This window comes from Methyloversatilis discipulorum, assembly GCF_018780585.1.
Taxonomy (GTDB): Bacteria; Pseudomonadota; Gammaproteobacteria; order Burkholderiales; family Rhodocyclaceae; genus Methyloversatilis; species Methyloversatilis discipulorum_B.
In genome coordinates this window covers 1-57006 of sequence record NZ_JADMJL010000035.1, presented here as the reverse complement: position 1 = coordinate 57006, position 57006 = coordinate 1, and the positions used below count along the sequence as shown (strand labels likewise).

Genomic DNA, 57006 nt, shown 5'->3' with positions numbered 1-57006 from the left:
TCGGGCAGCGCGCTCAATCTGCCCAGCAAACCCAGCAAGGCCTCGCTGAAGAAGGTCGGCCGCGCGCTCGAAATCGCGTCCGAATAGTCACGGAGAAGACATGTCCCAGCCACCCGTCCGTCCGGGGCGCATCCGTCGCGCACCCGAAGGCTTTCTTACACCTGAACAGATAGGCGAGGTCGCCGCCGGTCGGCGCGATTTCCTGCGCAACGCGTTCGTCGCCGCGACTGCGGTGGCGGCCGGCACCGGTGTCGCGCGCGCCGCCGAGGGCGACCCGGCCATCCTGACGCTACCCGAGCACAGCACCACGCTGGGCCGCCCGGTGGCCGAGCGGCCTTACGGCACACCGTCGCAGTATGAATCCGGGTTGAAGCGCCGCGAGAGCCCGGGCCTGACCCGGGTCGCCGCCGCCTCGGTGTCGTTCGCGCCGCTGCAGGGCCTGTTCGGCATCATCACGCCGTCCGGCCTGCACTTCGAACGCCATCACCAGGGCTGGCACGACATCGACCCGGCCCGTCACCGCCTGATGGTGAATGGTCTGGTGAAGGAAGCCCGCGTCTACACGATGGACGACCTGATGCGTCTGCCCTCGGTGTCGCGCATCCACTTCATCGAGTGCGGTGCCAATACCGGCATGGAATGGGGCAATGTTGCGGTGCCCACCGTGCAGTACACGCACGGCATGCTGTCCTGTTCGGAATTCACCGGTGTGCCGCTGTCGGTGCTGCTCGACGACTGCGGCATCGACATGAAGCGTGCGAAGTTCGTGCTGGCCGAAGGCGCCGACGGTTCGAGCATGACGCGCACCATCCCGCTCGACCGCGCGCTCGACGATGTGCTCGTCGCCTGGGGTCAGAACGGCGAAATGCTGCGTCCGGAGAACGGCTACCCGCTGCGCCTGGTGGTGCCGGGCATTCAGGGCGTGTCCTGGGTGAAGTGGCTGCGCCGCATCGAAGTGGGCGACAAGCCGTGGGCGGCGAAGGACGAAGCCATCCACTACATCGACCTGCTGCCGGATGGCACCCACCGCCAGTACACGTCGATCCAGGAGTGCAAGTCGGTCATCACCACGCCGTCGGGCGGGCAGACCCTGCTCGACCGCGGCTTCCACAACATCTCCGGCCTCGCCTGGTCGGGCCGCGGCAAGATCAAGCGGGTGGATGTATCGACCGACGGCGGCCGCAACTGGCGCACCGCCCGGCTGGAAACACCGGTGCTGTCGAAGGCGCTCACCCGCTTCAACATCGACTGGGTGTGGGACGGCAGTCCGGCCATCCTGCAGTCGCGCGCGATGGACGACACCGGCTATGTGCAGCCGAACTACGCGCAACTGCGCGAGGTGCGCGGCACGCGCTCGATCTATCACAACAACGCCATCCAGTCGTGGAAGCTGGCGGAAAGCGGAGACGTGAGCAATGTCCAGGTTTACTGAACTCGCCCTCGCTGCCGCACTCGCATTGAGCGCGGGCGCCACCCTTGCCGCCGGCAAGTACGAAGGCATCGGTCGCAGCGCTACGCCGGCCGAGGTGAAGGCCTGGGATATCGACGTACGCCCCGACTTCACCGGTCTGCCGCCCGGTTCCGGCTCGGTCGATCGTGGCATGGAGGTGTGGGAGAGCAAGTGCGCCTCCTGTCACGGTACCTTCGGCGAGAGCAACGAGGTGTTCACGCCCATCGTCGGCGGTACGACGAAGGAAGACATCGAGAAGGGCCGCGTCGGCGCCTATATCCGCGGTGACGCGCCGCAGCGCACGACGCTGATGAAAGTGGCCACCGTATCCACGCTGTGGGATTACATTCACCGTGCGATGCCGTGGAATGCACCGAAGTCGCTCAGCGCCGATGACACCTACGCCGTGCTTGCCTACATCCTGAATCTGGGTGAGATCGTGCCGGCCGATTATGTGCTGTCGGACAAGAACATCGCCGAAGTACAGAAGCGCATGCCCAACCGCAACGGCATGACGACGAAGCACGGGCTGTGGGACGTCAAAGGCAAGCCGGACGTGAAGAACGTCGCCTGCATGAAGAACTGCAAGACGCAGATCACTCTGGGTTCCAGCCTGCCCGACTACGCCCGCGATGCGCACGGCAATCTGGCCGAGCAGAACCGTGTGGTCGGCCCGGTGCGCGGCCAGAAGACTGGCGCTGCTGCAGCGCCCGCCGCCAAGCCGCATCCGGCGCTCGAGCTGATGAAGAAGCACGGCTGCAGCGGCTGCCACGGTGTCGGCAGCAAGATACTCGGCCCAGCCTTCCGCGACGTTGCGCAGCGCTACAAGGACGACAAGGGTGCAGAATCCGGTCTCGCCGCCCGCATCAGGAATGGCGGCAGCGGCGCCTGGGGCGACGTCCCGATGCCGCCGCAATCGCAGGTCAGCGATGCCGACGTCAGCGCGTTGGTGAAATGGATCTTGTCGGGTTCGCCCGAAAACTGAGGAGGAAGTAGATGAACTCGCAGCGAAGAGAAGCCCTGAAGTCCGGGGGCGCACTGGGCCTGTTCGGCGTGCTGGTTGCCGCGGGCCTGATCACGCCGGAAGTGGCGCAGGCAGCATGGGACAAGGCGGCATTCGACGCCAAGACGATGGACGACGCGCTCAAGGCGCTCGGCGCAGGCAAACCGGCCGACTCGAAGGACGTGCAGATCAATGCGCCCGACATCGCCGAGAACGGCGCCGTCGTGCCGGTCGCCGTCAAGAGCACGCTGCCGGGCACCGAGTTCATCGCCATCCTGATCGAGAAGAACCCGAGCATGCTGGCTGCCAGCTTCACGCTCCCCGAGGGCACGGCCGCCGACGTCAGCACGCGCGTCAAGATGGGTCAGACCTCGAACGTGTTCGCGCTGGTCAAGGCCGGCGGCAGCTTCTACATGACCACCAAGGAAATCAAGGTGACGCTGGGTGGTTGCGGCGGCTGAGCCCCGCACTTCCCCGACACCCGTACATTCAAGGAGCAAGACATGGCAGCAGGTCCGATGCGCATCCGCGCCGCCAGCAATGGCACCGAAACCGAAGTGAAGATCCTGATGAGCCACGACATGGAGACCGGCCAGCGCAAGGACGCGTCTGGTGCCCTGATTCCGGCGCACCACATCACCGAAATCACCGCCACCCACAATGGCCGCGTCGTGCTGGCCGGTCAGTTCGGCCCGGCGGTCTCGAAGAACCCCTACCTGCAGTTCAAGTTCAAGGGCGGGGCCAAGGGCGACAAGGTGAGCGTGAGCTGGGTGGACAACAAGGGCGAGAAGCGCACCGACGAAGTCGTCGTGTCCTGACGCCCCGACCGGCGTGCAGCGCCGGCGCACTCCACCAAAGAGACAGGACGACCTCACGAAGGTCAGTCCCGCACACAGTCGAGTCATTACACGCAGGACTGGAGGAAGAGATATGAAAGGCACCCGATACGCCGCATGCGTTGCCGCATCGGCTCTGGCGCTGATGCTGCCGGCGATGCCGGCAGGCGCTGACGCCACCGCCGAAGGCATTGCCAAGTACCGCGAGGCACTGGCTGACGGCAACCCCGCCGAACTGTGGGAGATGCAGGGCGAGGAGCTGTGGCGCACCGCGCGCGGTCCGAAGAACGCCTCGCTGGAGAAGTGCGACCTGGGCCAGGGCCCGGGCGTGGTGAAGGGCGCCTTCGTCACGCTGCCGCGCTACTTCGCCGACACCAAGCGGGTGCAGGACCTCGAATCCCGCCTGCTCACCTGCATGGAAACGCTGCAGGGCATTCCTGCGGACGAGGTCGCGAAGACGCCCTTCGGCAAGGGCGAGCAGAAGAGCATCGAGGCGCTGGTGGCGTGGATTTCCGCCGAGTCGCGCGGCATGAAGTTCAACGTGCCCACGTCGCATCCGGAAGAGAAGCGCATGTACGAGATCGGCAAGCGCGCATTCAACTACCGTGGCGGCACGCACGATTTCGGTTGCGTCACCTGTCATGGCGAGGACGGCAAGCGCATCCGCCTGCAGGATCTGCCCAACCTGACCAAGGGCCCGGACGCCGCGCGCGGCTTCGGCGCGTGGCCGGCCTACCGCGTGTCCAGCGGCGAACTGTGGAGCATGCAGCGCCGGCTCAACGACTGCTTCCGCCAGCAGCGCTTCCCCTATCCGCTCTACGGGTCGGACGTGACCATCGCGCTGTCGACCTATCTGGGTGTGACCGCCAACGGTGCCGGCGAGAGCACCGCGCCCGCGATCAAGCGCTGAGGAGACGACACATGAACAGCACCTTGCGCAATACCGCACTCGCACTGGCCACCCTCGCCACCGTCGCCGGCTGTGCCGGCGGTCGCCCGAGTGCCGAACAGCAGGCGGCATATGACCGCGACACCGCGGAAGTGATGGCACGTTCGTTCCGCGAACAGGGCATCGTCAAGACCGACCGCCTGCAGCAGGACGAAGTGATGGCGGCCTGCTCCAAGCACGGCCATGCGATCGACGACGATCTGCGCGACCGCATCCAGGAAAGTGCGATGGCCGCCATCAAGTGGCCGTCCGACGGCAACTATCTCGGCGACTGGAAGGAAGGCGAGAAGATCGCGCAGAGCGGTCGCGGCCTGACCTGGAGCGACAAGGCGGGCGATCCCAACGGCGGCAACTGCTACAACTGCCACCGCATCACGAAGAAGGAAATTTCCTTCGGCACCATCGGCCCCAGCCTCTACCAGTACGGCAAGCTGCACGGCAACACCGAGGCGACGCAGAAGTACGTGTGGGGCAAGATCTGGAACCCGAACGCCTACACCGCGTGTACCAACATGCCGCGCTTCGGTGCGCACGCCATCCTCGACGAGCAGCAGATCCGCCACATCGTGGCCCTGCTGCTCGACCCGAAGTCGCCGGTCAACGCGGAGTGATGCACCGATGAGCATGCACCGCCGCGAGTTCCTGCAGCTGCTGGCGCTGGCCGGCGCCGGCGGAATGACCTTGCACAGCGACTTTGCCCGCGCCGCGGCAGCGGCCGGGCAGATGTACGAACTGCCGCGCTTCGGCAATGTGAGCCTGCTGCATATGACCGACTGTCATGCGCAACTGATGCCGATCTACTTCCGCGAGCCGGACGTGAATCTGGGCATCGGCGACATGGCCGGTCGCGCGCCGCATCTGGTCGGCGAGAAATTGCTGAAGCAGTTCGGCATCGCGCCGGGCACGCCGCAGGCACACGCCTTCACCTACCTCGACTTCGCGCAGGCGGCGAAGACCTACGGCAAGGTCGGCGGCTTCGCTCACCTTGCGACGCTGGTCAAGCGCATGAAGGCCAGCCGGCCCGGCGCGCTGCTGCTCGACGGCGGCGACACCTGGCAGGGATCCGGTCTTTCGCTGTGGACGAAGGGGCAGGACATGGTCGATGCCTGCAAGCTGCTCGGCGTCGACGTGATGACCGGCCACTGGGAATTCACCTACGGCGCCGAGCGCGTGAAGCAGATCGTCGATGGCGACTTCGCCGGCAAGATCGACTTCGTTGCGCAGAATGTGAAGACCACCGACTTCGGCGACCAGGTGTTCCCGCCCTTCGTGATCAGGCAGATCAATGGCGTGCCGGTGGCCATCGTCGGTCAGGCCTTCCCCTACACGCCGATCGCCAATCCGCGCTACTTCACGCCGGAATGGAGCTTCGGCATCAACGACGAGTCGATGCAGGAACACGTCGATGCCGCCCGTGCGAAGGGCGCGCAGGTGGTGGTCGTGCTGTCGCACAACGGCATGGACGTCGACATCAAGATGGCTTCGCGCGTGCGCGGCATCGACGCCATCATGGGCGGTCACACGCACGACGGCGTGCCGGCACCGGTCGTCGTGAAGAACGGCGGCGGCCAGACGCTGGTGACCAACGCCGGCTCCAACGGCAAGTTCCTCGGCGTGCTGGATTTCGACGTCAAGGGCGGCATGGTGAGCGACTTCCGCTACCACCTGCTGCCGGTGTTCTCCAACCTGATTCCGGCCGACGCCGACATGACGGCGCTGGTGACGAAGATGCGCGCGCCGCACGAGGCGAAGCTGAACGAGAAGCTGGCGGTGACCGAGGGCCTGCTGTATCGCCGCGGCAACTTCAACGGCAGCTTCGACCAGCTCATCCTCGACGGGCTGATGAAGATGAAGGACGCCGAGATCGCGTTCTCGCCGGGTTTCCGTTGGGGCACCAGCCTGCTGCCGGGCGATGCCATCACGATGGAGAACCTGCTCGACCAGACCGCCATCACCTACCCGTACACGACGCTGACGCCGATGACCGGCGAGTTCATCAAGACCGTGCTCGAAGACGTCTGCGACAACCTGTTCAACCCCGATCCGTACTACCAGCAGGGCGGCGACATGGTGCGCGTCGGCGGGCTGCAGTACCGCTGCGATCCGACCGCGAAAATGGGCAGCCGCATCAGCGGCATGACGCTCAACGGCAAGCCGCTGGAGGCGGCGAAGACCTACCGCGTCGCCGGCTGGGCGCCGGTGTCGGAAGAGGCGAGAAACGCCGGCGGCGAACCGATCTGGGACTTGATGGCGCGTTACCTGAAGGACGTGAAGACGGTGAAGCCGATCAAGCTCAACCTGCCCGAACTGCAGGGCGTAGCCGGCAACCCGGGGATGGCCTGACCATGCGCCCCCTCCTGCGTCGCCTGCTGCTTGCCGCCTGCGCACTCCTCCTCGCGCAGTTCGCAGCAGCGGGCGACGCACCCGCCTTGCGCGCACCGCTGAAGCCGGTACAGGTCGGCCCCCACAGCTGGTTCGTGCAGGGCGAATCGGGCCCGGCCAGCCTCGCCAACGAGGCGTTCAACTCCAATGCCGGCTTCGTCGTAACCGGCGACGGCGTCGTGGTGATCGACGCGCTCGGCACGCCCGCGCTGGGCCAGGCGCTGATCGCCGCGATCCGCACGGTGACCGATCAGCCGATCAGGCGCGTGCTGGTCACCCACTACCACGCCGATCATTTCTACGGCCTGCAGGCCTTCAAGGCTGTCGGCGCCGATGTGTGGGCACACCGCGCAGGGCGCGAATACATCGAAGGCGAAGAGGGGCGCGCGCGGCTCGAACAGCGTCGGCGCGACCTCGACCCCTGGGTCGACGCCAACACGCGGCTGGTCGGCGCCGACGTGTGGCTGGAGGGCGATACCAGCTTCCGCATGGGCGACATCACTTTCGAGCTGGTCTACCTCGGCCCGGCGCACGCACCGGACGACATGGTCATCGTCGTGCGCGAGGACCGCGTCATCTATTCGGGCGACATCCTGTTCATTGGACGCATCCCCTTCGTCGGCGACGCCGACAGCAAGCGCTGGCTGGTCACGATGGAGCAGCTGCTGGCGATGAAACCGGGCACGCTGGTGACCGGTCACGGCCCGGCCTCGACCGACCCGTCACGCGATCTCGGCATGACCCGCGACTACATCGGCTACCTGCGCGAGCAGATGGGCCGCGCCGTCGCCGAGTTCATGCCCTTCGACGAGGCCTACGCGCGCACCGACTGGAGCCGCTGGGAAAAGATGCCGGCCTTCGATGCCGCCAACCGCATCAATGCCTATGGAACCTTCCTGCGCATGGAACAGGAGGCGCTCGGCAAATGAATTGGCGCGCCCTCATCGCTGCCGCTGCACTGGTCGTCTGTCCGGCGCTGGCCGCCAAGCCTGCGCGCACGGCCGGCACGGCGCTGCCAGTGCTGGTGCACGCGGCGAACGACGCGCGCGAGGCGGCCAATCCGGGCGTGGTATTCGTCGTGCTGTTCTCCTTGCCCGGCTGCCACTACTGCGAAGAGGTGCGCAGCCACTACCTGGCGCCGCTGGCGCGCGACGCGGCCAATCGTGGCCGGCTGGTGGTGCGCGAGATCGACCTGAACAGCGCACGCGCGCTGACCGATTTCGACGGCACATCGACCACGCAGGCGGCCTTTGCCAGACGGCTCAAGGTGCAGTTTGCACCCACCGTGCTGTTCCTCGACGCGCGGGGCCAGCAGGTCGCTTCGCCGTTGATAGGCGCCGGCAAGGCGGATTTCTACGGCGCCTACCTGGACGATGCGATCGCCACCGGGCTGAAGGCTGCCGCGCGATGAACGACGTCACCAAATCGCATTGGGAAAACATCTACACGCACAAGGCGCCCGATGTCGTGAGCTGGTTCCAGCCGCATGCCGAGCACTCGCTGGCGCTGATCGCCCGCGCCGGCCTTGCGCGCGATGCGGCGATCATCGACGTCGGCGGCGGCACATCGACGCTGGTCGACGATCTGCTGGCGCGTGGCTATCACGACCTCACCGTACTCGATCTGTCCGCGGCCGCGCTGCATGCGGCGCAGGCGCGGCTCGGCGACGAAGCGCGACGGGTGAGCTGGGTCGAGGCGGACATTACCGCGGTCGATCTGCCGCGCCAGCGCTACGACCTGTGGCACGACCGCGCGGTCTTCCATTTCCTGACCGATGCGGCGCAGCGACACGCCTATGTCGAACGGGTTCTGCAGTCGGTGAGGCCGGGCGGTCACGTCATCGTCGCCACCTTCGCAGAAGACGGGCCGGATCGCTGCAGCGGGCTGCCGGTCATGCGCTACGGCGCCGACACGCTGCACGCCGAATTCGGCGCGCCCTTCGAATTGCTGGAATACGGCCGCGAAACGCACCATACGCCGGGCGGCGCCGTGCAGCAGTTCGTCTATTGCTACTGCCGGCGCCCGGCGCCCGGCGAACTGACTGACCCTACCTGAACTTGTAGAAGCGCTTGTTCAGATAGGCGACGACGTGCGCCTCGTCTTCCGGAAACCAGCCGGTATTGAGTTGCGAATTGCATACGCTGACCTGGGTGGCCAGCTGCGCCAGTGAATTGACGCGGCGGTCGCTGCGCAGGTAGATCTGGGTTCCGTCGCCGCCGCCATAACGATCGTCGTGGCAGCTTTCGCACTGCGCTTCGGTCATCAGTTCTCCGCCCTTGACCGGGTCGGCTGCCTGCAGAGAGGCGGGCAGCGCGCTACAGGATGCAAGTACACACAGTTTCAGCAGCTTCATCCGGACTCTCCCACGCGACCGCCCGGCGGGCGGCTCGATCAGGTGTTCTGCACGACGATGCTCGGGAACTTGGCGGTCATGTCCTTCGCCTTGTCGGCGATCTTGACGGCAACCTTGCGCGCGATGTCGCGGTAGATTTCGGCGACGCGGCCATCCGGGTCGGACACGACGGTCGGCTTGCCGGAGTCGGCCTGTTCGCGGATCTGCATCGCCAGCGGCAGCGAACCGAGCACCTCCAGATCGTAGTCGGCCGCCATGCGTGCGCCGCCGCCCTCACCGAAGATGTGCTCTTCGTGGCCGCACTTGGAACAGGTGTGCAGGCTCATGTTCTCGACGATGCCGAGGATGGGAATGCCCACCTTCTCGAACATCTTCAGACCCTTGCGCGCGTCGAGCAGCGCGATGTCCTGCGGCGTCGTGACGATGACCGCACCGGTCACCGGCACCTTCTGCGCCAGCGTCAGCTGGATGTCGCCGGTGCCCGGCGGCATGTCGATCACCAGGTAGTCGACCTCGTCCCAGCGGGTTTCGGTCAGCAGCTGTTCCAGCGCCGAGGTCACCATCGGACCGCGCCACACCATCGGCGTCTCGACGTCGATCAGGAAGCCGATCGACATGGCCTGGATGCCGTAGGCGGTCATCGGTGCCAGCGACTTGCCGTCCGGCGACTCCGGGCGGCCGGTGATGCCCAGCATCTGCGGCTGCGACGGGCCGTAGATGTCGGCGTCGAGCAGGCCGACGGTCGCACCTTCAGCGGCCAGCGCCAGCGCCAGATTTACTGCGGTGGTGCTCTTGCCGACGCCGCCCTTGCCGGAGGCGACGGCGATGATGTTCTTGACGCCGGGCAGCAGCTTCACGCCGCGCTGCACCGCGTGGGACACGATCTTCTGCGTCACGCTGACGCTGACGTTGCCGACACCCGGAATCGCGCGCAGACAGGCGATGGCGAGGCGGCGCAGGTGGTCCATCTGACTTTTCGCCGGATAGCCCAGTTCGATATCGACCGACACGTCGGCGCCGTCGATGCGGATGTTCCGCGCACTGCGCGTGCTGACGAAATCCTTGCCGGTATTCGGGTCTATCAGTTCCTTGAGCGCGCTCTGGACCTGGGCTTCGGTGATGGACATGGACAACTCCGTACGCTGGGCAGCCGCCGTCGCGCCTCGTGCGCGCCTGTCGCGGAATACCCGATTAATTTACTAAAGTATAACCGATACACCCGCGCCCCGTGGCGCAGCCGCGTGCGGGCAGTAGAATTGCGGGTTTCCCCGCTCTGGCCGTCATTTCGCCCTCCATCATGTCCCGCCGCCGCCTGCTCGTCACCAGCGCCCTGCCTTACGCCAACGGCGCCATCCACCTCGGCCATCTGGTCGAATACATCCAGACCGATATCTGGGTGCGCTTCCAGCGCATGCGCGGGCACGAGGTGCATTACGTCGGCGCCGACGACCAGCACGGCACGCCCATCATGCTGCGCGCCGAGAAGGAAGGCATCACGCCGCGCCAGCTGGTCGAGCGCGTGCTGCACGAACACGCCCGCGACTTCTTCGGCGGCCTCGACGTGCAGGCCGCGTGGAGGAAGGGTGCCGGCGAACTGGGCGGCTTCCTGGTCAGTTTCGACAACTACCACCAGACCGATTCCGACGAGAACCGCGCCTTCTGCGAAGACATCTACGCCAAGCTGAAGGCGGGCGACCTGATCGCCCAGCGCTCGGTCGAGCAGTTCTACGACCCGGTGAAGGAAATGTTCCTGCCGGACCGCTTCATCAAGGGCGAGTGCCCGAAGTGTTCGGCCAAGGACCAGTACGGTGACTCCTGCGAAGTGTGCGGAGCCACCTATGCGCCAACCGAGCTGAAGAACGCCTACTCGGTGGTGTCGGGCGCGGCGCCGGAGCGGCGCGCCAGCGAGCACTACTTCTTCCGGCTGTCGGCACCGCAGTGCGAGAACTTCCTGCGCGACTTCACCCAGGGCTCGAACCGGCTGCAGCCGGAAGCGGCCAACAAGATGAAGGAATGGCTGGGCGAGCCGGGCGACAACCGCCTGTCCGACTGGGACATCTCGCGCGACGCGCCCTATTTCGGCTTCCGCATCCCGGGCACCGACAACAAGTTCTTCTATGTCTGGCTGGACGCCCCGGTCGGCTATTTCGGCAGCTTCCGCAACTACGTCGCGAAGCAGAAGGCGTTGGGCCACGACATCAGCGAAGCGGACTTCCTCGACGCCGCGGCCGCGAAAGCGGCCGGCACCGAAATGGTCCATTTCATCGGCAAGGACATCCTGTACTTCCACGCGCTGTTCTGGCCGGCCATGCTGGAGCACTCGGGCTATCGCACGCCGACCCAGATCAACGCGCACGGTTTCCTGACCGTAAACGGCGAGAAGATGAGCAAGAGCCGCGGCACCTTCATCACCGCGCAGAGCTACCTCGACCTCGGCCTGAATCCGGAGTGGCTGCGCTACTACTACGCCGCCAAGCTGAACGGTTCGATGGAAGACATCGATCTGAACCTCGACGACTTCGTCGCGCGGGTGAATTCGGATCTGATCGGCAAGTACATCAATATCGCCAGCCGTTGCGCCGGCTTCATCAGCAAGCGCTTCGGCGGCACGCTGTCGGCACCCACCGTACCGTTCCACTGGCACGAGGCGTCGATCCGCGACGCCTACGAGTCGCGCGACTACGCCCGCGCGCTGCGCGAGGTGATGGCCTGCGCCGACCAGGCCAACGTGTTCGTGAACGACCACGCGCCGTGGGTGCTCGCCAAGCAGGACGGTCAGGAGGAGAAACTGCAGTCGGTATGCAGCACCGCGCTCGAACTGTTCCGCCAGCTGTCGGTGCTGCTCAAGCCGGTGTTGCCGCATCTGGTCGCCGAGGTCGAGCGCTTCCTGAACATCGCGCCGCTGGGCTGGGACGATTTCGGCTCGACCCTCAAGGCCGGCCACACCATCAACGAATACAAGCACCTGATGACCCGCATCGACCCCAAGCAGGTGGTCGCGCTGGTCGACGCCAACAAGGAATCCCTGGTGAGCACTCAAGCCCCTGCCGCCGTGCCGGCCAAGACCGAAGCACCGAAGAAGGTTGAAACCCCGGCCGCCGATGCCGGTGCCCACATTTCGATCGACGATTTCTCCAAGGTCGAACTGCGCATCGCGAAAATCGTCGCCGCCGACCACGTCGAGGGCGCGGACAAGCTGCTGCGCCTGCAACTGGACATCGGCGAAGAACGCCCGCGTCAGGTGTTCGCCGGCATCAAGTCGGCCTACGACCCGGCGCTGCTGGTCGGTCGGCTGACCGTGATGGTGGCCAATCTGGCGCCGCGCAAGATGAAGTTCGGCATGTCGGAAGGCATGGTGCTGGCCGCCTCCGACGACAAGGGCGAGGTGCCGGGCCTGTTCATCCTGTCGCCGGATTCCGGCGCGCAGCCGGGCATGCGCGTCAAGTAAGAAGCGCGTGGCGATGGACGAGAGCGAGGTCGAAGCGCTGCATTTTGCGATCAGCGGTCGCGTGCAGGGGGTGTTCTTCCGCGCGTCCATGGTCGAGGAAGCGCGTCGCCTCGGACTGACCGGCTGGGTGCGCAATCGCCGCGACGGCTCGGTCGAGGCTTATGCCGTCGGTCGTCCGGCGGCACTCGATGCGCTGGTGGCGTGGGCCGAGACCGGCCCGCCGGCCGCCCGTGTCGACGCATGCATCGTGTCGCCGGCAGAGGCCGACGCCGCACTGCACGACTTCACGCAAGCCGCCACGGCCTGAGCTTTCGCCCGCAAACCACCCGGCAAACCCGCGCCACTTGGTGCACTGCCGCCATGGCAGCGCGTCATGACTTCCTTTCCGCACAGGTCTAGCTTTCACATCAGGCGCGCACATGGACGCGACCCACACATGTGGAGGAGACAACCATGCTGCCAACGGAGGAAGCGTGTTTCCGCGCTGTGTTGCGCGCCTGCCAAGATCACGCCGACGCGATGCTCGCGTGCGGCAGCCCGCCGCGACCGACTGCGCTGATGGCGCAGCTGGATCACGGGCGCATCACCGACGCCGCGCTGGCCCGCATGGACATGCTGGACGAGGCGTCGGTGGTGCGTTTCGTGCAGGAAACCATCGCCGAGCCGGGCATCGATGTGATCGGCCTGAGCTGCGTGCTGCGGCTGGCCGAGTTCGACGACGACAGGCCTGAGGCGCCGCCGGCCACGCGCGACGTGGTGCTCATCTATCTGGTGTCCAAGGACCGCGAAACCTGGGTCGCCAACGACATCGACGTCGACAGCCGTCGCCTCGCCCGCGGCACGCTGGACCTCAGCCGCGGCAGCAACACCTTCATTGCAGCCCCCGCGCTGACCCACTGAATGCGCGGCTTCCGCAGCGTGTCGCCCGGCAGCGGGTGCCAATCCGCCCTGCATGGCGTCTAACCCTGTGGAACACCGCTTCCCACGTCGTAAACCTGCATATCCGCCCGGAAAGTGAAGCGCACGCGCGGCTGACGCCCTGCCTCGCGCAGGGTGCGGCGACACCGCCCGACTCGCTGTCAGGTGCGACGCTGCCAAGCCGCCCGATGGTCGGTACGGACGCATGCAGGCCCGCCTGCATGCGTCGCCGACTGCACGTGGGCACGTGCGCGCGCTTCACTTTCCGGGTGGGTTCATCGAGGTCAGAACCCAGGAGGCACAGAACCGTGAAGGTCGCCGCCAGCACCGTACAGCTTGAGTCCTCGCACGCCGAATCACGGCGTCTGCAGGTATCCGAACGGCTTGAAATGTGGACGGGCGAGCGTCGCCGCCCGGCCACCGACAGTCCACCCCCGTCGCGCAGCGAAGCGCGCATCAGCCTGTCGCCAGCGGCACTGGCCGCGCAGCAGGCCGACCCCGTCGAGGCGCCGGACGGGATCGAGGAGGCCGTGCGCAACGATCCCCGGCTGTCGCTGCTCATCATGATGATAGAGAAGATCACCGGTCAGCCCGTGCGCTGGCTGCGCAGCGTGGACATGCCGACCGAGGCGCCGCCCGCGTCGTCCGGCTCCGCCGCGCAGGCGCAGCCCCAGGCGCCGCAGCGTGCCGGCTGGGGCATCGAGTACGACTACCGCGCCGAATACAGCGAATCGGAAACCACGCGCTTCGCCGCCGAAGGCACGGTGCGTACCGCCGACGGGCGGGAGATCGCCTTCAAGCTCGAAAGCGAGATGTCGCGCAGCTTCAGCATGAGCGTCAGCGAATCCTTCCGTGCCGGCGACGCGGTGCTGAAAGACCCCCTGATGCTGGACTTCGCCGGTCCGGCGGCGGCGCTGTCCGACGTCCGCTTCGCCTTCGATCTCGATGCCGATGGCCGCAAGGAACAGGTGCCGCTGGCCGGCGGACGCGGCATGCTTGCGTTCGACCGCAATGGCAACGGCCGCATCGACGACGGCCGCGAACTGTTCGGACCGACCACCGGCAACGGCTTCGAGGAACTGGCCGCGCTGGACGAGGACGGCAACGGCTGGGTCGATGAAGCCGACAGCGGTTTCGCGCAGCTGCGGCTGTGGCGCCCGGACGCAGAAGGCGCCGGCACGCTGCAGACGATGAAACAGGCCAACGCCGGCGCCTTCTACCTCGGCCGCGTCGACACGCCGTTCAGCCTGCGCAACGCCGCCAACGAAACACTGGGCGAAATGCGCGCGACCGGCATTTACCTGCGCGAGGACGGCAGCACAGGTACCGTCAGCCAGGTCGATCTGAGCGTCTGAGCGGCAGGCGGCGGCGTCAGACCAGCAGGCCGAACAGCTGCCGCGACAGCGCGTCGATCAGGTAGAGCACGATCTGCAGGATGAGGATGAGCACCAGCGGCGACAGGTCGACGTTGGCGATCGGCGGCATCACGCGCTGTATAGGCTGCAGGAAGGGACGGGTCAGCGCATTCATCATGCTGCCGATCGGATTGCCCGGTGACATCCAGCTCATCACCGCGGAAATGATGAGCACGATGATCAGGAACCACACCGACAGCCGCGCGATCTCGATCACGCCGCGCAGCAGCGCGAGCGTTACCAGACCGTCGGCACCGATGCTGCCATGCAGCAGCGCACCCACCAGGATCAGCGCCACCTGGATCAGCCAGGCGACCACCAGCGTCGCCATGTCCAGTCCGAACATGGCCGGTATCACGCGCCGAGCCGGCAGTACCGCCCAGTCGGTGGTCTGTATCACGAAGGCACCGATCTGGTTGCGGAAGCTCACGCGCGCCCATTGCATATAGAAGCGGGCCAGCAGCAGCGTGGTGATGAAACTGGCGACGGCGTTGAGGACGAGCAGGGTCAGGTCGGTCAGCATGGGTTCGTGTCGTTGTCGTATCGCGTGAAGACAGTGGTGGCCGGGCGCCGGTTCAGGCGGCGCCGAGCTGGTCGCCCAGTTCCGCGCCGCGCGCGGCGGCGGCGGCCAGCGCACGCACGATGGCGTCGCCAACCGCGTCGGCATTCATCGACTTCAGTGCCGCTTCGGTGGTGCCGCCCTTCGACGTGACCCGCTCGCGCAGCGTGGCCGGCGATTCGGGGCTCTGTGCCGCCAGCGCCGACGCGCCGGTGAAGGTGGCGATCGCCAGTTCGCGCGCCTGATCGGCGGTGAGCCCCAGCGCCTCGCCACCGCGCACCATCGCCTCGATGAAATAGAACACGTAGGCCGGGCCGCTGCCGGACACCGCGGTGACCGCGTCGATCAGCTTCTCGTCGTCCACCCACACCGTGCGGCCGACCGCCGACAGCAGTTCCTCGGCGCGGGCGCGCTCGGCGGCACCGACCGACGCATCGGCGTACAGGCCGGTCACGCCGCGCCCGATCAGCGCCGGCGTGTTTGGCATAGCACGCACCATGCGCGCGCGGCCACCGAGCCAACGACCGATGTCGCTCGCGCGCAGGCCGGCGGCGATGCTCAGTACCGTCTGCCCGTCGATCAAGGGCGCAATGCTGGCGCACACTTCGCGCATCTGCTGCGGCTTGACCGCCAGCACCAGCAGATCGCAACCGGCCGCACTGGCGTCCAGCGCCTCGACCGCACGTACACCGAATTCGCGCGCCAGCCGGTCGCGGCCGTCGGCCTGGAGTTCGACCACGGCGATGTCGGCGGCGATGGCGCCGCGCTTCAACATGCCGCCGATCAGCGCGCTGGCCATATTGCCGCCGCCGATGAAAGTGATCCGCATCAGACTGCCCCACAGAAAGTTGACCCGCACGTCGGGCCGCAGGGCGCTATGGTAACCGCGCGAGCCGTACCGACGTGGACGTGCGCGATGTGCGACGAAGCTCGTGGTTGCGAAGGCTCGATCAGTCGCGTTCTACGGCGAGATTGCCGCGCTTGTCACGAGGCGCCGCAGGAGCCAGCTGTGCTCGCGACGCTGGTTTGGACCGAGGCCTGCGGCTTGCCGCGGCCAAGGCCGCTCGCACAAGGATCGTGCCCTATCCGTTGCCGGCGCCTGATTCTGTGGGAGCGAGCTTGCTCGCGATAGCAGCCCGAAGCGGAGTCGGTGCCTTCGATCACCGCAGCATCGCGAGCAAGCTCGCTCCCACAGAGAGGCGGCTCTCCGCCTCACACCTTCTGGTAGATCTCCGCGCCTGACTTCACGAACTCGACCGCCTTCACTTCCATGCCCTTCTGCAGGGCTTCGTCCTCGTTGAGACCCTGCTTGGCGGCGAAGTCGCGCACGTCCTGCGTGATCTTCATCGAACAGAAGTGCGGGCCGCACATCGAGCAGAAGTGCGCCACCTTGGCCGACTCCTTCGGCAGCGTCTCGTCGTGGAAGCTCTTCGCCTTGTCCGGATCCAGACCCAGATTGAACTGGTCGTCCCAGCGGAACTCGTAACGCGCCTTCGACAGCGCGTTGTCGCGGATCTGCGCGCCCGGGTGACCCTTGGCGAGGTCGGCGGCGTGGGCGGCCAGCTTGTAGGTGATGATGCCTTCCTTCACATCGTCCTTGTCCGGCAGCCCCAGGTGCTCCTTCGGCGTCACGTAGCAGAGCATGGCCGTGCCGTACCAGCCGATTTGCGCCGCACCGATGCCGCTCGTGATGTGGTCGTAACCGGGGGCGATGTCGGTGGTCAGCGGGCCCAGCGTGTAGAAGGGCGCTTCCTTGCAGTACTCCAGCTGCAGGTCCATGTTCTCCTTGATGAGATGCATCGGCACGTGACCCGGACCTTCGATCATCACCTGCACGTCGTGCTTCCAGGCGATGTCGGTGAGTTCGCCCAGCGTCTTGAGCTCACCCAGCTGCGCGTCGTCGTTCGCGTCGTAGATCGAACCCGGACGCAGGCCGTCGCCCAGCGAGAAGGCCACGTCGTAGGCCTTCATGATTTCGCAGATCTCTTCGAAGTGGGTGTAGAGGAAGCTCTCCTTGTGGTGAGCCAGACACCACTTGGCCATGATGGAGCCGCCACGGCTGACGATGCCGGTCATCCGGTTGGCGGTCATCGGCACGTAGCGCAGCAGCACGCCTGCGTGGATGGTGAAGTAATCCACCCCCTGTTCGGCCTGCTCGATCAGCGTGTCCTTGAAGATTTCCCAGGTCAGTTCCTCGGCCTTGCCGTCGACCTTTTCCAGCGCCTGGTAGATGGGCACGGTGCCGATGGGCACCGGCGAGTTGCGGATGATCCACTCGCGCGTCTCGTGGATGTTCTTGCCGGTCGACAGATCCATCACCGTGTCCCCACCCCAGCGGATGGCCCAGGTCATCTTGTCGACTTCCTCGTTGATCGAGGAGCCGAGTGCGGAGTTGCCGATGTTGGCGTTGATCTTCACCAGGAAGTTGCGGCCGATGATCATCGGCTCGCTCTCCGGGTGATTGATGTTGTTCGGGATGATGGCGCGACCGCGGGCGACCTCGTCGCGGACGAACTCGGGCGTGATCTCGGCCGGGATCGACGCGCCGAAGCTCTGGCCCGGGTGCTGGCGGGTGAGCAGCTTGGCCATCTTCTCGCCGGTCGGACCGGTCGCGCGCAGGCTCTCGACGTAGGCGGCGCGGTTCATGTTCTCGCGGATGGCGATGAACTCCATCTCCGGCGTGATGATGCCCTGGCGGGCGTAGTGCATCTGGGTGACGTTGCGGCCGGCCTTGGCGCGGCGCGGGTGGCGGTGCAGGTTGGGGAAGCGCAGGTCGTCGAGCGCGGCATCGGCGGCGCGGATGCGGCCGAATTCGGAGGAGAGGTCGGTGAGCTGCTCGGTGTCGCCGCGTTCTTCGATCCAGCGGGCGCGTAGCGCGGGCAGGCCGCGGCGGATGTCGATCGAGGCCTGCGGGTCGGTGTAGGGGCCGGAACAGTCGTAGACGAAGACCGGCGGGTTCTTCTCGCCGCCGAAGCCGGTGGGCGTGTCGGCCTGGGAGATCTCGCGCATCGGCACGCGGATGTCGGGGCGCGAGCCTTCGATGTGGATCTTGCGCGAATGGGGCAGCGGCGCGATCGCCGCTTCGTCCACGTGTGCCTGGTCGGCGAGGAAGGTGTCTTTGGCGTTCATGGAAGCTCCTGTGCTTGCTGCGTCGGCGCGGGGAACGCCGGCTTCCATGTCGAGAAGTCGCCCGTTTCCCTACGCCGGCATGATCCGGATCAGGTGTTGAGGGTGTGTCTCAGCCGGCTGCCATGCTTCAGGTCACCGGCACCCCTAACGTGTGCATGAGCACGGTAACCCGCCCGCGACGCGAGCGCAAGGCGTGCCGTTCAAGCCAACGCGCCCCTCTGCCGTAGACCGGTCATCGCCCGACGAGGGCAGAGCCTGAACGAGACCGGACATGACGCAGCTTTCCATCTTCCGACCGACCCTGATCGCGCTAGCGATCGGCTGCGCCTGTGGCGCGGTGCAGGCGGCCGACTGGCACACGATTTCGACCGACCGCGGCAAGAAGATCGAAATCGACCGCGACAGCGTGCTGCGTGCCGAAGGCGGAAAGAAAGTGGCCTGGGGCCGGCTGGTGCTGACCGAGGCCGACGCCGAAAAGACCGGCTACGCGATGGTGCAGGCCCTGAATCGCTACGACTGCCAGAGCTTGCGTTTCGCCACCATCAAGCGCGTCTATCTGGACGCCAACCAGAAAATCCTGCGCGAGGAGCGCACCGGCTCGGACAGCGAAATTTCGCTGCTGCCCGGCACGCTGGACGAAAAGCTGTTCCGCGAAGTGTGTCAGCCGCCGGCCGCCGAAGAACTCCGTCAGGTGGCCGAACAGGCCGGCCGTGCTGCGCGCACCGCCGCCAATGCAGGCGATCTCGGCAAGGTCGAGCGCACCGAAATGGTGAACATTAAGCCCGATCTGCGCGAAGCCGCGGCGCAGGCGCGCGAGGAAATGAGCAGCGCGAAGAAGCCAGCCGGCTCGGCGGGCAAGCCGGAGGCAGCGAAGGCTGAGGCCGGCAAGGCCGAGCCGGCCAAGGTGGCCGATGCCGGCGCGAAGAAGCCGGACTCCCACGACGCTGCCCCTGCGGTGACCAAGCCGCCGGCGATGCGCAGCGAAATCCCGCTGCCGCCACCGGCGCCGAAGCCGCGGCCGCGCCCGGTCATGCAGGCCGCCGTCGCGCCGGCCGCCCACGCTGCGCCGAAGAAACCGGCGCTCGAGGCGGCGCCCGTCGCGCATGCGCACGGCGACATCCACTGGAGCTACGAGGGCGAATTCGGTCCGCAGAACTGGGGCAGGCTGAAGCCGGAGTGGACGAAATGCGCGACCGGCCAGACGCAATCGCCGATCGACATCCGCGACGGCATCAAGGTCGACCTGCCGCCGATACAGTTCGACTACCGCACCACCTACTTCACCGTCGTCGACAACGGTCACACGGTGCAGGTGAACGTCGGCGAGGGCAGCACGATCACGCTGGTCGGCAAGCGCTACGAACTGGTGCAGTTCCACTTCCACAAGCCGGCCGAAGAGCGCGTGAATGGCAAGACCTACGACATGGTCGCCCACCTGGTGCACAAGGATCTGGACGGCAATCTGGCTGTCGTGGCCGTGCTGCTTGACCGCGGCACCGAACATCCGCTGTTCAACACGCTGTGGGCCTATCTGCCGCTGCAGAAGAACGTCGAGTCGCGCCCGGAGGTGAGCATCGATCTGGCGAAACTGCTGCCGGAGAAGCGCGACTACTACACCTATATGGGTTCGCTGACGACGCCGCCCTGTTCGGAAGGCGTGACCTGGCTGGTGATGAAGGAGCCGTTGCAGCTGTCGCCGGAACAGATCGGCATCTTCGGCCACCTCTACCGCAACAATGCGCGGCCGGTGCAGGCGGCCAATAGCCGGCTGATCAAGCAGTCGCGCTGAAGCGCGCGGGCGCAAAAAAGGCCATCCCGCGGGATGGCCTTTTTCATTGGCGCGCCCTGCGGGCCGCGCCAACCGCGAACCGAATACTCAGTAGCGGTAGTGGTCCGGCTTGTACGGGCCTTCCTTCTGCACGCCGATGTAGCGGGCCTGCGCGTCGGTCAGCTCGGTCAGCTGCGCATTCAGCTTCTTCAGCTGCAGGCGTGCCACCTTCTCGTCGAGGTGCTTGGGCAGCGTGTAGACGCCGACCGGGTACTTCTCGGTTTCGGTGAACAGTTCGATCTGCGCGATGGTCTGGTTGGCGAAGCTCGACGACATCACGTAGGACGGATGGCCGGTGCCGCAGCCGAGGTTCACCAGGCGACCCTTGGCCAGCAGGATGATGCGCTTGCCGTCCGGGAAGATGATGTGATCGACCTGCGGCTTGATCTCTTCCCACTGGTACTTCTCGACCGAGGCGACGTCGATCTCGTTGTCGAAGTGGCCGATGTTGCAGACGATGGCCTGGTCCTTCATCTTCGCCATGTGATCATGCGTGATCACGTGATAGTTGCCAGTGGCGGTGACGAAGATGTCGGCGTGTTCGCAGGCGTAGTCCATCGTGACCACGCGGTAGCCTTCCATCGCCGCCTGCAGCGCGCAGATCGGGTCGACTTCGGTCACCCACACCTGGGCCGACAGCGCGCGCAGCGCCTGCGCCGAACCCTTGCCCACGTCGCCGTAGCCGGCGACCACGGCCACCTTGCCGGCCACCATCACGTCGGTCGCGCGCTTGATGCCGTCGACCAGCGATTCGCGGCAGCCATACAGGTTGTCGAACTTCGACTTGGTGACCGAGTCATTGACGTTGATGCCGGGGAAGGCGAGGCGGCCTTCCTTGTGCATCTGGTAAAGGCGGTGCACGCCGGTCGTCGTTTCTTCGGTCACGCCCTTGATGTGCTTGATGCGCTTCGAGTACCAGTTCGGGTCGCGCGCCAGCGTGGTCTTGATCGCGTTGAACAGGCACACCTCTTCTTCGCTCGCCGGGTGGTGCAGTGCGGTCGGGTCGGTTTCGGCCTTGGTGCCCAGGTGCAGCAGCAGCGTTGCGTCGCCGCCGTCGTCCAGGATCATGTTGCTGTAGCCGCCGTCCGGCCATTCGAAGATGCGGTGGGTGTAGTCCCAGTACTCTTCCAGCGACTCGCCCTTGACCGCGAACACCGGCGTGCCGGCGGCAGCGATCGCGGCGGCGGCGTGGTCCTGGGTCGAGAAGATGTTGCACGAGGCCCAGCGGACTTCGGCGCCGAGCGCTTCCAGCGTCTGGATCAGCACGGCGGTCTGGATGGTCATGTGCAGGCTGCCGGTGATGCGGGCGCCGCGCAGCGGCTGCTGCGTTGCGAATTCCTCGCGGATCGCCATCAGGCCGGGCATTTCGGTCTCGGCAATGGCGATTTCCTTGCGTCCCCAGTCGGCCAGCGACAGGTCGGCAATGACGTAATCCTTCAGTTCGGCGGGTGCATTCATTACGGGCTCCTTTTGATGCGGCAGGCGGTCTCTCACCTGCCATCCGCGGCCGGACTGCTGCCCGGGCGGCGGGTTCAGGTGAGCGCCGTTGCAAAAGTGCCCGCGACCGTGGCGGTCTGGCGGGGTCCGAGCCTGGGGGCCTTGCGGCACCTTGCAGCGCTCCTCGGAAGCTTTGGATTATAGCGTCGCGCCCCTCATTTGCCGGGTGAAGCACCCGGTTTCATGATCGGCGCCCGCTACAGAGTGCGGCAACGGATAATCCGTTCCCGACCTCCGCACGATTTACGGCATCCGACGATGGAACTGGAACCGACGCCACCCCGCTCGCCTCTGGCCGACCTCGCCCGCAATCTGGGTGCCGGTCTGCGCGCCCTGCTGCTGTGGAAGGCCGCCCCGGCCCTGCGCGCCGGCGCGGCGGCCTGGATAGCACTCGAACTGCTGTCGCTGGCGCTCGATTTCGGCTTCGACTTCGCGCGCGCTGGGCCGGATGGCCAGTTCATGGCCGATGCGCTGGCCGGCAAGCTGTTCCACCTGCCCTGGCTCATGCTCGCCGTGTGGGCGGCGGCCCGTCTGGCCGGCCGGCCAGAGGCCTGGCTGCGCGGCGTGGTCGGCATGGCGGCGCTGTGGATATGGCTGTCGCTGCTGTGGAATGCGCTCGCGCTGCTGCCGGCCGAGGTGTGGGCGGAACTGGGCGACGCGGTCGATCTCGTCTGGTGGGCGCCCGCGGCCTGGGGGCTGATCGCCTCTGCCGTGCTGCTGGGAGAGGTATTCGAGGCCAGACCGGCGCGGCGCCTCGGCATGCTCGCCATCGTCGGCCTGTGCTACCTGCTGCCGACCACGATGCTGGGTACGCAGATGCCGCTGTGGGTGGCCACGCAGACCGATGACGACGGTGAAACGGCGCGCTGGCAGGCTGCCCGCAGCGAGGCGCTGATCTATCGTCAGCCCTTGCTGCTGACCGAGGCGATCGCGCGGGTCGAGCCGGGCGAACCAGGTCGGCCGGAGCTGTTCCTGCTGGCCATCGCCGGCCACGGCGCACAAGACGTGTTCCTGCGCGAGGTGGACAAGGTCGAACGCCTGTTCGCTGAGCGCTTCGACACCGGCGGTCGCAGCATCGTGCTGGCCAACAACCCGGCCACCGTGCTCGACCGGCCGCTGGCCACCGTCAGCGCGATGGAAGCCAGCCTGCGCGCGCTGGGCGAACGGATGAACCGCGACGAGGACGTGCTGTTCGTGTTCCTGACCTCGCACGGCGCCGAAGACCACCGCTTCGACCTCAGCCTGTGGCCGTGGGAACTGGAACAGCTGACGCCGCAACGCCTGGGCGCCCTGCTCGACGCGGCCGGCATCCGCCACCGCGTCATCCTGGTGTCGGCCTGTTATTCGGGCGGCTTCATCGCGCCGCTCGCCGGGCCGGACACGCTGGTCATGTCGGCCGCCCGTGCCGACCGCAGTTCGCACGGCTGTTCGCACGAAGCCGACTGGACCTTCTTCGGCCGCGCCTTCTTCGACGAGGCACTGCGTGCCACGCCGTCCTTCACCGAAGCCTTCGCCCGTGCGCGCGCAGCGGTCGGCACGCGGGAGGCGGCGGAGGGGCTGGAGGCGTCGGAGCCGCAGATCGCAGTCGGCGAAGCGATCAAGGCGCGGCTCGACGCGATGGCCGCCGACTGGCAACGGATGCCGCGCACGCTGCAGGCGCAGCAGGGCGGCCCGAGCGGCGAGCCGGCCGCGACCTCAAGTTGCGACCAGGCGCGCTGCTGACAGACTGCTCGACCGGCGACTCAGACGCCGCTGCTGAACCACCACCAGCCGCCCGCCGCGAAAACCGCGACGACGACGGCGATGGCAATGTTCCGCTGCAGCGGGTAGCGCTCCAGCTTCACCAGCGGCGTGCGGTAGGAAATGTAGAGGAAGCCGCCACCGAACAGCGCCAGCACGGCCAGCAGCGACCAGCGGTTGCCGGTGCGCGCGGCCAGCCGCAGCAGCGTGCCGCAGACCAGGATGAGCGCGAAGTAGCCGAACAGCGACAGCGGCGTGATGCCGGTGCATGAGCGCCCGCCGCATTCCGGGCACACGGCCGGCGCCTTGGCGCGGGCAGTCAGCTTGATCAGGCGCGCGATGGTGTCCCGCCCGCAGTGCGGGCAGCGGTTCATGGCTGCCATATCACTTGCCGGCGAGGAAGGCGGCGCGCTGCACCGGGTCGGGAATGTCGCGCGACAGCTCGTCGAGCAGGGCCTGTTCGTCGCTCACCCGCTTCAGTGCGCGGCCGACCAGGATGCGCGCCATCGGCCCGATGCGCCGGGCCAGCCGGTGCTCGATGTCGGCGATCAGCGCGTCGTCCAGCGGTCGCGGGCCGAAAGCACCGCTGCGCGACGGGGCGGTGAGCGGCGCACTGCGGCGCGAAGCGCTGACCGTGTCGATCGACGCACTGCGCACGGTCGATGACACACCGGTGGTTCCGGCGATGTGCCGCTTGGCCTCGATCAGGAAACCGGCGCGCTGCGCGTCGCCCGGAATGTGCGTCGCCAGCTGCTCGATCAGCAGGGCCGGGCTGGCGACCTTGGGTCCGATGCGCGTCACCAGCACGCGCGCCATCGGCCCTATGTGGCGGGCGAGCAGCGCTTCGAGCACTGGCGTCAGCGCATCCTGCGCCAGGCCGGGCTGGGCATCGTCGACGCGGCGGGTGATACCGCTGCGCGCATCCAGTTCGAACACCTCCTGACTGCGCGAGGCGATTTCCGCGCGCTGGCCGGTGGCGTGCAGTCCGACCGGTGCGCCGCTGCCCAGCGCCGACACGGTTTCGAAATAGGCGCGCGACACCAGCACCTGACCGGCGCGCGCCAGGCTGGCCAGCGTGCGCGCGGCGTCGAGGCCGTCGCCGTGCACGTCGAGCGCGCCGGTGCCGGCGCGGGTCACCCGCACCGGGCCCAGATTGATGCCCTGGCGCAGTCCGCCGCCCTCGTCGCCGAGATCGAGCGCGCGCAGCCGCTGCGCCACCACGCAGGCGTCCTCGGGCTGGCCGAGCAGGCACAGCGCGGCGCCGTCCTCGGTGTCGTGGATGAGCCGGCTGTCGGCATCGACCGAGCGTGCGGCGCGCGCCAGGGCGTCGTCCAGTTCCGATTTGCAGGCCAGCCGCTGCGCGGTGTCGAGATCGACGCTGCGGTCTATCTGCGCGTACAGCACGCTGCAGACGATGGTGCGCCGCTCCTCCGATGCGCCGCTGGCGCGTACCGCGGGCGCCGGCGGCGTGCCGGACGCGAGCGGGCCGCGCGCCGCCGGCACCGGCATGAACACGCGACGGAAGTCGGCCACGCTGCGCGGGCGCCGGGTTTCGTGCGGTTCGAGCGCCCAGTCGATGGCACGCAGCAGCGAGGCGCCGAAGATGGCCGCATCGGCGGCCTTGGCGGCCGGCCGCAGCGGATCGTTGTGCACGCGGGCGGCCGATTCGACCGGGCGCTGTCCGGTCACCAGCCAGTACATGACGGCGGCCAGCGAGTAGATGTCGGTCCACGGCCCCTGATTGCCGTGCGAGTGGTATTGCTCGAACGGTGCGAAGCCGGGCGTCACGATGGCGGTCAGCGTGTGCTCGGTGTCGAGGTAGCGGCGCGCCGCACCGAAGTCGAGCAACACCGGCGTGCCGTCGTCACGGATGCAGATGTTGGCCGGCTTGATGTCGCGGTGCAGGAAGCCGCCGTCATGCACCACCTGCAGGCCGTCGAGCAGCGGCTTGACGATGGCCAGCAGCGTCGTGCGGTCGATCGCGTCGTTGCGCTCGCGCACCCACTGGTTCAGCGTGCGCCCCTGCACATAGTCCATCACCATGTAGGCGGTGCCGTTGGCTTCGAAGAAGCGGCTGACGCGCACGATGTTGGGATGGCGGAAGGTGGCGAGTGCACGCGACTCGTCGAGGAAACGGCGCAGGCCCTGCTCGAACATCTCGACCGCCGGGCCGGCCCGCGGCAGCACGCGCTGCGCGTCGCCGCGCACCGCGATGTCGGTGGGCAGGAACTCTTTAACCGCGACCTTGCAGTCGAGCAGCGTGTCGTGCGCCAGATAGGTCAGGCCGAAGCCGCCGCCGCCGAGCAGCGATTCAATGCGGTACTCGTTCAGTGCCCAGCCGACCGGCAGCGCACCGGGGCTGGCGTTGGCCGTGGGCAGGAAGCCGCTGCCGGCCAGCACGTCGGAATTGACGCTGTCTTCGGTGAACGCCTCGTCGTCGTCGCCGAAAGGAGTGGAGGTCACGCCGTGCTCAGCTGTCGATCATGCGCATCGCCGTTTCCAGGCTGCGTCGCATGCGGTTGAAGGAGGCGCCGAGCACCGACACCTCGTCGCGCCCGCCGTCGCCGAATTCCGGCACCGAGAAATCACCGGTGCTGATGCGGTCGGCGGCGGCCGACATGCGCGCGACCGGGCGGATGATGAGCCATTCCAGCATCAGGTTCAGCGCCACCATGACGAACACGAATACACCCACCAGCGAGGCCATGAAGGTGGTGAAGGCGCGGTCGGCGTTGCTCACCGGCACCGTCATCGGCACCGACACCACCTGGGCGCCGATGATTTCGTTCATCTTCCAGCCGAAGCCGTTCGCTTCGCCATACACCTTCACCATGCTCGGCGGCGCGGTCGCCGGCGTGTTGTGACAGGCCAGGCAGGCCGGATTGGTGATCTGGATCGGCCGCGCGATATACATGTGGCGACCGGTCGGCGTGTCGCGTTCGCCGGTCAGCTCCTTCACGTCCATCGCGTTGCGGAAGCTGGCCACCAGGTCGGCTTCCCAGTCCGACGCGCGGTCGCGCGGGTTGGACGGGTTCAGCGTCGCTTCCTTGTAGGCGTACTCCGGGTGGTTCTTGCGCAGCTCGTTCAGCGTTTCGGTCGCCGCGTAGGCCGGCACCGTCTGTGGCAGGAACTGCTCGGCCAGCATCGGATCGAGGTGGGGCTTGATCTGGCTCACCGTGTAGGCGCGGATGGCGAGCGCGGTTTCCATCATCAGCCGGGCGTTGCGCTCGACCTCGGCGCGTGCATTGTCATGCAGCAGCCGGTGCGACAGCGCCGCACAGGCGGCGAGGCCGATCGCGAACACGCCGATCAGCACGAGGTTGAATTTGAGTCTGAGTCCCATCGCAGGCACCGGTCAGTTTTTTGCCGCGGCCTCTTGCGGGGCCGCTCTGATTGCGGCCCGATTGTAAGTCATTGACGGGATTGCAAGGAATTGTGTCAGCGCAGGCAGGCGCAGCCTGTCACGCTGCCGGGCTTCGGTTCATCCACCACCAGGCGATGGCGGCGATCGACGCCGCCCACAGCAGCAGGATGAAGATGCCAGCCGCCCAGTTGGCCGGCAGCTTGCCGGCACGGGCGCGGGCGCGCGCCGCTTCCATCACGTCGGGCGGGATCATGCGCACCGCCAGCCAGATGCCCAGCGGCAGCAGCACCACTTCGTCCAGCATGCCGAGCACCGGGATGAAGTCCGGAATCAGGTCGATCGGGCTGGCCGCGTAGGCGAGCAGGAAGAGCAGCAGGATCTTGGCGCGGCGCGGCGTGCGCGTGTCCTGCGCGGCGACGGCAAGCGCCATCACTTCAAGCTTGATCGCGCGTATGCGCTCCTTCAGTCCGGATCCGGTCATGATGGCCTGCAATTTGTTGTGATCGATTTGCATTCAATCAAACCACAAAAACGCCTTGTCCGTCAGCCAAGTACTGTCACACAACGGCCAGGGCCTCTGGCTCAGAGCAGCACGATGTCGAACTGCTCCTGCGAATAGCTCGACTCGGCGTGCAGCGAAATCGGCTTGCCGATGAAGTCCGACAGCATGGCGAGCGCCTGCGACTCTTCTTCGAGGAAGAGGTCGACCACCTTGGGGTGAGCCAGGATGCGGAATTCGCGGGCGCTGAACTGGCGTGCTTCGCGCAGCAGTTCGCGCAGGATGTCGAAGCTCATGGTCTGCGCGGTCTTCACTTCGCCGCGGCCGCCGCAGGTCGGGCAGGGTTCGCACAGCACGTGGGCAAGCGATTCGCGGGTGCGCTTGCGCGTCATTTCGACCAGGCCGAGCGAGGTGAAACCGCTGACCGAAATCTTCGTATGGTCGCGGCCCAGCGCCTTGTGCAGTTCGGCCAGCACCTGCGCGCGGTGTTCCTCGCTTTCCATGTCGATGAAATCGATCAGGATGATGCCGCCGAGGTTGCGCAGCCGCAGGTGGCGGGCGATCTGGTGCGCCGCTTCGAGATTGGTCTTGAAGATGGTTTCGTCGAAATTGCGTGAGCCGACGAAGCCGCCGGTGTTCACGTCTATCGTCGTCATCGCCTCGGTCTGGTCGAAGATCAGGTAGCCGCCGGACTTCAGGTCGACGCGGCGCGCCAGCGCCTTTTCGATTTCCTCCTCGACGCTGTGCAGCTCGAACAGCGGGCGCTCGCCGGTGTAGTGCTCCAGCAGCTTGGTCAGCTGCGGCATGTATTCCTCGGCGAAGCTGCGCAGCTTCACGTAGTTCTCGCGCGAGTCGACCTGGATGCTCTGCGTGTCGGCGCAGGCGAGGTCGCGCAGCACGCGCTGCGCCAGCGTCAGATCCTCGAACACCAGCGTGGGCGGCTTGGCGGTCTTCGCGCGATTCCGTATTTCCTGCCAGGTCTTGCGCAGGTAGGCGATGTCGGCCGCCAGCTCCTCGTCGCTGGCCGATTCGGCCATGGTGCGCACGATGTAGCCGCCCGGGTCCTCCAGCGGCAGCAGCGCGTGGATGCGCGCGCGCAGCGCCTCGCGCTCCTCGGTCGATTCGATGCGCTGCGAAATGCCGACGTGACGGTCCTGCGGCAGATGTACCAGCAGCCGGCCGGCGATGCTGATCTGCGTCGACATGCGCGCGCCCTTGGTGCCTATCGGGTCCTTCAGCGCCTGCACCAGCACGCTCTGCCCTTCGGTCAGGATGCGTTCGATCGGCTTCGGCGGCTCGCCGTTCTGGCGCGCTTCCCAGATGTCGGCGACGTGCAGGAAGGCGGTGCGTTCGAGGCCGACGTCGATGAAGGCCGACTGCATGCCGGGCAGCACGCGCACGACGCGGCCCAGATAGATGTTGCCGACGATGCCGCGCGCGCTGCTGCGCTCGATGTGCAGTTCCTGCACCGCGCCCTGCTGCAGCAGGGCGACGCGCGTTTCCTGCGGCGTGAAGTTGATGAGGAACTGGTCGTTCATGGTGCGGACCGGAAAGTGGGAAGTCGGATCAGATGTCCATGCCGAAGCGGCGCAGCAGCTGCCAGGTTTCGTTCAGCGGCAGGCCGACGATGCCGGTGTAGGAACCTTCGACGTGTTCGACGAAGGCACCGGCGCGGCCCTGTATGCCGTAGGCACCGGCCTTGTCCATCGGTTCGCCGCTGAGCACGTAGCGTTCGATGTCGCGCGGCTCGAGTTTCGCGAAGCGCACGGTGGAAATGGACAGCGCGTGCTCCAGCCGCCGGCCGTCGCTGACGGCGACCGCGGTGAGCACGCGGTGCGTGCTGCCGGACAGGCGGGTGAGCATCGCGGTGGCGTCGGCGGCGTCGGCCGGCTTGCCGAGGATGTCGCCGTCGATCTCGACCGTGGTGTCGGCCGACAGCACCAGCCCGGCCGACATGCGCCGCCAGGCCAGGCGCTGTTCGCCGCCCAGCGCCTTGGCGCGTGCGACGCGCACGACATAGGTTTCGGCGTCCTCGCCGTCGCGCACGTCTTCAGATACGTCGATGTCCTCGCGCGGCAGTCCGCGGAAGGGCAGCATCAGGAAACTCAGGCCGATCTGGGTGAGCAGTTCACGCCGGCGCGGGCTGCGCGAGGCGAGATAGAGGACGGGCGGAACGGTGTTCGAAAGGCTCATTCTCGGTGATAGGGGTGATTGGCTTCAAGGCTCACCGCACGATACAACGCTTCGGCCAGAAGCAGGCGGGCCAGCGCGTGCGGCAGCGTCAGGCTCGACAGGCGGATCAGCTCGTGCGCGCGCGACTTCAGCGCCGGCGACAGGCCGTCCGGCCCGCCGATGAGGAGCGCGACGTCGTCACCGTCGGCGCGCCAGCGACGCAGCCGCGCGGTCAGCGCGACGGTCGTCAGGTCGTCGCCACGCTCGTCGAGCGCCACGATGCGGGCGCGCGGCGGGATGGCCTGTTCGATGCGCGCCCGTTCGGCTTCGATCAGCACCTCGACCGGCTTGCCCTGGGTGCGCGGTTCGGCTTTCACTTCGACGATCTGCATGGCCGAGTCGCGCGGCATGCGGCGGGCGAATTCCTGCACGCCAGCATCGACCCAGTCGGGCATACGGTGCCCGACGCAGATCACCAGCAGTTTCAACGCGCCGCCGTTCCGCGTGCGCGGGCCGCGGCCGACTTGTCGGTCGACGGCTTGGCCGAGCCGGACCACAGCTCTTCGAGGTTGTAATAGGCGCGTACCGCTGGCTGCATCACGTGCACGACCAGGTCGCCGAGGTCGACCAGCACCCACTCGCCGGTGTCCTCGCCCTCGACGCTGATCACCGTGCCGCCGGCTTCCTTCACCTTCTCCTGGACGTTGCGCGCCAGTGCGCGCGTCTGCCGGTTGGAGTCGCCGCTGGCGATGACCAGGCGGTCGAACAGCGCGTTGAACTTCGAGGTGTCGATCACTTCGATGTCCTTCGCCTTGATGTCTTCCAGCGCGTCGATGACCAGCGCCTGCAGTGCATTGATATCCATGTAAAGCCTTCAGTAGAGCCGGTTAAGGCGGATGTATTCGAATACTTCGTCGGGCAGCAGGTAGCGGCAGCGCTCGCCGCGCGCCAGCCGTGCCCGGATGTCGGTGGCCGACACCGCCAGCGGCGTCATGTCGAAACGTACGATGGCGCCGGACGGGCGCTCGCGCAAGGCCTGCGCATCACGTCCGCCGCGTGCCGCCAGTTCGGCTGCCAGCGCTGGGTCCAGCGCCGCGGCGTCGGCGGCCTGGCCGGCCCGGGTCGCCAGGCCGATGTGGGCCAGCGCGAACAGCTCGCGCCAGCGGTGCCAGGTGTGCAGCAGGCTGAATGCGTCGGTGCCCAGTATCAGCACCAGCGGCAGCGCGTCGCCCAGTTCGGCGCGCAGCGCGGTCAGCGTATCGACCGTGTAGCTCGGCCGGCCGGACGCGACCTCGCGGCCGTCGACCTCGAACGCCTCGTTCGACGCCACGGCCGCCTCGACCATGGCCAGCCGGTGCGCCGGCGAAGTCTGCGGCGCCGCGCGGTGCCAGGGCTGGCCCGCCGGGATCCAGCGCACGCGCCCGAGCTGCAGTGCTTCGCGCGCCTCTTCCGCCAGTCTCAGGTGGCCGACATGCACCGGGTCGAAGGTGCCGCCGAACACGCCGAGCGGCAGCGCTTCATTCATCGGCGGGCTCGGGCGCCGGCTCCTCGCCCGGCGCGAACACCTGGCGGAAGCTCACGTACAGGCTGGCCGCCAGCGTCGGCACCAGCACGAACAGCAGCGCGATGCGCAGCAGGAAACGCAGCGCACTGGCCAGACTGCCGTCGCCGCCGAGCACCTGCACCACCAGCATCGGCAGACCGACGCCGAGCAAGGCCACGCCGGCGAAATAGACGATGAAGGCGCCGGCGTTGCGCAGCACGGCCACCGCGCCGAAGAACAGCGACTTGCCGAGCGGCATGTTCTGGGTCGCGATCAGGTAGGGCGGGAACCACATGATCAGGATGAGCGGCAGCACCAGCGGCAGCAGCTGCATCAGCGTGCGCATGAACAGCTCTTCGTCGGCGTCGACCGCGGCGCCTTCCGGCATCTGGAAGATGAGCGTGTGGATCAGCACCACCACCAGCGATCCGCCAAGGTGCACGAAGCCCAGCTGCACCAGCGTGCGCGCGTTCGCCATCAGTCCCTGTTTCAGGCCGGCGGCGTCGATGTCGCGCTTCTCGTCGAGGATGCGCGCACCGTTGAACACGATGACCGACATCACCGGCAGGCACACCGCCACCAGCACCGGACCGAGCAGCGGCACGATGTTGAGGAACACCATGACCAGCAGATAGGTCATGGTGAGCGCCGTCATCAGCGGCGGATTGCGGCGGAACAGCGCGAAGCCGCCGCTGATCCACGACCAGCCGGCGAGCGCGGGCAGCGTGCGCGCCTGCAGGCTCACCGCCATGGCAGCGCGTCACCGGCGCGGATGCGCGCGCGCAGCACGTCGCGGAAACGGGCCGGATCGTGCGTGTGCACCATCTCGCCGCCGCGCGGCATGTGGAAGTCGTAAAGCCGCGACATCCAGAAGCGCAGCGCCGCGCCGCGCAGCATCGCCGGCCAGGCGCGATGCTCGGCGTCGGACAGCGGCCGTTCGGCGTGGTAGGCCTTGATCAGCGCGTCGGCCCGGTCAGCCATCAGTTCGCCGGAGGCGTCGGAACACCAGTCGTTCAGCGTCACCGCGAGGTCGAACAGCAGGTAGTCGTCGCCGGCGAAATAGAAATCGATGATGCCGCCGATGCGTTCGCCATCCATCAGGCAGTTGTCGCGGAACAGGTCGGCGTGCACGACGCCGAAGGGCAGGTCGCGGCACAGGCCCTGTTCGCGCGCTTCGCGCTGGAAGGCGATTTCGGTTTCGAGCAGCGTGCGCTCGTCGTCCGGCAGGAAGCCGAGCAGCTTCGGCGCTGTTTCGAGCCACCAGCCGTAGCCGCGCGGGTTGTCGAAGCGGCGGCCGTAGCTCTGGCCGGCCACGTGCATGGTGGCCAGCATGCCGCCGATGGCGGCGCAGTGCGCTGCGCCCGGTTCCATCTGCGAGCGGCCGGCGAGGCGGGTGGCCAGCATGGCCGGCTTGCCGTGGATCGTGCCGAGGTATTCGTTGTCGCGGTCGGCGATCGGCGCCGGACAGGGAATGCCGTGACGCGCCAGATGCGCCATAAGGTGCACGTAGAACGGCAGTTCGGTGCGCGTCAGCTTCTCGAACACCGTCAGCACGTAACGACCGTGCGAGGTGTCGACGAAGTAGTTGGTGTTTTCGATGCCGGCCGGAATTCCCTCCAGCGACACCAGATGGCCGATGGAGTAATTCTTCAGCCAGTCGCGCAGCTCATCTGCGGTGACGGTGGTGAAGACGGACACGAGTCAGAACGGATGGTTGGGCACGCGCCGGCGGCGCGCGCGGGTCAGTCGAACGAGAAGATCACCCACTTCGGCACGCGCAGGCCCGAATCGAGATCGTCGTAGCGCGTCATCGCGCCGGAGCCGTTCTCGTCCATCAGGTAGTAGGGCACGCCGTGACGCGGCGTCACCTTGATCATGTAGAGCTTGCCGTTCACTCGGTGCTCTTCCACCGTCTCCTCACCGCGCTGGATGATGGTGATCTGCGGCTCGACGGCCACTTCGCCTTCCAGCGGCTCGGGCGGCGGCGGCGGTTCGGGAATCGGCTGCAGGTCGGGCGGACGGCCGGCCTGGGCATACACCGCAGGCGCCACACTGCCCAGCGCGGCTGCGAGAACTGCTGCAAAAAGTAGCGGACGCATCGAAAATCCTTCGTAATTCCGGCAGTTTAACAGAGGCAGGGCGGGGGGCAGCGGGGAGAGGCTAGGGGCTAGGGATGAGGGGCTAGCGAACAGGCGCGGCGGTCGCCGCGCGAGATCTTCACTAGCCCCCTAGCCTCTAGTCCCCAGCCCCTGCCTCTCAAAGATTCAACATCGCCTCGTGTTCCTCAGGCAGCGGCATGAAGCTGCGGTTCTCGTAGTGCCGGAATATCGCATCCACGATCTGCGCCGGGTCGTCGATGATCTGCACCAGGTCCATGTCCTCCGGCGAAATCATGCCTTCGGCCACCAGCGTGTTGCGGAACCAGTCGATCAGGCCGGCCCAGAACGGCGCGTGCACCAGGATGACGGGAATGCTGCGGCTCTTGCGCGTCTGGATCAGCGTCAGCGCCTCCATCAGTTCGTCCACCGTGCCGAAACCGCCGGGCATCACGACGTAGGCGGCGGCGAAGCGCACGAACATGTACTTGCGGGCGAAGAAGTGCTCGAAGGAATGCGATATGTCCTGATAGACGTTCGCGTGCTGTTCCATCGGCAACTGGATGTTCAGCCCTACGCTGGGCGACTTGCCGTGGAAGGCGCCCTTGTTGGCCGCTTCCATGATGCCCGGGCCGCCACCGGAAATGACCGAGAAACCGGCGTCCGACAGCTCGCGCGCGACCCGCTCGGTCAGGGCGTAGTACGGATGATCGACCGGTGTGCGGGCGCTGCCGAAGATGCTGACCGCCGGCCGGATCTGCTGCAGCCGCTCGGTCGCCTCGACGAACTCGGCCATGATGCCGAAGATGCGCCAGGCCTCGCGTGCGCTGCTGGTGCGTGCCGCTTCACCGGGGTCGATCATGCCCGGCAGTTTGTCTTTCGCGCTCATGGGAAAAGTATCCGGTGAAAGTGCCCGATCAGGGCGGGTGCGGCGATAATCGCGGGCCGACCGAATGTCCCCACGCGGAATCCGCCATGCCCACGCTGCTGCTCGTCGATGGATCGTCCTATCTTTACCGCGCCTTCCACGCGATGCCGGACCTGCGCAATGCAAAGGGCGAGCCGACCGGCGCGCTGCGCGGTGTGATCAACATGCTAAGGCGGCTGGCAAGCGACTACAAGGCGGACTATCGCGCTGTCGTGTTCGACGCCAAGGGCCCGACCTTCCGCGACGACTGGTATCCGGACTACAAGGGCCATCGCCCGCCGATGCCCGAAGACCTGGCGGCGCAGATCGCGCCGATCCACGAGGCCGTGCGCGCGCTCGGCTGGCCGCTGCTGATGGTCGAGGGCGTGGAGGCCGACGACGTGATCGGCACGCTGGCCGCGCAGGCGACCGAGCGCGGCATCGACTGCGTCATATCGACCGGCGACAAGGACCTCGCCCAGCTGGTGAACAAGCACGTGACGCTGGTGAACACGATGAGCGAGGAAAAGCTGGACGAAGCCGGCGTGCTGGCCAAGTTCGGCGTGCCGCCGTCGGCCATCGTCGACTACCTCGCGCTGATCGGCGACAGCGTGGACAACGTGCCCGGCGTAGACAAGTGCGGCCCGAAGACCGCGGTGAAGTGGCTGCAGCAGTACGGCGGCACGCTGGATTCGGTGGTCGCCAATGCGGCCGACATCGGCGGCAAGGTCGGCGAGAACCTGCGCGCTCACCTCGATTTCCTGCCGCTGGCGCGCAAGCTGCTGACCGTGAAATGCGATGTCGATCTGCCGCAGCCGCTGGAATCGCTCACCTCCGACGGCGAGAACGCCGATGCGCTGCGCCCGCTGTACGAGCGCTACGGTTTCAAGGGCCTGCTCGACGATCTGGCCAAGGGCCCGCGCAAGACGGTCAACGCACCGGCGCCGGCCGAGGACGCCGTGCCCTCGACCGCGCCCGAGGGCAGCCACCGTGCTGACTACGAAACCCTGCTCGACTGGGCCGCCTTCGACCGCTGGCACGCGAAGCTGATGGCGGCGCAGGTGGTGTCGCTGGACACCGAAACCACCAGCCTGGAGCCGATGGAGGCGCAGCTGGTCGGCATGAGCTTCGCGCTGGCGCCGGGCGTAGCCGCCTACCTGCCGCTGGCCCACGTCTATCCGGACGCACCGGCCCAGCTGCCGCGCGACGAGGTGCTGGCGAAGCTCAAGCCCTGGCTCGAATCGGCGACGCACGGCAAGCTCGGCCAGAACCTGAAGTACGACCGGCACGTGTTCGCCAACCACGGCATCCGGCTGGCCGGCGTGGTCGATGACACGCTGCTCGAAAGCTATGTGCTGGAAGCCGACCGCAACCACAACCTCGACACCCTGGTCACCCGCCACCTCGGCCTGAAGGTGATCAGCTACGACGAAGTCACCGGCAAGGGCGCGGCGCGCATCGGCTTCGAACAGGTAGCGATCGACCGCGCTTCTGCCTACGCCGCCGAGGACGCCGACGTGACGCTGCGCGTGCACGAGGTGCTGGCGCCGCGCATCCAGGCAGACAGCAAGCTTGCATATATATATCGCGACATCGAACTGCCGGTGTCCGACATCCTGTTCCGCATGGAGCGCACCGGCGTGCTGCTCGACAGCGCGTCGCTCGCCGCGCAGAGCAACGAACTGGGCCAGAAGATGCTCGAACTGGAACAGCGTGCGCACACCGCCGCCAAGCAGCCCTTCAACATCAATTCGCCGAAGCAGCTGGCGGAAATCCTGTTCGAGCGCGAAAAGCTGCCGGTGATCAAGAAGACGCCGTCCGGCACGCCGTCGACCGACGAGGAAGTGCTGTCGCAGCTGGCGCTGGACTACCCGCTGCCGGCCCTCATTCTCGAATACCGCGGCATGGCCAAGCTCAAGGGCACCTACACCGACAAGCTGCCGCGCATGGTGCGTGCCGACACCGGTCGCGTGCACACCAGTTTCGGCCAGGCGGTGGCGGTGACCGGCCGGCTGTCCTCGGTCGATCCCAATCTGCAGAACATTCCGGTGCGCACGGCAGAGGGCCGGCGCATCCGCTCCGCCTTCATCGCACCGCCGGGCCACGTGCTGGTCAGCGCCGACTATTCGCAGATCGAACTGCGCATCATGGCCCACCTGTCGCAGGACGCACGCCTGCTGCAGGCTTTCGCCGACGGCGAGGACGTGCACCGCGCCACTGCGTCAGAAGTGTTCGGCGTACCGCCGGACGAAGTGAGCAGCGAACAGCGCCGCTATGCCAAGGTGATCAACTTCGGCCTGATCTACGGCATGAGCACCCACGGCCTGGCGAAGAATCTGGACATCGAGCGCAGCGCCGCACAGAGCTGGATAGACCGCTACTTCGCGCAGTACCCGGGGGTGGCCCGCTACATGGACGAGACGCGTGCGCTGGCGCGCGAGCAGGGCTATGTCGAAACCGTGTTCGGTCGCCGGCTGCAACTGCCGGACATCCGCGCCCAGCAGGTCGGCCGCCGCCAGGGTGCCGAGCGCGCGGCAATCAATGCGCCGATGCAGGGCACGGCGGCCGACCTGATCAAGCTGGCGATGATCGCGGTGGATGGCTGGCTGACGGCCGATGGGCTGAAGACGCGGCTCGTCCTGCAGGTGCACGACGAGCTGGTGCTCGAAGTGCCCGAAGCCGAACTGGAACTGGTGCGCGAGCGCGTGCCGGCCTTGATGGAAGGCGTGGCGCAGCTGTCGGTGCCGCTCAAGGTCGAAGCCGGCGTCGGCCGCAACTGGGACGAGGCGCACTGAGGCGCCGCAGCGCGGCGGGCACCTTGCCCGCACGGCTCTCCCTATGCTGGTTCACGCGCACCCGTCGATGCGCCGGCGAGCCGGTTCGCTTCGCTCGCTGCAATCCAGCCGAGGAGAACCGCCATGTCTTCCCTGTATTCAGACCACCATCGCGCACTGCAACAGGCCTACGGCACCACCGGCCTGGCCGAGATGCTCGACACCGGGTGGGTGCATGAGCAGATTTCGGACGACGAGCGCGCCTTCATCACGTCGCGCGACATGTTCTTCCTGTCGACGGTCGATCCCGACGGCAATCCCACGGTGTCGTACAAGGGCGGCCCCACCGGCTTTGTCAAGGTGCTCGACGCGCACACGCTGGTGTTCCCGGGCTACGACGGCAACGGCATGTTCTACTCGGTGGGCAATATCGTCGGCCAGTCGCGCGTCGGCCTGCTGTTCATCGATTTCGAGAACCCGCACCGCGTGCGGGTGCAGGGCAGCGCCGAATTCCTCGCCGACGATCCGCTGCTGGCGGACTACGACGAAGCCAAGTATCTGGTGCGCGTAACGGTCAGCAAGATCTGGGTGAATTGTCCGCGCTACGTCCATCGCTACCGCAAGCTCGAACAGTCGAAGTACGTGCCGAAGGCGGAATGTACGACGCCGCTTGCCTCGTGGAAGCGGCTAGACATGGTGCAGGACGTGTTGCCGGAGCACGAACGCCGGCAGGCGATGCAGGAAGGTCTGCTGGATCTCGCCACCTACGAGGCAAAAGTGGCGCGCGGCGAGGGCTGACGCGGCCGGCCTTGAATTCGGGCCAGCGGCATGCACAATGCGGGGCCTCGCACTGGAATCCCCCGCAATGCATGCGCCGACGGTCGGCACCGATGCCCTCTCCCGCGCCGACCGGCACGACGTCGCTTCGCGCCTCGCGATATTCGACACGCTGAAGGCAGTCGCGTCGCAGCTCATCGTGCTGCATCACCTGGTCGCCTACGGTCCGCTGGCGGAGGCCTTCCGCAGCCGCTTTCCTGCTCTGTCCGACTGGCTCTACTACGACGGGCGGCTGGCGGTTCAGGTGTTCTTCGTCATCGGTGGCTTCCTCGCGGCCCGTGCGCTGGCGCCGGCGCTGCAGCCGCGACCGCTGTCGCTGCCGGCGGTGCTGTGGAAGCGCTATCGCCGGTTGGCACTGCCCTGCATGGCGGCCGTGCTGATCAGCGTCGTCTGCGCCGCGATTGCCCGCGCCCTGATCGACGACCCCAGCCTGCCCGGTACGCCTTCCGTCGGTCAGCTGCTCGCGCACGCACTGCTGCTGCAGGACATCGTCGGCGTCGAGGCGCTGTCGGCCGGCGTCTGGTACGTGGCGATCGATTTCCAGCTGTACGCGATGGCGGCGCTGCTGGTCTGGCTGGCCTCGCGCACCGGCCCGACGCGCCACGCCGTCGTGCTCGCCGCGATCACCGCCGGCGTTGCCGCCGCGTCGCTGTTCGTGATCAATCGCAATACCGGTTGGGACGTGGCCGGCCCTTACTATTTCGGTGTCTATGCGCTGGGGGCTGCCGCCTGCTGGTTGTCCAGACCGGGCCGCTCGCTGCTGTGGGGCGTGGCGGTCGCCGCCGCCGTGCTGCTGGCGCTGACCCTCGAACACCGCGAACGCGTGGCTTTCGCCGGCTGCGTGGCACTGCTGCTGTGGGGCGGCCTGCGCAGCGGGCTGCTGGCGCGCTGGCCCGACATTCCGGCGCTCGCCTTCCTCGGCCGGATCTCGTTCTCGGTCTTCCTGATCCACTACCCGGTGGCCATGCTGGTGAACGCCGTCGTCACCCGTCTGTGGGGCGCCACGCCGGACACTGCGCCAGCGGCGCTTGTCTTCGCGTGGGCGGCCAGCGTGGCGGCCGGTGCGCTGTTCCATCGCCAGGTCGAACGGCGCTGCGCTGGCTGAACCACCGACGCGCGTGAAACCACGTCGCCCGGCCGCTGTCTTCGCTTCGGCCCGGTGCCCGGGCAACACTGCGCAGCCCGGCCGTCCGCTGCCATGCTTCGCCTCCGTGCCCACTTCGATAGGGATCTCATGACCGCTGCCGCACCGGAACACGATGACGTCGTTTTCGACGGTCGCCCGCTCGACATCGAGGCGATCGCCGGCATCGCCGACGGCAGGCGTCGCGCCGTACTGTCGACCGAGACAGCCTTCCGCGCCCGCATCGACGCCGGCGCCCGCGTCGTGCTGCAGCTGCTCGCCGACGACGGCGTGATCTACGGCGTCACCACCGGCTACGGCGACTCGTGCACAGTGGCGGTGCCCGCCGCGCAGGTGGCGGAGCTGCCTCACCACCTCTACACCTATCACGGCGTCGGCATGGGACGCCTGCTGGAGGCCGACGAGACGCGCGCGGTGCTGGCCGCGCGGCTGGCCTCGCTGTGCCAGGGCATGTCCGGTGTGCGCTACGCACTGCTGCAGCATCTGGCGGCGCTGCTGGAGCACGACATCCTGCCCTGCATTCCAGCCGAAGGGTCGGTCGGCGCCAGCGGCGATCTGACGCCGCTGTCCTACGTCGCCGCCGCGCTGTGCGGCGAGCGCGACGTGCTGTGGCGAGGGCGGCGCATGCAGGCGCGCGAGGCGCTGGCCGAAGCCGGTATCCAGCCGCTGTCGCTGCAGCCGAAGGAGGGACTCGCCATCATGAACGGCACTGCCGTCATGACCGCGCTGGCCTGTCTCGCCTGGCAGCGGGCACGCCGCTGCAGCCGGGTCGCCACCCGCCTGACCGCGCTGAACGTGTTCGCGACCGCCGGCAACCCGCACCACTTCGACGCATTGCTGTTCGCCGCCAAGCCGCATCCGGGACCGCAGGCGGTGGCCCGCCGGCTGCGTCGCGACCTCGCCTGCGACGCCGGCACGGCACGCAATCCGGCACGGCTGCAGGACCGCTACTCGCTGCGCTGCGCGCCGCACGTGATCGGCGTGCTCGAAGACGCGCTGCCCTTCACGCGGACGCTGATCGAGAACGAACTGAACAGCGCCAACGACAATCCGCTGATCGACCCGGACAGCGGGCGCGTGCTGCATGGCGGACATTTCTACGGCGGTCACGTCGCGTTCGCGATGGACAGCCTGAAGGCCGCGGTCGCCAATGTGCTCGACCTGCTGGACCGCCAGCTCGCGCTGCTGGTGGACAGCCGCTTCAGCCACGGCCTGCCCGACAACCTGACCGCCGCCACCGGCGAACGTGGCGCACTGAACCACGGCCTGAAGGCGCTGCAGATCGCCGTGTCGGCGTGGACCGCCGAGGCGCTGAAGACCACCCTGCCGGCGTCGGTGTTCTCGCGCTCGACCGAATGCCACAACCAGGACAAGGTGAGCATGGGCACGATCGCCGCGCGCGACTGCCTGCGCGTGCTCGAACTGGGCGAACAGGTGCTGGCGGCGATGCTGGTGTCGGCCCGGCAGGCGGTCGCGCTGCGCGGCCGCATCGACGCCGGTGCGCTGCCGCCGGTGCTGGCGCACACCCAGTCGTGGCTCGAGTCCTGCATTCCGCTGGTGGTCGAGGACCGCGCGCTGGACCATGAACTGACCCGGCTGGTGGGCGTGCTGCGCACAGGCAGCGCAGCAGACGTGCTGGAGTCGGACGGATGAGCGCCCCTTGGCACGCCGACGGCCCGGCGCTGGAACGCGTGCTCGCCGACCTGATCGCCGACGAGGTGCGACGGCTGCGGCCCGGCGGCTCACCGCTGCCGCCGCAGCCGTGGTCGGCGTCGATGGCGTTCGACGACAGCGGTTTCGGGCTCGATTCGCTGGAGCGCTATACGCTGGCCGCCGCCATCGCCGAACTGCTGCAGCTGCACGACAGCACGGTGATCGATGCGCTGCCGGCGGCGAGTACTTTCGGTCAGTACTGCGCGCTGGCCCGCGAAGGCCTCGCGCAGGATGGCCGCCGCCTGACCTTCCGCACGTCCGGCAGCACCGGCATGCCGAAGGCGTGCGCACACGCGCTGGCAATGCTGGAGGAGGAGGCCGATGCGCTGGCCGCCCACATCGGGCCGCGCCGGCGGGTGCTGGTCGCGGTGCCGGTCCATCACATCTATGGCTTCATCTTCGGCGTCCTGCTGCCGCCCCGGCTGGGCACGCACGATGTCGTCGATGTGCGGCCGCTGCCGCCGCAGGCGCTGGCCGCCCGGCTGCAGCCGGGCGATCTGCTGGTGAGCCATCCGGCGCACTGGTCGCTGCTCGCCCGCTTCGGTCCGCAGCTGCCTGCCGACATCATCGGTAGCAGCTCTACCGCGCCCTGCCCGGATGCGCTGGCCGATGCGCTGTGCGCGCAGGGGCTGGCGCGTCTGCTGCAGATCTATGGCAGTTCGGAGACGGCCGGCATCGGCTGGCGCGACGCCGCTGGCGCGCCCTACGCGCTGATGCCGCACTGGCGCCGCGCGGTGGCCGACGACGCGGCACTGGTGCGCTCGACGGCGGACGGTGGCGAGCTTCGAGCTGTGCTGCAGGACGTGATCGAGTGGCTGCCCGACGGGCGCTTCCGCCTGGCCGGGCGACGCGACGAAGCGGTGCAGGTGGCGGGCATCAACGTGTTTCCGGCGCGGGTGCGCGACGTGCTGCTCGAACACCCGCTCGTCGAGGCGTGCGCGGTACGCCGCATGTCGCCGACCGAGGGCGAACGCCTGAAGGCCTTCGTCGTGCCGCACGCAGGCGCCACCCCGGCGGCGCTGCTGCCCGCACTTGAAGCGTGGGTGAGGGAACGCCTGTCGGCACCCGAATGTCCACGCGCCTGGTCGTTCGGTGACCAGTTGCCGGTAGACGCCCGCGGCAAGCTGGTCGATTGGCCGATCGCGCCCTCGTTGCCTCCTCAAGTTCGCGGGTGCACTCCCGATAACTGATCCGTTGTCCGGAGTGTCCGCTGCCTCCGCATTGCCATCCGGCGCACCTCAAGGTGTCCGTTGATACCGACCCAGGGAGCACCATGAATACGGAACAGACCCTCTCGTTCTCCAATGCAGCACTGTTTGACTATCTCGACCGCGCCAGCGATGCCGAGCTCGACAGCCTCGACTTCGGCGTCATCGGCATGGACGACGCAACCCAGGTCAGACGTTACAACCGCTTCGAATCGGCCGCCGCCGGCCTGTCGCCCGATCGGGTGATCGGGCACGCGCTGTTCACCGTGGTGGCGCCGTGCATGAACAACTTCATGGTTGCCCAGCGCTTCGAGGACGCGCAGCAGGACGGCAGTGTGCTCGACGACACCATCGACTACGTGCTGACCCTGCGCATGCGCCCGGTCAAGGTGAAGCTCAGATTGCTCGCCCGACCCGGCAGCGACTTGCGCTATGTGCTGGTCCACCGCCAGACCTGAGCCGGAGCACGCATGAGCGCACCGGTAGAAGAGGAATACGAAGCGCTGCTGCAGTTCATGTACATGGCGCCGATAGGCCTTGTACAGACGCTGGCGGATGGCGAGATCACGATGATCAATCCGCTGTGCGCACAGCTGCTGATGCCGCTCTCCCCGGACGGCCAGCTGGCCAATCTGTTCACCGCGCTGGAAGCCGTAGTGCCCGACCTGCGACAGCGGGTGCAGGATTTTCCGGACGTGCACGGCACGGTGTGCGACGCGCTGCAGGTGCCCATCGCGACCGGCCAGCCCGGCCGCAGACAGAGCCAGGTGCTGGCGCTGACACTGCTCAAGCTCGACGCCGAGCGACTGATGGCCGTCATTTCCGACGTGACGCAGTCGGTCCGCCGGGACCGCGAACTGCGCCAGAGCCAGGCCTGGATCAACACGCTGGCGATCGGCCTGACCGACTACGCCCTGGTATCGCTCGACCACCATGGCTGCGTGCAGGACTGGAACCCGAGCATCGCCCGCATCACCGGCTTCACCGAGGACCAGGTGATCGGTCGCAGCCTGTCGATGTTCTACCCTGAAGACGCGATTTCCGAACAGCGTGTGCTCGACCGGCTGCACGAGGCCGACCGCACCGGCTGGAGCCTGGACGAGGGCTGGTGCGTGCGCGCCGATGCCGGTCGCTACTGGGGCAGCTGCCTGATCGCCCCGCTGCACGACCGCGACGACGCGCTGACGGACGAACATGCCTACAGCCTCATCATCCGCGACGTGTCAGACCGGCGCGAGGCGGCGGAAGCATTGCTGAAGGCGGTGTCCTGCGATCACCTGACCGGCCTGCTGAACCGCCGCGCCTTCGTCGAGGCGGTCGAGCTGGAGATGCAGCGCTGGGCGCGCTTCCCGCGGCCGCTGTCGCTGGTGATGATAGACGCCGACCATTTCAAGCGCATCAACGACCAGTACGGACATGCCGCCGGCGACGCCGTACTGCGCCATCTCGCCGCCGGCATGACCGCGACCTTCCGCGCGATGGACGTGCTGGCGCGCTTCGGTGGCGAGGAATTCGTCGTGCTGCTGCCGGACACCACGCTGGAGGGCGCAGAGATCGTCGCCCAGCGCCTGTGCCAGCTGCTCGCGTCGCAGGCGGTGGAGGTCGGCGGGCAGGCCGTGCGCTACACGATCAGCGCCGGCGTTGCGACGATGGATGCGGACGTGAGCGATTTCGATGCCCTGATGCAGCGTGCCGACGAGGCGCTCTATGCGGCCAAGGCCGGCGGCCGCAACCGGGTAGAGCGCTGGCAGCCGGCGCTTCAGTCGGCGGCCGTGCGATGAAGCCGGACAGCGACCCAGAGGATCTGCAGCCGCCCGCCTATGAGGCGCTGATCCAGTTCCTCTATCAGGCGCCGATCGGCCTGCTGCAGATCCGGCCCGACGGCACGGTGACGATGATGAATCCGCGCTCGGCGCAGTTGCTGATGCCGCTGGCGCGGCAGGGCAATCTCGACAACCTGTTCGAGGTGCTGGACGAGGTGGCGCCGGATCTGCGCGCCATGGCCGACGCCGCCATCGAGCCGGGTGCGCTGGTGTGCGAGGGGCTGCGCATGCCGGTGCGGTCGACGGCCGGTGGCCGGCGCGTGCTCGGCATCAGTCTGCTGCGGCTCGACGCCCACACCATCATGGGCTGCGTCAATGACGTGACGCACGAGGTCGAACTGGAGCAACAGCGTCTGGCGTCGCGGATGCGCGACGCCTCGCGCACCGACAGCCTGACGCTGATGCCCAACCGCTCCGCCGTGTTGGAGCGCATACAGCAGGCGCTGGCGCGCCCTGACGCCAGCGGTGCCCCCACCTTTGCCGTGCTGTTTATCAACTGCGACCGCTTCAATCGCGTCAATCTGACGCTCGGGCAGGCCGGTGGCGACCGGCTGCTGCGCATGGTGGCCGAGCGGCTGAATGGCACCGTGCGTCAGCGCGATGCCGTCGGCCCTGCGCGAGAGCCGCTGCATACAACGGCCCGCCTCGGCGGCGACGAATTCGTCGTACTGCTCGATGGCCTGCGTGGCAGCGAGGACGTGCACAGCATCGCGCAACGGCTGATCGACACGCTGTCCCGCCCCTATCTGATCGACGGCGTCGAGGTTCATATTTCCGCCAGCATTGGCGTCGTCGCCGGAAATCATGCCGCGGCCGAAGCGAATGCCGTGCTGCAGGACGCGAGCCTCGCCATGCAGGAGGCGAAGCGCGCCGGCGGCGGACGCCACGTGCTGTTCACGCCGTCGATCAAGGACATCGCGACCCGCCGCGGCGCACTCGAAGTGGAACTGCGGCGGGCGCTCGAACAGAGCGAACTGTTCGTCGTCTACCAGCCCATCGTCGAGCTGTCCGACGGTCGCGTCGCCGGCTTCGAGGCGCTGGTCCGCTGGCAGCATCCGCAGCGCGGTCTGGTGTCGCCGGTCGAATTCATCGAGATTGCCGAGGAGTGCGGCCTGATCGGCGCGGTCGGCGAATTCGTGCTCGATTCGGCCTGCCGACAGCTGGCGGCGTGGCAGCGCCGTTTTGGCGCGCAGGCGCCCGGCATGGTGTCGGTCAACCTGTCGCGTGCACAACTGCAGGACGCCGCCATCACCGACCAGGTCGCGCGCGTGCTCGAATCGAGCGGCCTGCCGGCGCAGGCACTGCAGCTGGAACTGACCGAAAGCATGGCGGCGCAGGGCGACGACATCCGCGCCCGCCTGCTCGAACTGAAAGCGCTCGGCCTCGCGCTCGCGCTGGACGATTTCGGCACCGGCTATTCCTCGCTGGCCTGTCTCGGCCAGCTGCCGATCGACACAGTCAAGATCGATCGCTCCTTCGTCGCCGACGCCGAGAGCAATCTGCACAAGCGGGTACTGATAGAAGCCACCGTGCGCGTTGCTCGCAGCCTCGGCATGAGCACGACCGCCGAAGGCATCGAGACCGAAGGTCAGGCGGCGCTGCTGGCGACGCTGGACTGCAACAAGGGGCAGGGCTACCTGTGGTCGCGTCCGCTGACCGCGCAGGCCGCCACGCAATGGATCGCCGCACGGATGGGGGCCACCGACCCGATGCCGGCGGAAACCCATCCGTCCGCCGCGGCGCCCCTGCGCGCCGCCTCCGGCTTCCGCGCCTGACGACTACCTGATTCTCTGCCGCGCGGCTCGCGGCGCCTGGCTGCGGCCGGCGGGCCTCACACCGTTGCCTGCTCGCCAAGCGCCAGCACGACGCGATCCCGTCCTCCGTGCTTCGCCTCGTAAAGAGCCCGGTCGGCGCGCAGGAAGGCCGATTCGAAACTGTCGTCGCCGGCGCTGAGCACGGTCGCACCAATGCTCACGGTGATGTTCAGCGTGTGGCCGTCGTGTTCGATCCGGCGCTCGCGCACCGCCTGCAGCAGTCGCTCGCCGACCTCGCGCGCGCCGGTCGCATCGGTTTCCGGCAGCACGATGCCGAACTCCTCGCCGCCGAGACGGCCGAGCACGTCGCTGGTGCGCAGCGCCTGCCCGAGCGTGAGCGCAAGGGCTTTCAGCACGGCGTCGCCGGTCGGATGGCCGAACACGTCGTTCACCTTCTTGAAGTGGTCGGCGTCGATCACCATCAGGCTCAGCGGCCGCCCGTGGCGCAACGCGACCGATATCAGCCGCTCGCTTTCGGCGGTGAAGGCGCGGCGGTTGAGCACGCCGGTCAGACCGTCGGTCGACGCCTGCCGCTGCAGTTCCAGTTCGAGGCGCTTGCGCTTGCTGATGTCGCGAATGATGCCGACGTGGAAACTCTGCGCCCCGTCGCCCGAACTGCCGACGGTGACGTCGATCGGAAACTCTCGGCCGTCCTTGTGCCGGGCCGTCACCTCGCGCCCCCTGCTCATTGCGCGTGCCTCGGCTGAGGCGTTGGCTGCCTGTACATGGCGTCGATGCGTCGCCGCTTCGGATGGCGGCATCAACATATCGAGCCGCCGCCCGGCGACCTCGTCGACGCTGTAGCCGAACAGCACTTCGGCCGCGCGATTGAACTCGACGACGCAGCTGTTGCTGTCGACGACGACCACCGCGTCGCGCGCGGTGTTCATGAAGGTCCGCGCACGGTCCTCGCTGCGCCGCAGCTGATCGGTGCGGCGGGCGACGCGGTTCTCCAGTTCCTGGTTTGCGTCGGCCAGCTGTTGCAGAGCCAGCCGGCGGCGCTGCACCTGGCGGAAGGCGAACCAGGCCAGCCCCGCGAACGCGAGGTTGCTGGCCACCGCCATGGCAACGTAACCGCCAAGGTTGCGTCGCCAGGACTGCAGCAGCATGCCTTCGTCCGCAGTGGCGGTGACGACGACGCCATAAGCGTCGGATGTTGCGTAGGCGGCCGGGCCCGGACGCTCGTCGAGCAGGCCCTGGCGCGCGAACAGGCCGTCGGCGGCTGCGGGCAGCAGGGTGCGGAACAAGGGCATGTCGCCGGCCGTGCCTTCGAGGCAATCGGATCTGCGGGGCAGGCAGGCCAGCCGATGCCCGTCGCGCAGGAACACGGACAGCGTGTATGCAGCGGGCAGACCCTGCTCGCTCAGCAGGGTCGTCAGCTGCTCCGGATCGACGGCCGCTGCGGCCACGCCGAGAAAGCGGTTGCCGTCGTTCTCGACCCGCCGGCTCAGCGGGAAGATGTATCTGTTGGTCAGTTTGCTGACGATCGCCGGCCCGATGAAGAGCCGGTGCTCGTCGGCGCCCGATCCGGACTGCGCCAGAAAATAGTCCCGTGTCGATACATCCAGCGCCGGGGGCGGAGAGCTGAGCGACGTCGCCGCCAGGGTGCCGTCGTGGCGCACCAGGAAGAGCGATTGTAGTTCCGGGTTGAGTGCGTGTCGGCGGACCAGCAGACGGTGCAGGGTCAGATCCGGCGCGGCCGAAATTCCGCCGTGAAGCCGCACGCCCTCGCCAATGCCGGACAGCAGCCGGTCATAGGTCGCCAGGTGCTGGTCCATGCGTTGCGCGACGACGTCGACGCTCACATGCAGCGTGTCGCGCGCACGCTCCAGCGTTTCCGTGCGTGCCGCGTCGACGAACATGAACAGGCGGATGTCGAGAACGGCGAGCACGAACAGCGCAAGCACTATCCATCGCAACACTGCAGGGCGCTTGTGGCCGCCGTTCTTCCCCGTTCCGACTCCGTTCGATCTACGTGTCGACCGGATGGTAGCGCAAGCGCAATTCGTGCATGAATCGAAGTACATCCGAATATCGCCTGCGCCGCCCGTGTCCGTCGGGCCGACCTGTCCGTCGCCGGGACCGGCGGCGGGCGGACACAGTCGCTGACAAAGTTCGGACGGGATACGCCGTAAATCGCGTCAGGCCAGGGAGCGACGCTCGATGGACCGCAAATGCTTGCGGTTCGCACATGTTCATGATGGCCCTGTCGTCTTGGCGTAGTGTCTGCATTCATCAGGGGGTTCCGTCCGTTCACTCCGTGGCCGTCGCACGCATCTGCCTTACTGACCGATGAAAGCAGCCTTTCCCGCCAACGAGCCGGCGCGCATCCGTGCGCTGTGCGAGCTCGATATCCTCGATTCGCCTCCTGAGGCGGCGTTCGACGACATTACGCGCCTGGCCGCTGAGCTGTGCGGGACGCCGGTCGCACTCGTGTCGCTGGTCGACGGTAAGCGCCAGTGGTTCAAGTCGCGCATTGGCATCGAGGTCACGCATACCTCGCGCGACGTGGCGTTCTGCGCCCATGCCCTGCATGCCCCCGATCTGCTGGAGGTCAAGGACGCGACGCTCGATCCGCGCTTTGCCGACAATCCGCTGGTCACCGGCGAGCCGGGCATCCGTTTCTACGCGGGCGCTCCGCTGCTCACGCCCGATGGCGAGGTGCTGGGTACGCTGTGTGTGATCGACTGGACGCCCCGCAGTCTGGATGACCGTCAGCGGCGTGCACTGCGCACGCTGGCCGACCAGGTGATGACGCAGATGCGGTTGCGCCGCCAGCTGCACTTGCAGGCTCGGACCGAGGCCGCCCTGAAGGCGCTGGAGGAGCGCTGGCAGTTCGCCCTCGACGCGAGCGACGAGGGCGTGTGGGACTGGAACGTGCTGACCGACGAGGTGTTCTTCTCCGATCGCTGGTGCACCATGCTCGGCCACGCGCCGGCGGACATTCCGCACACGCTGGATGCCTGGTCGTCGCGCGTGCACCCGGACGATCTCGAACAGACGCTGCACTGCGTACGCGAGCACTTGGCGGGCCGCACGCCTTTCTACGAAGCCGTGTTCCGGATGCGGGCAAGCGACGCCAGCGATCGCTGGATACTCGGCCGCGGCAAGGTGATGGTGCGCGACGCCGACGGCAAGCCGCTGCGCATGGTCGGCACGCATACCGACATCACCGCTCAGAAGTGTGCGCAGCGCCAGGCGGAGCGCATGCGCGCGCAACTCGACGAGGCGCAGGCGATCGCCTCCATGGGCAGCTGGGATTTTGACCTGGCGAGTGGCCGCCTGACCTGGACGCAGCAGACCTGCCGGCTGTTTGGCATCGAACCGGAGGCGTTTGCCGGGACGATGGATGCCTTCCTCGACATGGTGTTGCCAGAAGACCGTGCGCGCGTGGCCTGCGCGAACACTGATGTGACGCCCGAAGCGCCGGTGATCGAGAACACCTATCGCATCCGGCGCCCCGATGGCGAAATCCGCTGGATGTACGAGCGCGGCAAGGTGCTCTTCGACGTCGAAGGCTGTCCCGAGCGCCGACTTGGCATGGTGATGGACATCACCGAGCGGGAGCGTGCGCGCGAGGCGATCGCCGCGACCGAGGCGCGATTCCGCAAGGTGTTCGAGGACGCCGCGACCGGCATCGCGATCACCACGCTGGAAGGCCGCTTCATCGCTACCAATGCGGCATACCGGCGCATGCTGGGTTACGGCGAGGAGGAACTGCAGGCGCGCACGCTGTTGTCGATCACGCACGCCGACGATCTGGCGCGCAATCGTGCGCTGATGGACGAGGTTCATCGTGGCGCGCGTGACAGCTTCGTCACGGAGAAGCGCTGCATCGCCGCCGATGGCCGCATCGTCTGGGTGCGTATGAGCGTGTCCATGCAGCGCGACACGGACGGCACTGCGCGCAGCATCATCGGCGTCGCGGAGGACATCACACAGCAGCGCGAAGCCGAGGCGCGGCTGCGGCAGAGCCAGGCCCTGCTGGCGATGGCCTCACGCGTCAGCCGGATGGGCGCGTGGACGATAGATGTGCCGGGCCTTGCGATGACCTGGTCGGACGAGGCGCGCGACCTGTTCGGACTGCAGTCATCGCAGATGCCGGTGGCGGCCGAGGGGCTGAAGCTCTACGTGCCCGAGCACCAGCCGTGGATCCGCGAGGTATTCGAGCGCTGTATGCAGACCGGCGTGCCGTTCGACGTCGAGCTGCAGGCGGCCGGCCGCGACGGGCAGGTACTCTGGGTGCGCACGATAGGTGAGGCAGTGCGTAACGAGCGCGGTGAGATCGTGCGTGTGCAGGGCGCCTTCCAGGACATTTCGGAGCGCAAGCGGGCGGACGAAGCGCTGCAGGAAAGCCGGCGCGAGATGCTGACGCTGATGAGCAACCTGACCGGCATGGTCTATCGCTGCCGACCCGATGCCGGCTGGACAATGGAATTCGTCAGCGATGGTGCCCATGCGCTGACCGGTTATGCGCCGTCCGAACTGGTCGGCATCGAGCACAGGCGTTACGTTGAACTGATACACCCGGCCGACCGCCTGCGGGTCCAACAGGACGTGTCGCGCGCGCTGGACGAGCGCCGGGCGTTCGAGCTGACCTACCGCATCTTTGCCGCCGATGGCGGCGAACGCTGGGTGTGGGAACGCGGGCAGGGGATACGCGATGCCGACGGCCAGGTGCGAAGCATCGAGGGCGTCATTTTCGACGTGTCGCAGCGGCACAAGGACGAGGAGCAGTTGCGCCTGCTCGAGATGTGCATCGCGCGCATGGGCGACATTGTCATGATCACCGGCACCGATGGGATAGGCACGCCGGACGGGCCGCGCATCCACTTCGTCAACGAGGCCTTCGAACGCATCACCGGTTACACGCGCGAAGAGGCGCTCGGCATGACGCCGCGCATGCTGCAGGGACCGGCCACCCAGCCCGAGGTGCGGAGCCGTCTGCGCGATGCGCTGGCGCAGTGGCAGCCGGCGCGCGAGCAGGTGATCAACTACCGCAAGAACGGCGAGGTGATCTGGCTCGAGCTGGACATCGTGCCGATCACCGACGAACACGGCTTCTACACGCACTGGCTGGCGATAGAGCGCGACATCACCGAGCGCAAGGTGGCCGAGCAGGCGGTGCGCGACAGCGAGGAGCGCTTCCGTCGGCTGACACGCGCGACCAACGACGCCATCTGGGACTGGGATCTTCGCTACGACACGCTCTGGTGGAACGATGGTTTCGAGAAGCTGTTCGGCTACGACCTGCTGACCATCGAGAAGACCATCTCGTCGTGGACTTCGCGCATTCACCCGGACGACCTCGACCGGGTGACCGAAGGCATTCATCGTGTGATCGACGACGGCGGTGAGCAGTGGTCGGACAGCTACCGCTTCCGCCGCCTCGACGGCAGCTATGCCTACGTCGTCGACCGCGGTTACGTCATCCGCGATCCGGACGGTCAGCCGACGCGCATGCTGGGAGGCATGACGGACATCAGCGAGCGCAAGCGCGTCGAGGACGAGCTGCGCACCGTCGCCACGCGCCTGAGCCATTACCTGAGCGTGAGCCCGGGCGTGACCTACGCGCTGGCCGTCGAAGGTGAGCGGGTACAGCCGGAGTGGGTGAGTGACAACATCGAGTGGCTGTTCGGCTACCCGGTCGAGCAGACCCGCACGCCGGACTGGTGGCGGAGTAATGTGCATCCGGACGATCTCGACGCCGCCATCGCCCACACGCGCGAGGTGCTGCGCACCGGTCACGTCGTGCACGAGTACCGCTTCCGCGGTGCCGACGGACGGTGGATCTGGATCAACGATCACATGCGGGTGGAACGAGACCCCGACGGCGAACCGATGCGCATCGTCGGCGCGTGGACCGACGTGACCAGCCGGCATGAGGCCGAGAACGAGGTGCTCCGCTACAAGGATCATCTGGAAGAGCTGGTGGTCGCCCGGACCGCCGAACTGCGCATCGCCCAGCAGCAGGCGGAGGAGGCAAGCAGGGCAAAGAGCGCCTTCCTCGCCAACATGAGCCACGAAATCCGCACACCGATGAATGGTGTGCTGGGCATGCTGGAGGTGATGGCGCACAGCCCGCTCACGGCGCAGCAGGCCGACATGATCCGCACTGCACGCGAGTCCGGCCAGACCTTGCTGGGGCTGATCGACGACATCCTCGATTTCTCGAAGATCGAGGCGGGGCGGCTGGAGATTCTGTCCGAACCGCTGTCAGTGATCGATCTCGCGGAGGGGGTGTGCGACGCCCTGCTGCCGCTGGCAGAACGCTCTGGCGTCGAGCTGCGCGTGATCGTCTCGCCAGAGGTGCCCGAGTGCGTGCTCGGCGATGCGGTGCGCCTGCGCCAGGTGCTGTACAACCTCGTTGGTAATGCGATCAAGTTCTCGGCTGGCCGCAGTGCGCCGCAGGGGCAGGTCGCGTTGCGGGTGACGCGGGCGGAGGCGTCGCCGCTGCGGCTGGCGTTCACCGTGATCGATAATGGCATCGGCATGACCCCGGAAACGCTTCAGCTGCTGTTCCGCCCGTTCAACCAGGGCGAGAACTCGGCCTCGCGCCGCTACGGTGGGACCGGTCTGGGTCTGACCATCTGCCGGCGACTGATCGAGCTGATGGGTGGCGACATCCAGGTGGTCAGCGCACCCGGTCGGGGCTCGACCTTCGTTGCCCATCTTCCCTTCCCACTGCCGCCGGAGATGCCGGCGCCGAACTATCCGGACCTGCGCGGCACGCACTGCATCGTTGTCGACCGGGTGCTGAACGATCCCGGTTTCGCCGACTATCTTCTGCATGCCGGGGCCCGGGTCGACGACGTGGCCGACGAATCCGAGGCCGTGCTCCGGGCGCGCGATGGCGGGCTGGACGTGGTGGTCATCCGGGCGGTCGAGCGAGCGACCCTTCCACTGGACGTCGGCGACGGTACGAAGACGAAGGTGCGGCAGCTCCTGATCACCCGCGGTCGTCGTCGTCGCGCGCGCATTGCGGATGCCGACAAGGTGAGTCTCGACTACTCGGCGCTGCGCCGGCGCTCGCTGTTGCAGGCGGTGGCGATAGCCACCGGCCGGGAGTCGGCCGAGGTGCTGCACGAGCAGCACGCAAGCGACGTTCCCGACGCACCGGCTGCGCCGACGGTCGAGCAGGCGCGTGCCAGCGGCGAGCTCATCCTGGTGGCCGAGGACGATGCGACCAGCCGCAAGGTCATCCTGCAGCAGCTGGCATTGCTCGGGCGAACGGCCGAAATCGCGCAGAACGGCGCAGAGGCACTGGCGATGTGGCGGCGTTCGCGTTACGCGATGCTGCTGACCGATCTGCACATGCCGGAGATGGATGGTTATGCGCTCGTGCGTGCGATCCGTGCCGAAGAGGCCGCGGCGGGGCGAGATGCGCAAGGAGGGCGCATGCCCATCATCGCGCTGACCGCGAACGCACTGCGCGGGGAACACGAGCGCGCACGGGCGGTGGGCTTCGACAACTATCTGACCAAACCACTCAAGCTTGAACAGTTGCGTGTGGCGATCGAACAGGTCATTGTGGGTACCGAGCCGGCATCGGATCAGCCGGTCGACCTGCCGGTGTTCGACGTGGATGCGATGCGCGCCATCATCGGCGACGACGACGAGTCGATACGCGAGCTGCTCGCCTTCTATCTCGATACGACCTTGCCGCAGTGGGGCGAGCTGCGTCAGGCCTGCGAAGTGGGTGACTGCGCCCGGGCGGCACACGTTGCGCACAAGCTGAAATCGTCTGCCCGCTCGGTCGGTGCGCTCGAGCTGGCCGAGTGCTGCGGTACCTTTGAACGGGCGGCGAGGAGCGGGCGCATCGCTTACCTCAAGCAGGGCGTGAAGCGACTGGATTCGATCCAGGCTCGCGCCGAAGAGGCAATACGCAATCACCTCGACGACACACTTTCGGGGAGGCCGCAGGCATGAGGGTGCTGATCGTCGACGATGACCGCTTCACGCTGCGATTGCTGACACGCCAGCTGACCCAGCTGGGTGTCGATGGCGTGCTTGCCTGTGAGAGCGCGAGTGCCGCGCTGACGCTGATAGACGGGCAGATCGACAGCGTGGATGTGCTGTTCTGCGACCTCAACATGCCGGGCATGGATGGTGTCGAGTTCCTGCGCCATCTGTCGCGGCACGGCTATCGGGGCGGCCTCGTTCTGATCAGCGGCGAGGACGTGCGCGTGCTCGATTCGGTCCGTCGTCTGGCGACCGCACGCCAACTGCAGGTGTGGGGCACGCTGCGCAAGCCGGTGGCGCTGGAATCGATCCGCGCGCTGCTGCAGCCAGCCGCGGACGGTGCACGGTCCGGGAGCGAACCCGAGTTCCGCAAACGGTATGAGGCGGCGGAACTGGGCCAAGCCGTGCGGCAAGGACAGATCGTCAATCACTATCAGCCGAAGGTCGCCTTTTCCGATGCCAGGGTGGTAGGCGTGGAGACGCTCGTGCGGTGGGCGCATCCGCAGGATGGGCTGGTGTTTCCTGACCAGTTCATTGCGGCAGCCGAGAGCGGCGGCGTCATCGAAGAGTTGACCGATGCCGTGCTGCACGTTGCGCTGCGCGACACGCGCTCGTGGAACGAGAGCGGGCTCGAGCTGCGCTGCGCGATCAATGTGTCGATGGACAACCTGGTTGCGCTGGACTTCCCCGACCGGGTGGCCAGCGCCGCTGCGCGCGCTGGCGTGCCGATCGCGCAGCTGGTGCTGGAAGTGACCGAGAGTCAGTTGATGCACGATACGCCGTCCTTGCTCGACATCGTGTCGCGGCTGCGTCTGAAGCGCATCGGATTGTCGATCGACGATTTCGGAACCGGCTTCTCGTCGCTGGCGCAGCTGCGGGACATTCCGTTCGACGAACTCAAGCTCGACCGCAGCTTCGTGCGTGGCGCCGGCGAGAACGCGGAGCTGCTGGCCATTCTGCGCGCGAATCTGGACATGGCCCGCCAGCTTGGTCTGCGCAGTGTGGCAGAGGGCGTCGAGACGGCGGGTGACTGGGCGTGCCTGCGTGATCTGGGCTGTGACGTCGCACAGGGCTATTTCATCGCACGACCGATGCCTGCCGATCGCCTGCCGGAATGGATGGCCGAGTGGGAAGCCCGAAGAACGCTCCTGGTGAACACGGCATGAACAAGGAAGACCTACGCATTCTGGTGGCGAGCGATATCGTCAGCGACGCCGAACTGGTGCGCAGGCTGTTGCGCGACGAGTTCGAGAAGATATTCATGTCGACCGACCCCGACCGCAGCATCGAGGATTTCGAGCGGATCAAGCCCGACGTGCTGCTGCTCGCGTTCAACTCGCTGGAGAAAGCCGAGCGCTACTACCTCGGTCTCTATCGCCTGAGCACCGTGGTGCAGGCGATTCCCCACCGCACCGTCATCCTCTGTGACAAGGACGACCTGAAGCGTGTCTACGAACTGTGCAAGCGCGAGTATTTCGACGACTACATCCTGTTCTGGCCGCTGACCCACGATACGCCGCGTCTGCCGATGTCGGTGTTTCACGCGATGCGCCAGATCGAGTTCGAGCGTTCGCTGCCGATCAGCCAGAGCGAGCTTGCCGAGCACGTGCGGCGCATCGCGGAACTGGAGACGACGCTCGAACGTTACATGTCGCGCGGACAGGACCAGATGAGTCAGGTCAGGCGCTCGCTGGACGAGGCAGGAGACCGCATCGGTGCCGCGCTGGCGCGATTCCCGAAAACGCTGGCCGACAGATCGGTCATTCAGGCGGGCGACATCCCGAAGGTCGCGCAAGAGGTCGATCAACTGCGTAGCGAAGGCATCGACCTGCAGTTGCGCAGCGCCACCGAAACGATGGGGCAGGCAGTGGAATGGGCGACTGAATACAGGCAGGCGCTGTCGCCGCAACTGAAATCGGCGCAGGTCTTGTCCGAGGTGATCAGTCAGCTTCGCCCGGTCGTGCTGATCGTCGATGACGACGAGTTTCAGCGCAAGCTGATCGGCGACTGGCTTATCAGGAACGACATGCAGGCGCTGTTCGCCGCCTCCGGACCGGAGGCGCTGGGCATGGTGCGCAGGCATCATCTGGATCTCATCCTGATGGATCTCGAACTGCCGGGTCTGAGCGGCATCGAGGCCATGCGCCACATCAAGTCGGTCGAGCAACTCGCGGCCATCCCGATTCTCGTCATGACCGGGCACAGCGAGCGCGGCATCGTGATCCAGTCGAAGGAGGCCGGTGCGCTCGACTTCATCGTCAAGCCGGTCGACCAGGCGCGCCTGCTGGCCAAGGTGCGCCGCTGCCTCGATCCCGCCGCCGAAGCCTCGTAAGGCAGGTGTGAAGAAGGGCACTGGCCTCCGCCGGCTGCGTATCGCGACGCTTCCCGTCAGTCAGGTTCAAACGGCTCGCGGGTAGCCGGTCGGCCCAAAACAAAAGGGCCGGATCGAGGTGATCCGGCCCTTTCGGAGAATTGGCGCGCCCGGCGCGATTCGAACGCACGACCCCTGCCTTCGGAGGGCAGTACTCTATCCAGCTGAGCTACGGGCGCATTGCGGGCGGTGAAACACCCCGCAGGCGGCGAAGGATAGCCGCTTTGCGCCTGCGCGTCCATGCGGGTGGTAGGTCCGGGACGCAGGCGGCGCCGGCTGCCGCTATAATGGCGCGTTCTGTTTTTCCAACCCTATCCAGGTCATCAGAGGAAGGCACCATGTCGGACGCGCACGAAGAGCACGAAACTCTCATCAAGACGCCGCAACAGCTGATCGCGGTGGTCGTACTGTCATTTGTGGTGTTTGTCGGTCTGGGCGTGCTGGTGGCCCAGTACGTGTCGTCCGGTTACAAGGGCGCCAGCAATCCCGATCCGGAAGTGGTGTCGCGTGCGATCCAGCCGGTTGCACAACTCGCTCTGGGCGAGCCGGAAGCCAAGGGCCCGAAGACGGGCGAGCAGATCTACAAGGGCGCCTGTGCCGCCTGTCACGACGCCGGTATGGCCGGCGCGCCGAAGCTGGGCGACAGCGCTGCCTGGTCCAGCCGTATTGCCACCGGTCTCGATGCACTGGTGAAGTCGGCGATCAACGGCAAGGGCGCGATGCCGGCCAAGGGCGGTAACGCCTCGCTGAGCGACGACGAAATCACCCGCGCCGTGGCCTACATGGGCAACAAGTCGGGCGCCAGCTTCGCCGAACCGAAGGTCGCCGACGCGGCCGAAGCGCCGGCTGCCGATGCAGCCGCTGCCCCGGCGGCGCCGGTCGAAGCCGCGGCCATTGCGGCGCCGGCTTACGAAGAGAAGAAGTAAGCGCAGTACCGCTGCAAAGAGAAAGCCCGCTGACCAGCGGGCTTTTTTTTGTCCATCGCGGGCGACGTGAGTGCGCAACTCCCGCTTTCGGCTGCCGTTCGACACATGAGTTCGTCGGCAGCGGCGTGGATCGACGCCGGCGGACTGCAGCGGCCGCGTCGCGGTCAGAAGACCGCTCCCACAGGGGTGCTGCGCCCTATCCAAGACCTGAGCTCGGGACGGGGTTCTGTGGGAGAGGCCTTCTGACCCGGGCAGCGGCGTGGATCGAAGCCGGCGGACTGCTGCGGCCGTGTCGCGGTCAGAAGACCGCTCCTTGTATTGTCTTTACCTCCCGAGGGGCACCTCG

The 57006-nt window shown here is 67.2% G+C and carries 49 protein-coding genes, 1 tRNA gene and 2 riboswitches (1 of these 52 only partly in view); of the genes, 29 read left to right on the top strand and 21 right to left on the bottom strand.

Annotation, left to right across the window (positions count from 1 at the left end; translation table 11 throughout):
• From IV112_RS15275 to IV112_RS15225, 11 genes are all read left to right on the top strand, one after another.
• Positions 1–87, top strand: partial view of an ArsR/SmtB family transcription factor gene (locus tag IV112_RS15275; RefSeq protein ID WP_019915880.1) — the 3' portion only. Its footprint begins 291 nt before the window's first position; the window shows 87 of its 378 coding nt (coding positions 292–378); the start codon falls outside the window, past its left edge; it ends in the stop codon at positions 85–87.
• 13 nt (positions 88–100) lie between these two features.
• Positions 101–1432, top strand: a complete 1332-nt coding sequence (soxC, locus tag IV112_RS15270; RefSeq protein ID WP_020162949.1) for a sulfite dehydrogenase — start codon at positions 101–103, stop codon at positions 1430–1432.
• Positions 1416–2435 carry a c-type cytochrome gene (locus IV112_RS15265; protein WP_304004712.1) on the top strand — a complete coding sequence of 340 codons (1020 nt, stop codon included), beginning with the start codon at positions 1416–1418 and terminating at the stop codon, positions 2433–2435. Before soxC ends, IV112_RS15265 begins: the two co-directional genes overlap by 17 nt.
• An 11-nt stretch (positions 2436–2446) precedes the next feature.
• Positions 2447–2914: a thiosulfate oxidation carrier protein SoxY gene (gene soxY / locus IV112_RS15260; protein ID WP_020162951.1), complete on the top strand. Its 468-nt coding sequence runs from the start codon at positions 2447–2449 to the stop codon at positions 2912–2914.
• 42 nt (positions 2915–2956) lie between these two features.
• A complete protein-coding gene (gene soxZ / locus IV112_RS15255; RefSeq protein ID WP_020162952.1) occupies positions 2957–3271 on the top strand; it encodes a thiosulfate oxidation carrier complex protein SoxZ in 315 nt (104 codons plus the stop codon).
• 112 nt (positions 3272–3383) lie between these two features.
• On the top strand, positions 3384–4199 hold the full coding sequence (gene soxA / locus IV112_RS15250) for a sulfur oxidation c-type cytochrome SoxA (RefSeq protein WP_304004707.1): 816 nt from the start codon (positions 3384–3386) through the stop codon (positions 4197–4199).
• 11 nt (positions 4200–4210) lie between these two features.
• Positions 4211–4849, top strand: a complete 639-nt coding sequence (gene soxX, locus IV112_RS15245) for a sulfur oxidation c-type cytochrome SoxX (RefSeq protein WP_304004704.1) — start codon at positions 4211–4213, stop codon at positions 4847–4849.
• A 7-nt stretch (positions 4850–4856) separates the two neighbouring features.
• On the top strand, positions 4857–6581 hold the full coding sequence (gene soxB, locus IV112_RS15240; protein ID WP_304004701.1) for a thiosulfohydrolase SoxB: 1725 nt from the start codon (positions 4857–4859) through the stop codon (positions 6579–6581).
• Between the two features lie 2 nt (positions 6582–6583).
• Entirely contained in the window at positions 6584–7549 is a 966-nt protein-coding gene (locus IV112_RS15235; protein WP_304004698.1) for an MBL fold metallo-hydrolase, read from the top strand.
• Positions 7546–8031 (top strand): thioredoxin fold domain-containing protein, encoded by a 486-nt coding sequence (locus IV112_RS15230; RefSeq protein WP_304004695.1) that lies wholly within the window; start codon positions 7546–7548, stop codon positions 8029–8031. The genes IV112_RS15235 and IV112_RS15230 overlap by 4 nt, the downstream gene beginning before the upstream one ends.
• Positions 8028–8675, top strand: a complete 648-nt coding sequence (locus IV112_RS15225; protein ID WP_304004691.1) for a class I SAM-dependent methyltransferase — start codon at positions 8028–8030, stop codon at positions 8673–8675. Before IV112_RS15230 ends, IV112_RS15225 begins: the two co-directional genes overlap by 4 nt.
• Here the strand turns inward: IV112_RS15225 and IV112_RS15220 are convergent.
• Entirely contained in the window at positions 8668–8973 is a 306-nt protein-coding gene (locus tag IV112_RS15220) for a hypothetical protein (RefSeq protein ID WP_304004688.1), read from the bottom strand. The two genes, IV112_RS15225 and IV112_RS15220, sit on opposite strands and share 8 nt — an antisense overlap.
• A 38-nt stretch (positions 8974–9011) precedes the next feature.
• Entirely contained in the window at positions 9012–10100 is a 1089-nt protein-coding gene (apbC, locus tag IV112_RS15215) for an iron-sulfur cluster carrier protein ApbC (RefSeq protein ID WP_296807745.1), read from the bottom strand.
• 170 nt (positions 10101–10270) lie between these two features.
• On the opposite strand from apbC, the gene metG reads away from it, so the two are divergent.
• The 4 genes from metG to IV112_RS15195 all read left to right on the top strand — a co-directional run bounded on the left by metG (position 10271) and on the right by IV112_RS15195 (position 14694).
• Positions 10271–12421 carry a methionine--tRNA ligase gene (gene metG / locus IV112_RS15210; RefSeq protein ID WP_304004681.1) on the top strand — a complete coding sequence of 717 codons (2151 nt, stop codon included), beginning with the start codon at positions 10271–10273 and terminating at the stop codon, positions 12419–12421.
• Between the two features lie 13 nt (positions 12422–12434).
• Entirely contained in the window at positions 12435–12728 is a 294-nt protein-coding gene (locus tag IV112_RS15205; protein WP_020162961.1) for an acylphosphatase, read from the top strand.
• A 146-nt stretch (positions 12729–12874) separates the two neighbouring features.
• Positions 12875–13321, top strand: coding sequence for a hypothetical protein (locus tag IV112_RS15200; protein ID WP_304004678.1), 447 nt, complete (start codon positions 12875–12877; stop codon positions 13319–13321).
• Between the two features lie 326 nt (positions 13322–13647).
• Entirely contained in the window at positions 13648–14694 is a 1047-nt protein-coding gene (locus tag IV112_RS15195; protein ID WP_304004676.1) for a hypothetical protein, read from the top strand.
• A 16-nt stretch (positions 14695–14710) separates the two neighbouring features.
• Here the strand turns inward: IV112_RS15195 and IV112_RS15190 are convergent, their stop codons facing one another.
• From IV112_RS15190 to thiC, 3 genes are all read right to left on the bottom strand, one after another.
• Positions 14711–15277, bottom strand: coding sequence for a YggT family protein (locus tag IV112_RS15190; protein WP_304004672.1), 567 nt, complete (start codon positions 15275–15277; stop codon positions 14711–14713).
• Between the two features lie 52 nt (positions 15278–15329).
• Positions 15330–16142: a pyrroline-5-carboxylate reductase gene (gene proC, locus IV112_RS15185; RefSeq protein WP_304004669.1), complete on the bottom strand. Its 813-nt coding sequence runs from the start codon at positions 16140–16142 to the stop codon at positions 15330–15332.
• 383 nt (positions 16143–16525) lie between these two features.
• A complete protein-coding gene (gene thiC, locus IV112_RS15180; RefSeq protein ID WP_304004667.1) occupies positions 16526–18442 on the bottom strand; it encodes a phosphomethylpyrimidine synthase ThiC in 1917 nt (638 codons plus the stop codon).
• A 49-nt stretch (positions 18443–18491) separates the two neighbouring features.
• Positions 18492–18598, bottom strand: a riboswitch (TPP riboswitch).
• 115 nt (positions 18599–18713) lie between these two features.
• Between thiC and IV112_RS15175 the strand changes: the two genes are divergently transcribed.
• Positions 18714–20231 carry a carbonic anhydrase gene (locus tag IV112_RS15175; RefSeq protein WP_304004664.1) on the top strand — a complete coding sequence of 506 codons (1518 nt, stop codon included), beginning with the start codon at positions 18714–18716 and terminating at the stop codon, positions 20229–20231.
• Positions 20232–20318: 87 nt separating this feature from the next.
• Here the strand turns inward: IV112_RS15175 and ahcY are convergent, their stop codons facing one another.
• Positions 20319–21728, bottom strand: coding sequence for an adenosylhomocysteinase (ahcY, locus tag IV112_RS15170; protein WP_304004661.1), 1410 nt, complete (start codon positions 21726–21728; stop codon positions 20319–20321).
• Positions 21729–21801: 73 nt separating this feature from the next.
• Positions 21802–21899, bottom strand: a riboswitch (S-adenosyl-L-homocysteine riboswitch).
• A 126-nt stretch (positions 21900–22025) separates the two neighbouring features.
• On the opposite strand from ahcY, the gene IV112_RS15165 reads away from it, so the two are divergent.
• Complete coding sequence (locus IV112_RS15165; protein ID WP_304004658.1) at positions 22026–23489, top strand: C13 family peptidase; 1464 nt, start codon at positions 22026–22028, stop codon at positions 23487–23489.
• A 20-nt stretch (positions 23490–23509) separates the two neighbouring features.
• Here the strand turns inward: IV112_RS15165 and IV112_RS15160 are convergent, their stop codons facing one another.
• The 13 genes from IV112_RS15160 to IV112_RS15100 all read right to left on the bottom strand — a co-directional run bounded on the left by IV112_RS15160 (position 23510) and on the right by IV112_RS15100 (position 34070).
• Positions 23510–23890: a hypothetical protein gene (locus IV112_RS15160; RefSeq protein WP_304004655.1), complete on the bottom strand. Its 381-nt coding sequence runs from the start codon at positions 23888–23890 to the stop codon at positions 23510–23512.
• 1 nt (position 23891) lies between these two features.
• The gene (locus IV112_RS15155) at positions 23892–25970 is read right to left on the bottom strand and encodes a protein kinase domain-containing protein (RefSeq protein ID WP_304004652.1); all 2079 of its coding nucleotides are present in this window, start codon (positions 25968–25970) and stop codon (positions 23892–23894) included.
• A gap of 7 nt (positions 25971–25977) precedes the next feature.
• Complete coding sequence (locus tag IV112_RS15150) at positions 25978–26850, bottom strand: Tll0287-like domain-containing protein (protein WP_020162973.1); 873 nt, start codon at positions 26848–26850, stop codon at positions 25978–25980.
• A gap of 118 nt (positions 26851–26968) precedes the next feature.
• Positions 26969–27352 carry a YkvA family protein gene (locus IV112_RS15145; protein ID WP_232415935.1) on the bottom strand — a complete coding sequence of 128 codons (384 nt, stop codon included), beginning with the start codon at positions 27350–27352 and terminating at the stop codon, positions 26969–26971.
• Positions 27353–27453: 101 nt separating this feature from the next.
• Positions 27454–28908 carry a ribonuclease G gene (rng, locus tag IV112_RS15140; RefSeq protein WP_019915852.1) on the bottom strand — a complete coding sequence of 485 codons (1455 nt, stop codon included), beginning with the start codon at positions 28906–28908 and terminating at the stop codon, positions 27454–27456.
• A 28-nt stretch (positions 28909–28936) separates the two neighbouring features.
• The gene (locus IV112_RS15135) at positions 28937–29563 is read right to left on the bottom strand and encodes a Maf family protein (protein ID WP_304004647.1); all 627 of its coding nucleotides are present in this window, start codon (positions 29561–29563) and stop codon (positions 28937–28939) included.
• Entirely contained in the window at positions 29560–30030 is a 471-nt protein-coding gene (rlmH, locus tag IV112_RS15130; protein ID WP_304004645.1) for a 23S rRNA (pseudouridine(1915)-N(3))-methyltransferase RlmH, read from the bottom strand. Before rlmH ends, IV112_RS15135 begins: the two co-directional genes overlap by 4 nt.
• Positions 30027–30407, bottom strand: coding sequence for a ribosome silencing factor (rsfS, locus tag IV112_RS15125; RefSeq protein ID WP_019915848.1), 381 nt, complete (start codon positions 30405–30407; stop codon positions 30027–30029). The genes rlmH and rsfS overlap by 4 nt, the downstream gene beginning before the upstream one ends.
• 9 nt (positions 30408–30416) lie before the next feature.
• Positions 30417–31067: a nicotinate-nucleotide adenylyltransferase gene (gene nadD / locus IV112_RS15120; RefSeq protein ID WP_304004640.1), complete on the bottom strand. Its 651-nt coding sequence runs from the start codon at positions 31065–31067 to the stop codon at positions 30417–30419.
• On the bottom strand, positions 31060–31836 hold the full coding sequence (locus tag IV112_RS15115; protein ID WP_304004637.1) for a BPSS1780 family membrane protein: 777 nt from the start codon (positions 31834–31836) through the stop codon (positions 31060–31062). Before IV112_RS15115 ends, nadD begins: the two co-directional genes overlap by 8 nt.
• Positions 31827–32783: a homoserine kinase gene (locus IV112_RS15110; RefSeq protein ID WP_020162978.1), complete on the bottom strand. Its 957-nt coding sequence runs from the start codon at positions 32781–32783 to the stop codon at positions 31827–31829. The genes IV112_RS15115 and IV112_RS15110 overlap by 10 nt, the downstream gene beginning before the upstream one ends.
• A gap of 44 nt (positions 32784–32827) precedes the next feature.
• Positions 32828–33184 (bottom strand): DUF2782 domain-containing protein, encoded by a 357-nt coding sequence (locus tag IV112_RS15105; RefSeq protein WP_020162979.1) that lies wholly within the window; start codon positions 33182–33184, stop codon positions 32828–32830.
• A gap of 157 nt (positions 33185–33341) precedes the next feature.
• The gene (locus IV112_RS15100; protein ID WP_020162980.1) at positions 33342–34070 is read right to left on the bottom strand and encodes a TIGR00730 family Rossman fold protein; all 729 of its coding nucleotides are present in this window, start codon (positions 34068–34070) and stop codon (positions 33342–33344) included.
• 86 nt (positions 34071–34156) lie between these two features.
• Here IV112_RS15100 and polA point away from each other — a divergent pair, with 86 nt between their 5' ends.
• The 8 genes from polA (at position 34157) to IV112_RS15060 (ending at position 45362) form a co-directional block, all read left to right on the top strand.
• Positions 34157–36883: a DNA polymerase I gene (gene polA, locus IV112_RS15095; protein ID WP_304004628.1), complete on the top strand. Its 2727-nt coding sequence runs from the start codon at positions 34157–34159 to the stop codon at positions 36881–36883.
• A 123-nt stretch (positions 36884–37006) separates the two neighbouring features.
• Positions 37007–37660 (top strand): pyridoxamine 5'-phosphate oxidase family protein, encoded by a 654-nt coding sequence (locus tag IV112_RS15090; protein ID WP_304004625.1) that lies wholly within the window; start codon positions 37007–37009, stop codon positions 37658–37660.
• A gap of 67 nt (positions 37661–37727) precedes the next feature.
• Entirely contained in the window at positions 37728–38804 is a 1077-nt protein-coding gene (locus tag IV112_RS15085) for an acyltransferase family protein (RefSeq protein ID WP_304004622.1), read from the top strand.
• Between the two features lie 129 nt (positions 38805–38933).
• Positions 38934–40496 (top strand): HAL/PAL/TAL family ammonia-lyase, encoded by a 1563-nt coding sequence (locus IV112_RS15080; RefSeq protein ID WP_304004619.1) that lies wholly within the window; start codon positions 38934–38936, stop codon positions 40494–40496.
• Positions 40493–41746: an AMP-binding protein gene (locus IV112_RS15075; protein ID WP_304004617.1), complete on the top strand. Its 1254-nt coding sequence runs from the start codon at positions 40493–40495 to the stop codon at positions 41744–41746. Before IV112_RS15080 ends, IV112_RS15075 begins: the two co-directional genes overlap by 4 nt.
• Positions 41747–41829: 83 nt before the next feature.
• Entirely contained in the window at positions 41830–42222 is a 393-nt protein-coding gene (locus IV112_RS15070; RefSeq protein WP_304004614.1) for a phosphonate transporter, read from the top strand.
• A 12-nt stretch (positions 42223–42234) separates the two neighbouring features.
• A complete protein-coding gene (locus tag IV112_RS15065; RefSeq protein ID WP_304004612.1) occupies positions 42235–43545 on the top strand; it encodes a sensor domain-containing diguanylate cyclase in 1311 nt (436 codons plus the stop codon).
• Positions 43542–45362, top strand: coding sequence for a putative bifunctional diguanylate cyclase/phosphodiesterase (locus IV112_RS15060; protein WP_304004609.1), 1821 nt, complete (start codon positions 43542–43544; stop codon positions 45360–45362). The genes IV112_RS15065 and IV112_RS15060 overlap by 4 nt, the downstream gene beginning before the upstream one ends.
• A gap of 56 nt (positions 45363–45418) precedes the next feature.
• Here IV112_RS15060 and IV112_RS15055 read toward each other — a convergent pair whose 3' ends face one another.
• Positions 45419–47308, bottom strand: a complete 1890-nt coding sequence (locus IV112_RS15055; protein WP_304004606.1) for a diguanylate cyclase — start codon at positions 47306–47308, stop codon at positions 45419–45421.
• 385 nt (positions 47309–47693) lie between these two features.
• Between IV112_RS15055 and IV112_RS15050 the strand changes: the two genes are divergently transcribed.
• From IV112_RS15050 to IV112_RS15040, 3 genes are read left to right on the top strand one after another with little or no spacing between them, the layout of a single operon-like run.
• A complete protein-coding gene (locus IV112_RS15050) occupies positions 47694–53330 on the top strand; it encodes a PAS domain-containing protein (protein WP_304004603.1) in 5637 nt (1878 codons plus the stop codon).
• The gene (locus tag IV112_RS15045) at positions 53327–54529 is read left to right on the top strand and encodes an EAL domain-containing response regulator (RefSeq protein ID WP_304004600.1); all 1203 of its coding nucleotides are present in this window, start codon (positions 53327–53329) and stop codon (positions 54527–54529) included. Before IV112_RS15050 ends, IV112_RS15045 begins: the two co-directional genes overlap by 4 nt.
• Entirely contained in the window at positions 54526–55695 is a 1170-nt protein-coding gene (locus IV112_RS15040) for a response regulator (protein WP_304004597.1), read from the top strand. The genes IV112_RS15045 and IV112_RS15040 overlap by 4 nt, the downstream gene beginning before the upstream one ends.
• Before the next feature lie 141 nt (positions 55696–55836).
• Here IV112_RS15040 and IV112_RS15035 read toward each other — a convergent pair.
• Positions 55837–55913: transfer RNA gene (locus IV112_RS15035), tRNA-Arg, on the bottom strand.
• Between the two features lie 159 nt (positions 55914–56072).
• On the opposite strand from IV112_RS15035, the gene IV112_RS15030 reads away from it, so the two are divergent.
• Positions 56073–56660, top strand: coding sequence for a c-type cytochrome (locus IV112_RS15030; RefSeq protein WP_020162991.1), 588 nt, complete (start codon positions 56073–56075; stop codon positions 56658–56660).
• Positions 56661–57006: the final 346 nt, after the last annotated feature.

What these genes read in the sequence shown, in the direction of transcription:
- IV112_RS15080 (WP_304004619.1), top strand. Translation starts at nt 38,934, where the DNA reads ATGACCGCTGCCGCACCGGAACACGATGACGTCGTTTTCGACGGTCGC.
- IV112_RS15175 (WP_304004664.1), top strand. Translation starts at nt 18,714, where the DNA reads ATGACGCAGCTTTCCATCTTCCGACCGACCCTGATCGCGCTAGCGATC.
- IV112_RS15045 (WP_304004600.1), top strand. Translation starts at nt 53,327, where the DNA reads ATGAGGGTGCTGATCGTCGACGATGACCGCTTCACGCTGCGATTGCTG.
- IV112_RS15205 (WP_020162961.1), top strand. Translation starts at nt 12,435, where the DNA reads ATGGACGAGAGCGAGGTCGAAGCGCTGCATTTTGCGATCAGCGGTCGC.
- IV112_RS15050 (WP_304004603.1), top strand. Translation starts at nt 47,694, where the DNA reads ATGAAAGCAGCCTTTCCCGCCAACGAGCCGGCGCGCATCCGTGCGCTG.
- ahcY (WP_304004661.1), bottom strand. Translation starts at nt 21,728, where the DNA reads ATGAATGCACCCGCCGAACTGAAGGATTACGTCATTGCCGACCTGTCG.
- IV112_RS15100 (WP_020162980.1), bottom strand. Translation starts at nt 34,070, where the DNA reads ATGAGCGCGAAAGACAAACTGCCGGGCATGATCGACCCCGGTGAAGCG.
- proC (WP_304004669.1), bottom strand. Translation starts at nt 16,142, where the DNA reads ATGCGGATCACTTTCATCGGCGGCGGCAATATGGCCAGCGCGCTGATC.
- rng (WP_019915852.1), bottom strand. Translation starts at nt 28,908, where the DNA reads ATGAACGACCAGTTCCTCATCAACTTCACGCCGCAGGAAACGCGCGTC.
- IV112_RS15200 (WP_304004678.1), top strand. Translation starts at nt 12,875, where the DNA reads ATGCTGCCAACGGAGGAAGCGTGTTTCCGCGCTGTGTTGCGCGCCTGC.
- IV112_RS15160 (WP_304004655.1), bottom strand. Translation starts at nt 23,890, where the DNA reads ATGGCAGCCATGAACCGCTGCCCGCACTGCGGGCGGGACACCATCGCG.
- IV112_RS15225 (WP_304004691.1), top strand. Translation starts at nt 8,028, where the DNA reads ATGAACGACGTCACCAAATCGCATTGGGAAAACATCTACACGCACAAG.
- IV112_RS15230 (WP_304004695.1), top strand. Translation starts at nt 7,546, where the DNA reads ATGAATTGGCGCGCCCTCATCGCTGCCGCTGCACTGGTCGTCTGTCCG.
- IV112_RS15070 (WP_304004614.1), top strand. Translation starts at nt 41,830, where the DNA reads ATGAATACGGAACAGACCCTCTCGTTCTCCAATGCAGCACTGTTTGAC.
- IV112_RS15115 (WP_304004637.1), bottom strand. Translation starts at nt 31,836, where the DNA reads ATGGCGGTGAGCCTGCAGGCGCGCACGCTGCCCGCGCTCGCCGGCTGG.
- IV112_RS15105 (WP_020162979.1), bottom strand. Translation starts at nt 33,184, where the DNA reads ATGCGTCCGCTACTTTTTGCAGCAGTTCTCGCAGCCGCGCTGGGCAGT.
- IV112_RS15030 (WP_020162991.1), top strand. Translation starts at nt 56,073, where the DNA reads ATGTCGGACGCGCACGAAGAGCACGAAACTCTCATCAAGACGCCGCAA.
- IV112_RS15165 (WP_304004658.1), top strand. Translation starts at nt 22,026, where the DNA reads ATGGAACTGGAACCGACGCCACCCCGCTCGCCTCTGGCCGACCTCGCC.
- soxA (WP_304004707.1), top strand. Translation starts at nt 3,384, where the DNA reads ATGAAAGGCACCCGATACGCCGCATGCGTTGCCGCATCGGCTCTGGCG.
- nadD (WP_304004640.1), bottom strand. Translation starts at nt 31,067, where the DNA reads ATGAATGAAGCGCTGCCGCTCGGCGTGTTCGGCGGCACCTTCGACCCG.
- IV112_RS15065 (WP_304004612.1), top strand. Translation starts at nt 42,235, where the DNA reads ATGAGCGCACCGGTAGAAGAGGAATACGAAGCGCTGCTGCAGTTCATG.
- soxB (WP_304004701.1), top strand. Translation starts at nt 4,857, where the DNA reads ATGAGCATGCACCGCCGCGAGTTCCTGCAGCTGCTGGCGCTGGCCGGC.
- thiC (WP_304004667.1), bottom strand. Translation starts at nt 18,442, where the DNA reads ATGAACGCCAAAGACACCTTCCTCGCCGACCAGGCACACGTGGACGAA.
- IV112_RS15090 (WP_304004625.1), top strand. Translation starts at nt 37,007, where the DNA reads ATGTCTTCCCTGTATTCAGACCACCATCGCGCACTGCAACAGGCCTAC.
- polA (WP_304004628.1), top strand. Translation starts at nt 34,157, where the DNA reads ATGCCCACGCTGCTGCTCGTCGATGGATCGTCCTATCTTTACCGCGCC.
- IV112_RS15220 (WP_304004688.1), bottom strand. Translation starts at nt 8,973, where the DNA reads ATGAAGCTGCTGAAACTGTGTGTACTTGCATCCTGTAGCGCGCTGCCC.
- IV112_RS15190 (WP_304004672.1), bottom strand. Translation starts at nt 15,277, where the DNA reads ATGCTGACCGACCTGACCCTGCTCGTCCTCAACGCCGTCGCCAGTTTC.
- IV112_RS15265 (WP_304004712.1), top strand. Translation starts at nt 1,416, where the DNA reads ATGTCCAGGTTTACTGAACTCGCCCTCGCTGCCGCACTCGCATTGAGC.
- soxZ (WP_020162952.1), top strand. Translation starts at nt 2,957, where the DNA reads ATGGCAGCAGGTCCGATGCGCATCCGCGCCGCCAGCAATGGCACCGAA.
- IV112_RS15235 (WP_304004698.1), top strand. Translation starts at nt 6,584, where the DNA reads ATGCGCCCCCTCCTGCGTCGCCTGCTGCTTGCCGCCTGCGCACTCCTC.
- IV112_RS15145 (WP_232415935.1), bottom strand. Translation starts at nt 27,352, where the DNA reads ATGACCGGATCCGGACTGAAGGAGCGCATACGCGCGATCAAGCTTGAA.
- soxY (WP_020162951.1), top strand. Translation starts at nt 2,447, where the DNA reads ATGAACTCGCAGCGAAGAGAAGCCCTGAAGTCCGGGGGCGCACTGGGC.
- soxX (WP_304004704.1), top strand. Translation starts at nt 4,211, where the DNA reads ATGAACAGCACCTTGCGCAATACCGCACTCGCACTGGCCACCCTCGCC.
- soxC (WP_020162949.1), top strand. Translation starts at nt 101, where the DNA reads ATGTCCCAGCCACCCGTCCGTCCGGGGCGCATCCGTCGCGCACCCGAA.
- IV112_RS15040 (WP_304004597.1), top strand. Translation starts at nt 54,526, where the DNA reads ATGAACAAGGAAGACCTACGCATTCTGGTGGCGAGCGATATCGTCAGC.
- IV112_RS15085 (WP_304004622.1), top strand. Translation starts at nt 37,728, where the DNA reads ATGCATGCGCCGACGGTCGGCACCGATGCCCTCTCCCGCGCCGACCGG.
- apbC (WP_296807745.1), bottom strand. Translation starts at nt 10,100, where the DNA reads ATGTCCATCACCGAAGCCCAGGTCCAGAGCGCGCTCAAGGAACTGATA.
- rsfS (WP_019915848.1), bottom strand. Translation starts at nt 30,407, where the DNA reads ATGGATATCAATGCACTGCAGGCGCTGGTCATCGACGCGCTGGAAGAC.
- IV112_RS15150 (WP_020162973.1), bottom strand. Translation starts at nt 26,850, where the DNA reads ATGGGACTCAGACTCAAATTCAACCTCGTGCTGATCGGCGTGTTCGCG.
- IV112_RS15075 (WP_304004617.1), top strand. Translation starts at nt 40,493, where the DNA reads ATGAGCGCCCCTTGGCACGCCGACGGCCCGGCGCTGGAACGCGTGCTC.
- IV112_RS15135 (WP_304004647.1), bottom strand. Translation starts at nt 29,563, where the DNA reads ATGAGCCTTTCGAACACCGTTCCGCCCGTCCTCTATCTCGCCTCGCGC.
- metG (WP_304004681.1), top strand. Translation starts at nt 10,271, where the DNA reads ATGTCCCGCCGCCGCCTGCTCGTCACCAGCGCCCTGCCTTACGCCAAC.
- IV112_RS15060 (WP_304004609.1), top strand. Translation starts at nt 43,542, where the DNA reads ATGAAGCCGGACAGCGACCCAGAGGATCTGCAGCCGCCCGCCTATGAG.